This is a genomic window from Ornithinibacillus halotolerans (assembly GCF_014637405.1).
Taxonomy (GTDB): Bacteria; Bacillota; Bacilli; order Bacillales; family Amphibacillaceae; genus Ornithinibacillus; species Ornithinibacillus halotolerans.
The window spans coordinates 1-57,671 of the sequence record NZ_BMEY01000008.1; the positions used below are offsets into that span (position 1 = coordinate 1).

Sequence of the window (57,671 nt, forward strand, 5' to 3'; positions counted from 1 at the left end):
TTTTATCAGATGGTATCCTTTTTGTTTACTAGGAAGAGTTAGAATATTAAAAATAAACGTAGCACTTACCATTCGAAATGGAAGTGCTACGTTTTTAATTATTACTGGGGTTTTGTCCCAGCCTCTTAGTTTTGTCTATGCTTTAATATTCTTGTGTACCATAAGATTAAACATCTGCTAAAACCCCACCCCTCCAACCCGCATTCCACCGTTTGAGTCATAATAAAGTTTTGCTTCGGAACCCTTATTTTTATCCAATTTTGGATTAAAATCGGTCGTTTTCCGGGCCTTTTTCGGCTGTTTTTTCATGGTTTTTTCGCAGTTGGGATAAAGTTCTGCTAGAACAGAGGGAAGTAAATAAGAGAGAAAAGAGATAAAGAAATAAGATAAAAGTATTGGATGATTATTGATTTTTTATTGAATTGGTATTGAGTGAGATATTGGACAAACCCAGTAATATCAATGGGTTAGGAACATAACAGTATTGAAAAGATATTGAAAAAGACATGAAAAAACTCGGGCTCCCGATGAGGAAAACCCGAGATATTGTTGAGGTTTATATTAAAAAAGCAAATGTTTATTCTTACAGAATTGGTGGTAAAGTTAGCAAGAGTTTATTATGACAAGAAATTGTTTATTCGAGATCTACATAGTAGAAAGAAGAATTTTAGAAATAAGAAATAGATTTACTCCATAAATTACTTTCTTTAACCTATGCAATACTTCCACCATGCATCGAGAATATATAGAAATCTCCATGATCGGTTAATGTCCATCCATCGAAGTAGGAACTGGCATGAAATACGTCCAAAAAGATATTGTCAAATTGAATAATCAGAAGGGGACATTGCTCATATAGCCGAATATCTTCAACCTTTTTACCAACCAATAGTTCTTTAACCGATTTCCATTCACTTTGGTTAGATTGAATATCTGTTTCTCCTAACAATATTCCACCTGTATCCCGAATTCGCCAAGGACATTCAATGATGATTGCACCTTTTTCCAATTGAATAATGAAATGAACTTCTGAATCAATGGCGGTAACTTTTTGTCCAATCAGTTCCTTAAACGTGATATTACTTATTTTTGTATGCCAGAGCTTACGTGCATGAGCAACAATCATTTCATTGATTTTTCCTTCCGTATAGCCATTCTGATTATCTCCATACTGAAAATCATCAATGGCATCACTGATTTCCTGCCAGTTCATCTGTTCCTTGAATAATTCATGTTCGATTGTACAGTCATAAATTTCTTTTACTAGCAACATGGCATTTTCTACTGGTAATAACAATTGAGAATGAAGGTGTTTTACATGATATTCCACGCATTGTTCTTTCGAAGGTACTTCCCATTGAATACTTTTCATCGCATCGTCAAACATCTTTTCCATTTCAAATATATTTAATTTCTCATTCTTATCCATACTGGCTAATTTCTTAATTCCAAGTACATCCATATGCAAATTATGATGTGCCCACTCTACGTAATCGAAAGGCTTTACAGTTCCTATGTATCTTTTATAATATAATTCTAATAGTTCTATCGGAATCCCCTCTATCCCCGTATAATATGTTACAAATGCCTATTCTAAGACTTTAAGTTAATCGGATTTTTCGTTTTAAGCTCATAGCATAATTACTCATTTAAACTGATACCCATATTTTTTAAGTTGTCTTTCTAATTGCTCTCGCTTCACTTTCCCATTTTCTTGATATTCAGAAGGATAATGTTCAGTCATAAAAACAGGTGCATCAAAACTCAGCCAAATATTCCGATAGATATTATGTGCATCTTTTACAGTTAAAAATCCTCCATTTTCCAATTCAATATCGTCATCTACGGCAAATTGAAATCGACAACATACACATATTTCAAAAGAGCCGAACTCTAATTTTTCACAATTACCATATGCTGGTTCGTCCAGTCCTTTATAACCGCAAACGGGACAACTATATTTCATATTACAAGACCTCCTGCCTCACCATCAACATCAAAATATCCACTTACTTTTTATGAAATCATCTATATTAAATCCATAATTCTTTAGTAATTCTCTATCTAATTCGATCAGGAATAACTCTACTGCCTCAATTATCCTATCAAAAGTTAGTAACTCCTTAGATTCATACAACTGCCAAATTGAAAATATTGTCCAGTAGTTTTCCTCTATTTTATTAAACGCTAAAATAGGACCTTCTCTTTCATCGTGTTCAATGGTATAGTAATAAAAGTTCTCTTCCCGCCTCCAGTTCTTTAATGCTATTCCAAACTCAAGCAGGGCTAGTGAAGGTTCTAAGAAGAAACAATGATCATTCACAAATACTTCTAATCTACCTTGTATATCAACTAATAGCTTACCGCTTCTCTTTTTTATAAGTTTTGGCTCAATAAAGCTCTTTGTATCTAATTCAAATTGCAGCTTTAGCGTATTCAAAATATATACACCTCTCCAGTTAAATAAAAAGAATAATCAATCTTCCAGGTTAGTTAATTCATTTAAAAATGATTCGAAGTCTGGAGCTAATTCAGTAATTTCTTCTCCATCATGATCAATGAGGATAATGGGTGGATTTTCATCTGTATTTCTATAATCAAAAGCAATCCAAGTATGCCCGTCTCCTGAAATAAGAACAACTTTCTTCGGCAATCCCCACTCTTCAATTAAATATTCACTTTCCAGGATACTCTCTTCTCCGCCTATGCCTCTAATATAATCTATATTAATATGATCATCTGCCCATGATGTTGGGAAATTTGTTGGAAACGAATCATAGCTGATGTACCCACCATTCTGCTCTTTCAAAAGACTTATGTAACTTTCAGGTAATTTAACTTTTAATTCCTCTTCCGCCTTTTCCACCATCTCCGTAGTTATTGGCTTAAAACTATATTCCTCGTCCACTTGCCAGATATTCTTATTCATCAGGATTCCCTCTTTCTTTTTGGTTTTGGCTTTTTTCGTCTGTAAATAATCCCTTTAATAAGGAGACTCAAACCTTTCAACGAATAATCCAGATTGTAAAACAGCATCTATTGCTTTCATACATTCTCTATCCGCTCCAATGTACATATAATAATCGTACCCAAAATGAACAAAGAATTGCTTCTTATATCCTAATTTACACCAAATGGCATTCCTTAATGTCAATTTTGCTAATTCTCTAACTTCTTGAATATTCACAGCTTTTTCTATCCAAATCTTTGATAGGAACTCTTTATCATGTTGATTTCTAACCTCGTCAGACCATTGTTCTAAGGCAATCACATAAACCCTATCTAAGCCTATTTCATCCATAAATGAACTAATGGCGTTTATATAATTTTGCTCTGTTTTTAGATATTCCTCTATACTAACCTTTGTTCCTACATCCGAAAATTCAGTCCATTCTTCATGATTCAGATAATTGCCATCAACATCCCTATTTAAGGGATCATATTTTGTTACTCTCCATGAATACAATAATCAATCTCTCCTTCATACTGAATATTTCAAAGATTACTTAAAGCGTTGATCGATTTCTTCACGACAATATTCATCAATCCAATCAGCATACTTTTCATAAATAGGGCGTATCGTTTCCATATCACTTGCGATAACTTCACACCCTCTATCATCATAGATATAAAAAATAACATTTCTAGTTGCATTAATAAAAAATACATCTGGCTCGTACAAGTTATATGGATTATGTATTCTTGGTTTTGCTGGTGGGAAATCTTGGTTACAAATTGCTTTTATTAGAGTTGAATAACGAACATCTTGTTTGTGGCATTGTACTGAAAATTGGGATGTACACTTTTCCTCAAGCTCTTCTTCATCATCAAACATATAGGGTAGAGTTTCTTGTGTTAACCGCAAACGGACATCTTTACTTTTAATATAATGAAGATAGACCTTAAACTTCCTTCTACTTCTTTTTTTATAATTTCTATACCGATACATATTCGTTACCAAAAAGATTTGATCATCGGCTGAGAAAAGATCATTAAAAAGTGTAATGGCTTGATCATAGACTGCATTAAAATAATCAGGATTTAGCTCATCTGTCTTCTCCTTCAATTGATATAATCCTTTAGCTAATTCAAAATGAATACCTTTATTCCATTGAGAATAAAGACTTGGCTTTAGAATCAGTCCGGGGAATGTAGTTTTTATATATTCTTTTATTTCCATTCTTTATTGTCTCCGTTCTAGTATAATCTTAGCTCGATACGTATTTTAATCCTCTGGTTTTTCGTTCAAAACCCAATAAATTCGAGCTTCGAAATCCAATTGCAAAACGGGGCGTGGCAATTCGTCATGTACAAACACTAACTCTTTCCCCAACCCAAACGTAAAGTTCCCAATTATCGAAGTGTTGGTATCGGTCCAATCAGAATCCGTACAATACTCTCCTTCTATTAAATTACCGACTAAATGATAACTTCCAATATATAAACGTAATCCATTTTCCATTTCACCAAACTCAGATAAATGGCTTGGCTTAGAAGGATTAATTCCTAACGCAGTAAATACCTCTATTATGGATGGATCTATATACTTAACCGCCTCCATATAATTTTTACAGTACAAACACTTGCACAGTTCAATATCTTTTTCATAGAATTCTTTTGTTTTACCTACATCAACTTCTAATGACCAGTTCAACAGCCTGATTAGTTTCATTCTGTTCCCTCAACGCCATTTTGACTTTTTGCATAGAATCTCGCACTGGTAGATGGTATGAATTTTATATTGTAGTTTCCACCAATTTCCTGTTTCACTTTTTCTGTTAAAACGAGCCCGATTCGATTAAATTTATCTTCCAGTTGGGTCCCGTTAGGAAGCGATTTATCTAGTTCCCAATCAATCCATTCCCCATACCTTACTGCCCAAGATGACAATTCCTCTGCTAATTCATCTGAGATCGGAACGTCTTCTATATCGAGGTTACAACCGCACCTATTACACCAAATCGGATCTGCCCCAACATCTCCTTCTATTTTTAAATCATTTGTTTCTCTGCTATTACAACAACAGTTCATGGATGATGACCCCCATTTTTAATTAAAAGTTGGTACTTCCTTAATCGTCAACAAACGCCATTCTTGTAGCCGACCTAAAGTAAGTGCCCTTTTATACTTCAATAAGAAGTTAACTTCAAACTATAAAAACGTCTTGCCTTCAGATCACCTTCTAGTTCAAATACCCCAGCATCAATCAATTTCCTTATTCGATACTCAAGAAAAGAATCCCCTACGTATTGTTCCAAATGCCCCAGTACCTCACCAATTACTCTAGCTACACTTATAAATTCATTATGTTTACCAAACAGCCTTTTTGCCTTTTTTACAATGAAATCATCATAATAGTCTTCAGTGATACTTTGAATCCTTCCATTCCGCCATATTCTTAACGTTTCTTGACTTTCACCAAGAGAAAGCCATTCCCTTTCTATCTCCTCTCGATCATGGTCTGTAAATAATGTGAAAAACTGTCCAAAATCCTGTTCATAAATAATTTGTAACTTCTCGGGAGGTATTTCACCTGTATGAAGTATCGTGTATTTTACTTTTTTTACCTGAAGAAGCTCTTTATATGCTTCTGTCGTGTTAATCACCGTGATATCAATGTTCTTCTCCTTTAAAAGGTGTACAATATACCGCATCCCTGTTTGTTCATGAGCGTTATCGGAAACCCAAATGGTCACATGCTCGCCTTCAGGTATAAGTTTGATTTGATTCATTACCATTTCGAAATGTTCTCTGTAACCATTGTATTCAAAAAACTTATCGCTCATGGATTGTTCCATCCACTCATCTCTTGATTTTACGCCAATCTCTTCATTTAACCTCCAGACTGGGCCTATGGAAAATGTATCATTAAAAGAAATTATCCTTTCCTTTTTATCAAGACCCATCTCTTTTAAAGCAAATCGCAAACTACCCGAAGCTGATGCACTAGATAGAATATGTATCATCCTTTTTTACTCCTCTGTTGTATGACTTATTTCTAGAATCTTGCACTGGTAGTTTAAATCGTTTGTTTCACGGCTATTACAACAACAGTTCAAAGATATTGACCTCCTATTTAAATAAAAGTTGGCACTTCCTTAATCGTCAACAAATGCCCCTCTTGCAGCAATAGTTGCTTAGGATCAACAATCTCATGTAACAATATTTTTGATTTTTCTCGTACCTTCAGTTCAACTTTATTCGAATTTAATAAGTTAGCTATTTGCAGGTACAATCTTTATAAGGTTCAGTGTGATTACGAACAAATTGCAATAATGCTCGGAGCTCCCACTCTTTTTCAACACCGTTAAATATATCTAATTGAACAGGATAATCGAATCCCGGAATAACATCATCCGTCTTTGTTAAATCTAGTGTTCCAGTACCTAATCCCATTATCTGGTCTGATGCTAAATAATAGTAATATGTCATTTGATAACCTCATTTATGTTGATGGTTAAATGCACTGGTATATAACAAAATTGCTATCCCTACAGGGATTTCAACCAAATTCCAGTATTTCATCACTCTCTCTATTTAATATTAACCAGTAATACGGTATTGTCCATATGAAAGTTTCGGCTTCAAAATGTTTCTCCGCTACAACATATAGCGGTTGAACATCCTAGTACAATTAAATAATGAAAAATTGTTTCTCCACGTCTAATCTTCCGTAAAACCATCGACATCTACTATGTCCCAATCGAAATTTACCATTTCAACCGCCCTTCTCTCCCATGGGTTCACATTCCATTTTCTCTTATAAAATAATTACGAATGAAAACAGAATTGATGTTGGAGGGCCTTTTGATCCTAAAATGTGAGGAAAAACACTGGAAAGGATATGATTCTATACCGTGGGGAAATAAACTGAGAGAGAACTAGATACAGACTGAACGCTTACCGGACAAAGGATTGGAGGTATACATAATTGAAAAAAGCGACTGGATTTGGATTGAATTTTAATTGAAAAAGGGGATGAATTACGATTAGATCGCCGTTGATTTTGGCATAAAAAAAACCGAAGGCAAACATATTAGACTTTTTCTTCTCGACATTCACTAGATTATTTTTCTCAAGCCTCATGGTAATCGTATAAACAGTGCCCTCAACTACATCTGTGAAGCCAAGTTTTCGTAGCTGTTGTGTAATTTCATAGCCGTAAGTTTCGCCACGGCTTATGATTTCAAGTACACAACCTTCAAGCACTCCTTTCAGCATTTCCGTAATATTTTCCAAAAATCCACCCCCATTTGTTATTTTGTATTATTTTTATCAGCGTTCTGTATAACAGGAATTATGCGAGAATGGTATTTAGTTATACTAAGTACCAGTATATAGTAACACAGAATAGTTGTTTGTCAAGAAATGTTATTAAACCGCCAAGTTACTTTAAGTACATTCCTTTCACAATATCTAAGATTTCACTTTGATTTTACTCTATATATTAAATAGCCATAACTCGCTTTAGGTTATTTCCTCTTATTTCTTATCATTTTCTTCTTCTCTACTGTATATATCTGTTTCTTAGTTGGTATCTCCCCAAGTCCCCCTTAAACCCTTGCCTTCCTTGACTCACCCACATTCTTCTTCTTTCCAATCTGCTATTAAGTTCTTCCCCAAAACACCCGTTTTCACCCTCTTTTTTCAGTTCCGGTTTGTATCAAATATTCAGACAATGTTAAATAGATGGTATTGGTAATGGAGAGAAGAATTAGGAGAAAAGACGGAAAATGAAGCCATTTTGGGACGGTCTTACGGTTAGGAAACACACTGAATAGAGATTGGAAACCCTACGGATTTATGTGGTAAGGATAACAACTGAAATGTGATTGGATACCTACTGAATCCAGTAACGACAAGGGCTTGGTGCGACTTTTTAACTTTTCGGTTAAAAAGAAAAAGGGACGAAGTCCTACTGGACCTGCCCCGAATTGATATTGATTTTTAATTAAAAAAACCGATTGAATGACGATTGGTTACATAATAGACTGCCCGCTGGTCTTCCTGATTCCTTTGCCGTTTGGATACCAACTATAAAGCAGTAGGTACCGACTTTTTAGCATGGAAACCAACTGTTTGGCAGGGGGATACAATAGAAAAAAGAATTTAGAATAAAGAAGTCTAGTATAGTTCTCCCCGTTTTTTTCATTAGATGCCGTTCATTGAACAAGAAAATGAATGCTATAATTAAATCAAATTTCCCCACTATATAACAAATTCGAAACCGGTCGGTTTTTGGAATGGTACTTTATACTCCTTGAAGACTAATTTAAACTTAGAGGTATCGTTGGGTAATGCAGGCGATACAATGAAAGTAAAGGTTTCATGTCCCATAGTTCCTCCACCGCCTTCATTTCGACAATCATAATGAGTTTTTTCTCCTTCTATTGAGAGTTCAAAATGGGTATGTTCTCGCTGATGCCACTCAGATACGTCATCAGTGGAGTTGCTGTCGATATTTAAATGAACAACACTTGCATTTTCAAACTGTCGTATAAAAGTTACCGAGTAAAATGTATCATCTTTTTCAAATGACTTTAATATAGGTACATTTTTAAGAAATCCTTTTGGCTCTACAATTGGTTTATATATTTCTTCGTGTAGAAAATCTGAAAAGATGCTGTTGAGGAAATCCTCATAAAAGTTATATTTTTTTGACCAACTTGTAATAAGATGTTTAGTTGGAAAACCGGGATTATTATTCGAAAGATCCTTTCATTGCTTAATTAAATGACAGATTTGTTCATCTATTGATTCTATCTGTTCATCATAGTGATCTGTTGGTGGTTCAAATGCTACCCTTTTCATTTTCTCGCCTCCAAGATAAATAATTTAGTTTATTTTAATCCGGTAAAAGAGCTACTTGTTGAGAAGTCTGCTCTTACTACAATTCGTTCAATTCAATAACTTCCCCGTTATTCGCCTTTACTGCATATTGGCAATCTAACTTTCCACATAATACATAGTAACCTTGCTCAAAATCATATACATAATATGGTGTCAGCTCAATCAATTCTTTTATTTTTTCAAACGCTTCCTCTTTTGCAATCTTTATTTCTTCTACTTCTTTTAATTCCATATACGTTTCTAAAAACGGCTTATTATCCATGTAATTCAATACTTCATAAGTACCCGAGTCAATGAATAGCTTCATTTTCCTTTTGAATACACGCTCTTTCTGTTCCTTTTTCTTTAATGTTGCATGGATGTATCCCTTATCTCGATATAGCGACTTTAATGCCCATTTTCCTGAATCCTTCGTGTATACTTGACCTAAAAATTTTTGAATGGTACTGACACACTTTTTAATTTCTTCCTCTGTGATTGGCCGTAAATCTGGATGTGGTTCACACTGAAATGCCTGATCAGGTGTTACATTTTCAATGAGTGACAGTATTTTACCTTGGAAAGGTTTTTGAATAATATCATCCCACTCTATCACTTTGTCCATTTGCAAAGAAAACTTATCATCTACAAAGAATTCATAGGTTAAGGTAGAAGAACAATCATTTTTAATATAAATCTCCTCGATTGCAAATGCAGGAACGAGCTTTTTTTGTTCAATGACTGGAAACTCAACTAACTTCAATTGTTCCTTAGCTAACTCTTCTACTTGTTCAAGAGAAAGTAAATATTTTTCTTGTTTTACAAGTTCTTCAGAAGGAAACTGTCCATATACAGAAAATAAGGTGAGCCTCCCTTCTTTATCCAGTTTTAATTCAATATAACCTGATGGAGAAACTGCAACCCCATCTATACATTCCTTGAAATGAAGCTCCCTTTCTTTTTCCTTCCAGAACTCAAACTGCCTTCCATAAATCAGACCCGTTTCCCTTTCAATCCACTTGATGATTTCATCCCTGTTATTCAAATCAAACGTCATACCACCAACAGTCGAAATTCCCTCACTAAAAATCACATGTTTTGTCTTTTTTGAATGGATGTCTATCTCAATACATGCTGTTCCTTCTGGATTATAGGTTTCATCATCCCAATTTTTAATGTGATTTGGAAACCATTCCATGCTTAGTCTATAAACCGTATCTTTGAAAATTGTTGTATTACGATGAATGTCAAATGTATGTAAATAATATTTGTGTAAACAGTATTTTTCTCTTGTAATATCAATTAATTCTTCTATTCTCTTGTCCATCTCAATCACCCCATATTCTGGTAAGGTAAGTAATGTCCAACACTCGCCAATATTGTTACACCTCTTATGCTGGACTACATATTCTCTCAATATGCCCCGTTCTTTTGTCAAACCTATAGTGTTCTATTTACAGGAAGGCAATTTTAATCTAATAGATGTCATCCGGTTCATTATAATAATGAAATTCATCTTCTATCTTTCTATGACATTCGGTACAATACAGCCAATATCCAAATTCCCCTTCGACGGCATGTACGCCCTTATTACTTTGACATTTACAGAATTCGCTCTCTTTGCTCATATACGTTACCCCTTCTATTAGTTGTTTACCTGTTCCGACTAGCCGCAGCTTGCTTCAATGCCAATTGGATTTCTCTTTTAGCCTCTTGTTCGGCAGACTCTTCTCCAACATTAATCACAAAGTCTCCCATCATCATGTTGAAATGAGGCTCATGTTTAGAATTAATAAATATTTTTCTGAATACTTCAAAATGGATTGACTTTACAGTTGAATAAACGTTAGATACAATATCATAACCTCCCGCTGCTCTTCCCGCCTCCTTTGCATAGCAACATTCACCTTGGTCAACATAGCAATATTGGAATATTAGGATGCTATCAGCCAAATGATTTATACTAGGCTCCATACACCGGAAGTTGTTGTTAGTGAATGGTCAGTATCACTCATTGGGATTTCCAACATAATGGACAGAATGGCTTTGCCAATAGGTGATCACTGCGTTTTTCCCACTCATATGAACAATTGTTACATTTAGCAGTTACTTTCTCTTTACTTGAGATGTAATTAAATATAGTAATTTTATCATTTGATCTAACGTTTATTTTCTCTTGATATTTTTCTGCTCTAGTTTGATGTGTTTTATCGTTTTGTTTCACTACTTTCTTAGAAGTGGATTTAGATTTCTGACCCTTTCTAATTCCGGGTAATTTTCTTGATAATAACCTTTTTACAAACGGATTGTCGTGTAGATCCTGATTCAGACATTTTTCAAGGCAAGAATATGATTCTGAAACTTCAACTTCAAATCTTGTTTCTTTATCAATTAATTGCTGAATTTCATTTAACACAACAGATAATTGAACTAATTCCTTATCTCTAATTGTATAATCATTAATCCCATGCTTAAATTCAGCTAGTATTGAAATAAATGAGTTATCCTGTTCATTATCTATTAAGCTAGTAATTTTAAACCGTTCCGGTCTGAATGCAAACATACTGTAAAAGTCTTGTTCATAATATCCAATTCCAGACTGACAATTTCTTGTCGTCTCATTTTCAATATAATACTGTTTTTCATATTTTGTTTCTTCATTATTTATGTAACAATAATCTATCCTGAGAATATCAGGGTCTTTTCTAATGTAACTTCTGCTTATTCCATTATTTGATATGTAAATATTTATATGACAAGTATTCAATAAGTCATCATCCATGCTTAATCTCATTGTAAGATCTTTAATATTATCACCTAAAGTAAAAGGCTCGAATTGGCATGATGGAAATATCATTTTGTGTCTTTCACTTCTGTTTTGAACTTCCCGATCTATGATTTTATCAGTAATTTCTTGATAAGGCTCTTCTTTATTAACCTTAATTTCATATTTATTCTGAACCTTATCTATATGGTTTTGAAAAGTTCGATATAAATCTACATCACACTTCCTAGATTTTAAGTAATCTTGGAATTGCTCTTTATACAATTTATCATTATGAATTACACTGTAAATAAAGTTTTCTTTTGCCTTCTCACTGTATAGTTTCTGTTTCCTAAATTCCTTATTTATATCACTCTTAAAAGCATCTAAAGCACTACTAAATTCAAATCTAGCGACTACATAATCCCCATATAGTTTGTCTTTCTTTTCAATCATTGGTCTCATTTCGTCATAATCAGGTTTGTATTGTTTATACAGGTCATCAAGGTTTGAATTTACTTTTTTAAATTTTAACAGCGTATCCTTGTTCCATTGTTCTTTTCCATTCAACGAATATTCAATACCTTTAGGTGTAGGCATTGAATGTTCAAAATTAAATTTTGTAAACCCATAATTATAATAATCGTGAATGCCCTGAATATCCTCCATGATTAAATCCATATAATCATTAATTTCCTCTTCATTCATTTGTGTATTTGAAAAACGATATGGAAGGCTCTTTAGAAAGGAATTTAATTGATTAAAACCAAAAAATGAAGGCAATAACTTCCGAAAATACTCCTGCTCCTTATCTTCTAAGTTTTCCATATCTGCCTTATCTAAAATGATCATGTGAAAGTCTTGTAAAGAACAATTATTTTCTAGCATATATTTGAATATCTTACAGGATTTAAAATTCCCTTCGTAAAAAGAGGAACCTTTGGAAAAGAAATAACGTTCGTATTCATCATACGAAAGTCTATTCAAGGCAAATATTTCAGAATAATGTTGTTTGTACCTTCTTTGTATATCCTTCGATTGCCCAATATAAACAGGAACAACTCTATCATTAGTAAAATTATCTATATAAATCATGTATATACCAGACGTTTTGTATTTTGTTTGTGGTGTAACTTCTCTATGTGAGTTAGACTCTATTAATTGTTTTACTTGATATTTCAACTTGTTTATCACTCTTACGGCCTTGTCCATACAGCACCTCCAAGAATACAATCATAAACATGAAATGAAACACAACTTTTCTCTTTGGTAGTTTACTTGCGTTGTTGTTGTTTTTGTATTAAAGCAATCGCTCTTTCTCGACGTTCTTTAAATTTCATAGGTGGTTCGTTATCTTTTGTTAAACGTTCAATCGCTTCGTCTAAGATGCCGATTTCATTGTCGTAGTCTTTCAGTTTTCGATAGGCCATTGCATATGAGTTATATAACGCTGGAGCATCGTAGCCGTTATAACGGGCTTTATCGAATAGCTCAATTGCTTTTTCAATGTTTCCGTTCTTCCGCTCACTGTCCCCTTGTTCCCAATAAGAATGACCTTCATCAAAACCCTTTGACCAGTCGTGTAAGTTCCGTATATCTTTCAGTGGAACTCGATTATGTATCGGGTTAATTTCAATTTCCTCTGTTAGTTTTAAATCTATATCACCAAATTTATCTTTTAACAGCTTCAACACATCTATCAGATGGTACGTTGGTACGTTTCGTCCGATTCTTTCCAATGCTTTCTTTTGGTTCGATTCATAGTTCGTTACATAATCATCTCCAAGGTATACCCAAGCAGTAACGGATTTTGCAAATCTAGTTTTAAGAATTTTATTTCCGTTAGCTTCTAATAAGGCTTTGGTTTCACTGAGATACTTGTCCAAATTCCCACCATAGATTTCTTTGGTGTCATGCGTATTCCCGTATTCGATTACTACCCTCTTTAGATTGTCGTACTCCACGGTATCAAAAGCTCTAGGTTTTATTCCAAAGTAATGTTCTTCAATATCACTTGGATAAAGATAGGGAGCTTTTTCGAATTCCAACTTCGGTGTATTCGGGCTGCGATCATATCCATTCCCTCTTTTAGTCAACAGAGGAATGATTCGGTTAGTTAACTGATGGTTTGTTTCATTTAGGATTCGTGTCATTTCATCAGACTCTAGCTCTATTGCTTCATCTTCGGTTAATCCCTTTTTCACAAAACGTACATCCGTGTCATACATTTCACGGATTTTTTCCGCTTCATAGGCTCGCTCATGGTGCCTTTTATACCTGTCTCCACGCCCTTTTCCAATATAAAATATTTCACCCGTATCTTTAATGTACCAGTGATACACATAGAAATCCTTTGCGGTACTGTCAGTTGAAACACCCACAGGTGATGAAGATATAGATATGCCTAAATCAAAATCCTCATTGATACTTGGGCTTATCGGTTGAATCGGTTCCCGTCTTTTGTACTTTTCTTCGATCTGATTCTCTTTGTCTTGTCGTTTTGCTTTCTTTTTTCCAAAAAATAACCTACTAAACAATCCCATTAAAACACCCTCCCCCTTTTTAGGTTCATAGCTTCTACTTCCTATTCTATCAAAAAATAGAACCTTACTATAAATCCTATTTCATTTGCGAAACAGAACTAAATTGATATTGTAAATCCACTAGATACAAAGGAGCAGGAAAACAACGGGGAAAGGGACTGAACGATACCTGAACCCAATATTGGAAAGTGATTAAGGGATTATTGAACATATAAAATAGACTGAATCACTATTGGCTCCAGCCCGAATTTGTATTGATTTTTAGTTTTAAAAACGATTGGATGATGGGAAAAACATCCGAATACTTATTGATTCTCCCACTTCTTTTTCCCCCTAAAAACCAACAAAGTTCCATTGGATTAGAACAAGGTTACTTAAAGAAAGGGAAAGTAGAGGGTGACAGGAGACACCTATTTCACCAATAATTCATACAACATTAACACTCTTACGATTTCCATCCTAATGCAACATAATACACACTCTTTCCTCTTACCTCCCTATTCCACATTCCGGTTGAAATATTACAAAATCAACTGAATTTCTTTTCTCTACTATGTACAATTAAAAAATTAATCTCCTAAAACCCCACCCCTCCAACCCGCATTCCACCGTTTGAGTCATAATAAAGTTTTGCTACGAACCCCCCATTTTCACACTTTTTCGGTTCAAAAATGACCGTTTTTCGGGCCTTTTTCGGCTGGTTTTTCATGGTTTTTTCGGAGTTATAATAGAGTTTTGATAACAAAATAAAGAAAAATAATGGAGTAAAGATATGAAGAAAAAAGATAAAAATATTGGATAAATATTGATTTGTTATTGAATTAGTATTGAATCGGATATTGGACAAAGCCAGTAACATCAATGGTTTGGGAACATAACTGTATTGAAAAGATATTGAAAAAGGCGTGAAAAAACTCGGGCTCCTGATGAGGAAAACCCGAGAAATTATTGGACTTGTATTGAAAAAGCAAAGGTTTATTATTACAGAATTGGCGGTGAAGTTAGCAAGAGTTTATTATGGTTGCCAAGAGTTTATTCGAGATCTACATCTTGTTTATCAGTATTGCAACACATTCCACATGCATCGTATGCGGGAATAAGTCAACTGGTTGAACTTCTACCAACTCATATCCGAACGGCTCCAGTTCTTTTATATCCACTGCAAATGAATCTGGATTACAAGATACATAGACAACACGTTCTGGCTGAGCGCGACCAATTCTGCGCATTACTTTTCCACCAGCACCAGAACGAGGAGGATCTAATAATAACAGTTCAGGAATGCCAAAGCTTTCTAGTACTTCATCAATCCCACGTCTGGCATCTTTCGCTAGGAAATATGTGTTATCAATTCCATTATCCTTCGCATTTCGTTTTGCAGATTCAATAGACGTTTCCACAATCTCAATTCCCGCAAGCTTCCCTACACGGTTTGCAAATGGAAGAGAGAATGTACCAACACCACAGAACAAATCAATCATTTTTTCTGTTTCTTTAGGTTGAGCCATTTCCAGTGCTAGCTCTACTAATTTCTGCGCTTGTGTCGGATTAGTTTGGAAAAATGTATCAAACCAAATACGGTAACGATATCCTAGCATTTCATCATAAATAAAATCACGACCTGCTAGATTATACGTTTCTTCTGCTTGTGTACGGTCAGCCCAGTCGGTATTTTTAAACCACATTAAACTTTTTACTTGAGGGAAATTCTTAGTAATTCTTTCTTCTAAGTCTTTTGCTGCAGCTTCTAGTTCACCAGTTGGAGATTCGGTTGCAAATAATCCTAACATCACTTCTCCTGTAGCAAATGACTGACGTACCATCAAATGACGTAGTAAACCTTCATGTGAATCTTTATTGTATCCAGATAACTCATAATCCTTAGCCCAATCTGCTACTTCCATCGTTGCTTCTACCATTTCCTTACCAGCAATTAAGCATGTTTCTAGTGAAATGATTTTTCGGAAGTTTCCTAGTTCGTGTAATCCAAGGGAACCATCTGGAGCAAATGTAAACTCCATCTTATTTCGATAACGCCACGGATCTTCCATCCCAATGGTGTCATGAACAAGAGATGAGTCAAATCCTTGTTCTTCCAAGACTTTCTTCACATGATTCGTTTTTTGATTTAATTGTCCTGTATATTTCCAGTGTTGCCACACACAACCTCCACAACGGTCAAAATGTGGACATGGTGCCTCTACTCTTTCTGGGTGAGCTTCTACAATTTCCTCAGGCATTACTCTAGTTCGTTTACGCTCAGGTTGTCCTACTGTAACACGAACCTTTTCACCAGGTAGTGTTTGTGGAATAGTTAGCTTCAATTTGCGAGGATTGACCTCACCTATATCACGCCATACTACCGCACGCCCTGAACCTTTTTTATCTAAATCATTTATCTCCGTAATATATGTTTCACTTTGTGTTGTCGTCAAAGCAAATCCTCCTCTCAGGTACTACATATATATAGTCATGCTCTAGCATTCAATCTTAACATATCAAGCGATTTGCATACTAACCTATTATAGCGGAACTATGCTGAATTGAAAATGAACATTTATATAGGATGTTTACTAATAACTTTCTAATCTCAAGATATTTTTTCCATCTCCTCTTGACAACGAATAAAATATTGCTATTATGGTTATATACACAACTATATAACCGCAACACAATATAACTCCAATAAAAAAGACTGGTAGGTGAAATAAGTGAGTACACCTTTTGAAGAAGACAAACCAATATACATCCAAATTAGAGAGAAAATTGAAGATCAGATCATTAATAATCAACTAAACGAAGGCGATCAAGCACCATCAACTAACCAATTAGTTAATTTTTACAAAATCAACCATGTAACAGTTTCTAAAGGAGTAAATCAGTTAGTAGAGGAGGGAATTCTCTATAAGAAAAGAGGGATTGGAATGTTTGTAGCAGAAGGAGCAAGGGAAAAACTTGTTCAAAAACGAAAGGAATCATTCATCGAAGATTACTTAATTAAACTTGTTCAAGAAGCTGATAAACTTGGTATCACTGAAAATGAAATCATTTGTTACATTAAAAAATTGAGAGGAAGTGGAAAATAATGAATATATCTGTTGAACATATAAATCTTAATTATGGGAATTTCAATGCGCTACAAGATGTAACATTTGAAATTAACAGTCCTAAAATCTATGGATTATTAGGGAGAAATGGTGCGGGTAAGACTTCACTTTTGTCCATTCTCGCTTCCTATCGACAGCCCTCTTCTGGATCTATCACGATTAATGGAGAAAGCCCTTTTGAAAATGCTAAAGTGATGCAACAAGTAGCCTTTCTTTACAAGAAAGATTATAAAGAAGAAACAGATACAATTAAAGGAATGTTACAGGATGCCGAACGATATCGACCAAATTTCGATAAAGAGTATGCAGAATACCTTGTAAAAAAGTTTAAATTAGATACTAAAAAGCCTATTAAGAAATTTTCAACAGGGATGCAATCTGCACTTAATGTCGTTTTAGGACTTTCTATCCGCACGCCAATTACTATTTTTGATGAAGTATATTTGGGAATGGACGCTCCTTCTCGAGATATTTTCTATAAAGAATTACTAGCAGAACAAGAGCGTCATCCAAGAACAATTATTCTTTCTACCCACCTTGTATCTGAAATGGAGTATTTATTTGATGAAGTCATTATGTTAGACCAAGGAAAAGTTCTTCTACATGAAGACTATGATTCTCTAATAAATAAAGGTTTTAAAATAACAGGTAATAGTGAAATAGTAGATAACTTTGTTCAATCAAAAAAACAAATAAACATGGAACAGTTAGGTAGTACAAAAGCTGTAACTATTTACGAGAAACTGAATGAGAAGGACATACAAGCAGCAAGACAACTCGGCTTAGATATTGCACCATTAACATTACATGAACTATTTGTTCATTTAACAAAGGAGGAAGACTAGTGAAACAGAATGCCATCTATCCTAAAGTTGCGTTAGATATGTTTGTCGTTCAACTAACATGGGCACTCGGATTTTTAGGTGTCATGTTATTGGTTCATATCGGTAAAATAATTGCGTCTACATTTGGTGATTATGAAGTGGATAGTTATTTCAACGTTGTGTTTATCGCCGCAAATATTTTCATGTTTGTTGTTGGTATTCTTTGTGTTAACTTTCTGCCTCATTATGTAAGTAATGGAGTCACAAGAAAGGATTATTTCAAAGGGGCGTTAATAGGAGCACTTGGATTGTCTGTTGCACTTCCAGTAATTGCAAGCATTGGTTCCTTGTTAAGCAAAGTAATACTAAATCTATTCGAAAAAATAACGATTAAAGAAGCAGATATTAATTCTGTTATAACAGATATTGAGACAGATAGTAATATTATCGGAAACATTGTGGATAGTGTTGTTCAATCATTTATTGTTCCACCATATATTGATCCAACTAGTAACTTTGTATTAGCGATTGCCATTGTTAGTCTAAATATATTTATTTATTTTCTAGTAGGTTGGCTAATTGGGGTTGCATTTTATCGGTTAGGTACTTTAGGTGGTTTACTATTCATTGTTATTGGGTTAGCCTTAATTATCGTCAAAGATGCTTTGTTACGATTAATTTTAAATTTACCATTACCACCAAAATTAGCTTTTATTGAATCTCTATCAAACAGTATTGGTGGTATTATCATCGTTGCAATAATCCTTCTAGCTCTATTTGGTATACGGTCACTTTCAAAAAATATGACGGTAAAGCTTTAGTACTAAATATGGGGCTAGATGAACATTGAAGACCATTGTACAGCCCCTTCTTTTTGAATACCTTCTATTAAGGATAAAGGGGTTGTACTTATGAGGAATATTCGATTTTCTGAAAAACTACTACTTCTTGGATATTGTTTCATATTGCTATTTATGATTGTTCAAGACTGGGTACCTCTAGGAACACTCAATGATATAACTGCTATACAACAAGAGAAAACAAAGAGCGAATTAATCAATGTTACACTAATTGGTGTCATACAAATCACCCTATTAATCTCTATCATTCTATTGTTTATTGGTAAAAAATATCCGTTATTTATTAAGCTTTGGCTAATTATCCATCCTTCCTGTATTTTCATTGGAATATTGATGAGTTGGTATATTCCCTATCTAACTGGGATCGGTGCAGCTGAGAAAGTTGAGAGTTATACAGCCATGTTTGGAAATACCCATGCATTCTTACCGGTTATGAATGGGATTGTACCAAATACATTACATGTGTTATTTCACATTATTTTGTTATTGTGTATTATCATCGCTATTTATATAGCCATTACAACCCCAAACCGTGAAAATATTCAAAGAGGCTAGTCGGAACTAGCCTCTTCAGCTTTATCCCTATTTAATTTTTCTCTGACGTAGTAAAGTCATGACAATTGGGATACCTGTACCAACAATTAATAATGGTAAAAACCAAACTCCAAAACCATTATTCCACTCCATCGCTATAGATACCGATTCAAATGCAAGTAAAGAAAATAAAATTAAACTAATATTCTTCAATTGATTTAACAATTTCCTACTAAGCAAGTAAAATTGTTCTGCATTTGATTCATTTAATCTACTAGGATAGTTATGCATCTCTGGATACTTTTCAAAGACTTGCATCATAAGAAACAAAAATCCACCTACAATCGGCAGGATAAGAAGCTCGTATTTACTACCCCATCGATCTACCTCTCCAAGTGCATTATAATGGGCAGGGACTTCAGGTGGAAGTGAACTCCAAACAGAAATTAATAGAATGATGGAACCGATATAAAATATTAAGCCAATAATATCAAATAACCATTCACTCCTTGTTTTAGGAATGTTTAGCTTTGGTCTTTGAAATGAGTTTTTCACTACTAGTCATCCTTATGGGTATTTTTCTCTTTATACGAATAGTTGGTGCAAATAGTTTCACTTCTTTCTTCTACAAGATATAGTTTCATTATCTTTTCTAATCTTCATCTACATAATAATTTCTTTCTCCAAGCTGAATATCATTGACATTTCCATCGTGGATAAAGAAGAGAATATTCTCTACAGTTCCATCACTTCCAGTTAATTCGATTGTGTTATTTTCTATCGTATATGTTCCTACCTGTGTATCATCTGTAAATCCACCAGATGTATTGGTTCCACTTAATCCACCTACGCTTCCAATGCTGACACCATTTAATTCAAAGGTACCATCTGGATTTAATGTTAGAAACAAAGTCTTTGAACTTGCGCCACCAGTAATTCCAATTAATCCAGAATACGATATATATTTATATTGATTGTTAAATACAGTACCTTCTGGAACAGGTGTTACTCGAGTTAGTTGTACATCATTGATTCGCAACGTGTCACCAATAATCTCAATTGGAAAAGAATCACTACCAATAATCAGTTGTCCATTTTCTATCGTATAATCCTGACACGAATCAACGGTACAATCAATTTTCTCTGGTCCACCATTAGCTGGTACTCCAACTAATACTTTATTTCCTTGTAAGAATGTATAAATATCCCAGCAAATACCCCCACATTCATTCCCACCAAAGTCACTCCGAAATCCATAAAACATACCAGATAAATTATCTAAACTTAATTTTGCATTTATATCAAACTGTTCTCCATTACTATTTTCATTGTCATCCTTAGAACATGCAGTAATAATAAGTACACCGGCAATTAAAAACAAAAAGACAACCCATCGTTTCCCCATCATTTTCCTCCTATTATTTTCTACAGATGAATAAACACTGATGCCATTTTATGCAAGTTACAATTCTTTCATACTAATTAATGACATAATGCCCTGATAAATTTACAATATCTATGAAACTTTAATTTTCCGAAAGCGTATTAGGTAATAGCAACTATTTTAAATGAGAAAAGCAGGTGTATTATGCAATTAAGTAAAGATATTGAATCAGATCATGAAAACAAATCCACAAAGGCTTCATTATCCCCAATTGATTTAGGTGAACGGCTACATCATATTGATAGCTTACGAGGTTTTGCCATATTAGGGATATTATTAGTGAATATGCTTTCTTTTCAATATGGGAGTATAGGTATCGAAGGAATAAGGTCTGAACTATCAGGATTAGACGCGATGTTATATGACCTCATTGAATGGCTATTCCAAGGAAGTTTTTATCCAGTGTTCTCCATGCTATTTGGATTTGGTGCAGTTATTATGTGGGAACGTGCTGCTCAAAAGGGGCGTCCTTTTAAACGAGTGTTTCTGAGAAGAATGATTATCTTACTTGTTATGGGCTATACCCATTTACATTTCATCTGGGATGGTGATATTCTATTCACTTACGCAATGGCTGGATTAGTATTAACCTTCTTCATCAAAAGGAAGGCCATCACTGTACTAGTGTGGGCACTAGTTTTGGCATTCTTACTTAATGCACCTGGACTTATCCCTTCCACTGAAGAAGATGAGATCGATTTATCTACTTATAGTGAATTGGAAAGAACGATATTAAGTGAAGGAACTTATGCAGAGATAACTTCCCATCGATTAACAGCTAACCCTTTTGAAAAAATAGACTTAGGTTTTGAAATGGGATCAATGGAACATCAGTTATTTGCTGATTTTCTCAACTTCTTTAATACGTTAACCATTACAATGCAAGCCTTTATGTTATTTTTAATAGGTGCATTTATCGCGAAGAAAAAGTGGTTACATCGTTTATCTGAAAATCGTGGTCTTCTTGTAAAAGTTACGCTAATTTTTATCACAGTAGGATTAGCTTTAAAAGGAAGTATGATTCTGACAGATAATGTCATGTTGGATTACTTTGGCTATCTACTAGGTGGTCCGCTTGCTGCAATTGGATATATTACTGGATTATCGCTATTCTTTGCAAAATTCCATTCTTCTAATTTAGTACAAGGATTTAACTCACTTGGAAGAATGGCACTTACAAACTATTTAACACATTCAGTTATTATGACTACTATCTTTTACGGGTATGGTTTTGGTCTGTTAGGGGAGCTCGGAATCCTTATTGGATCCTTAATGGCTATAGCCTTAATTGTTCTTCAAATGTTCTTTAGTAAATGGTGGCTCAGTCGTTATCAATTCGGACCGATGGAATGGCTATGGCGTTCTGGTACTTATCTGAAAGTACAACCGTTTAGGAAGATAGAAAGAAATAAAAGCTAAAGAAGACAATAGAAATAGTGCCTAACACTAATGGGCACTATTTTTCTTCGGTTTATATTTATTTTATATGGAGTCATAATGTTTGCCCTTTTTTCTTAGCGTCAGCATCTAAGCCTGTTCCTATTGCTACACCCATTCCTATTCCAATTGGAATTCCAAGTGCAATATTATCAAAGATAGTTAACCCAAACACCACACCAATACTTACACCTAGTGACATATAAATTCCTAGATAATGCCCTTGTGGCAATAATTTATGTTGTTTCTGTAAGTGAGTACTAATACTTTTTAACTTTTGTTTGTAATTGTTAGTTTCTTTTAATGTCAGTTTCTTATTTCTTAACTGCAAAATATGCTCTTCTAATTCAGTGAAGCTCCTTTTACAAGTATCGCAATCTGTTGAAAAGGACGCTAATCGTTGGACAATTCGCTTACTCTTATCTATTTCAAGTTTTGTGTTCACTTGTTTATTATTGTCATTTTCAATTTCTTCAAGAATAGCAATAAGGTTACTGGTTCGTTTATTATCCATATTTCCTCCTCCTTTATTATGTTTATACGAGATTGAGAAGAAAAAGTTCTATTAGATTTCTTTTTCATTCTAATTACCTTTCACCTGAAAGAGCATGTAATAGGCTCTACCCACCTATCCTAATATTTCTATTCATTCTTTGCAATGTGCCTAGGATACTCATCGCCGCTAAGTAACTAGTCTTTGGGTTTTCCGGAAATGGGTTATTTGTTATCTTGATCGATGCTTCGCCAAAATCACCTGAAATATCCACTTGATGAATATTTTTTTCAATATGGGGATCAGCAACTAGCCGGACATTCGTCTTTTCCACTCCTAATCCTGCTAACGCTAGAACAATAGACACATTCATATTTTTCGGAAATTGCTTGATGGCATCTACTGCTTTTCCTGCAAATATTACCTTTTCATCTGTAATTATTTCCTCAATCAAAGAACTTGCTGGTTTCCGTGTAGTCAATGTGACATTAGTAACAGAACCTAGTGCATGTGCATTTTGTACAATATCTAAACCACCAATTGCACCTGATGGTAAATGAACAACATGGTTATATTCATCTACAAGACTACTTATTTCTGTTAGTAGTTCTGCATCTGCAAGTGCGCCGATACTAATTAACACGACGTCCTTTTTCTTCATCACAGCTGGCAACAATGTTTTCACGGCTTGTACATTTGCCGCTTCTACTACTATATCAATATCTGATTGGAGAAAATCATCAAGATTACTATATAACTTAACCCCAAAACTCGATTCTAACGTACGGTATTTCTCCACATCTCGTACCAAAATACTATTAATATGTAAATTTTTCATTTGCTTAGAATTGATTTCTTTTAATAAGAAATTAGCAATCGCACCAGCACCAATAATACCAATTTTCATTATGATCCTCCTGACATTTTAATAAAGGTATTTATTTTATGATTCTGAATTTTATTATAGAATAGAATGTATCGTTGAACAAATCTTGAAACTGGAGGGTACAAATGAGTATTTGTGTCTTATATGGTGGGAATCGGATTGATGGGAATACGGAGACAATAACAAAAAAGGTTATTCAAGAACTAAACGTAGAAGAAATATACTTAATAGACTACAGAATAGAACCAATAGTAGATAAGCGTCATGCACCAGAAGGTTTTCCTGAAGTACATGACGATTACAATGCAATTATTGAGCGTATTCTTCCTCATCAAGTTTTAATATTTTCAACCCCGATTTATTGGTATAGTATGACTAGTGTTATGAAGAGCTTTATTGATCGGTGGTCACAAACATCAAGAGATGCAAATTATCCCAATTTCAAAAAGATAATGGCTGAGAAGAAAGCTTACGTTATAGCTGTTGGAGGAGACAATCCGTATATAAAGGGGTTACCAATGATTCAGCAATTTCAACATATTTTTGATTTTATTGGGGCGGAATTTAGTGGATATATTATAGGAGAAGGAAACAAGCCAGGTGAGATTAATAATGATTTGAATGCACTCCATGCAGCGGAACAACTGCGGGAGAAACTTCGTAATTCTTAAAAAGGATAAGAAAGCAAAAAAGACGTAGATTAATAAAGTGAACCCTTTGTAAAGGACATTTATTAAATCCACGTCTTTTTTATTGAGAAAGTTAGTTATTAATAACATCTTCTATATTATTTTCAAATCGATTAAGCATTTCACGCACTTCATCTGTAGAGTCTGTACTCATTAAAGAATTTCTTAATTCACTAGCTCCTCGAAACCCTTTCACATAAATCTTAAAAAAGCGGCGAAGAGGACCAAATGGACGAGGTTCTAATTTGGAATATTTATCAAAAAGATCCAAATGAATTCTTAGAAGGTCCAATAATTCTTTACTATCATGTTCTTTCGGCTCTTTTTCAAACGCAAATGGATTTTTAAAAATGCCTCGTCCAATCATTACTCCGTCAACACCGTATTGTTCAACAAGTTTTAAACCAGTTTCACGGTCTGGTATATCTCCATTAATTGTTAATAGCGTATTGGGAGCTATCTCATCTCGAAGTTTTTTTATTTCCGGAATCAATTCCCAATGGGCATCAACATTACTCATTTCTTTTCGCGTACGTAGATGAATAGAAAGATTCGCAATATCTTGTTTCAACACATGAGTTAACCAGTCCCGCCATTCATCAACGTCAGTGTATCCAATTCTTGTTTTCACACTGACCGGGAGCCCACCTGCTTTTGCTGCTTGAATAATCTCTGCAGCAACTTCAGGATGATTAATTAGTCCTGCACCTTTTCCTTTAGCTGCTACATTTTGCACAGGGCACCCCATATTAATATCGATACCTTTAAATCCTTCTTCCGCCATTCCGATACTCATTTGGCGAAAGTATTCAGGTTTATTTCCCCAAATATGAGCTACAATTGGTTGTTCATCTTCCGTATAGGTTAAACGGCCTCGAACACTTTGTTTTCCTTCTGGATGGCAGTAGCTTTCTGTATTTGTAAATTCGGTAAAAAACACATCTGGTCTTGCTGCTTCACTGACAACGTGTCGGAAAACAACATCCGTAACATCTTCCATTGGTGCTAATATAAAAAACGGCCGAGGTAATTCCCGCCAAAAATTTTCACTCATGATATTATTCCAATCCTTTCATTCTGTTCGACAAAATTCGGGAGGTGTCAGACACCTGCTCGGAGGCACTTTCCTGTTGGTGTTGGTGCCTTTATGATATCTTTTGGTGTACCTTCGAAGATAATGGTCCCACCTTGTTTACCGCCTTCTGGGCCTAATTCAATTACCCAATCACTAGCAGCAATAAAGTCAAGATTATGCTCGATTATTATAACAGAATTCCCCCTGTTTACAAGACTTTGGAACAAATTTAATAGTTTCTCATTGTCTTTGACATGAAGTCCTAATGACGGCTCGTCCAGCAAGTATATTTGTCCTTCTTTATATAGATGGCTTGCCAGTTTTAAACGTTGAACCTCACCACCACTAAGTGAACTGGTCGTTTGGCCGAGTGTTAAATAATCTAATCCTACTTCCTTTAAGGTTTGTAGTCTCTTTATAATCTTCGGCAACTTAAAATAGCTAAGTGCTTCCATAATCGTTAATTCTAAAATTTCTATTATATTCTTATTTTCAAATGTATACTGAAGTGCTTCTTCTGAATATCTTGTGCCTTGACAGGCTTCACAAGTGATTGTAACAGGATCAGCGAAAGCTATTTCAGGTTTCATTTCACCTTTTCCTTTACAAACTGGACAAGCACCTAATGAATTAAAGCTGAATAATCCTGGTGGTTGACCTGAACTCTTTGAAAATAGGGTACGAATCTCATCCATGATCCCCATATACGTAGCTAGTGTGGAACGGCTAGAGATTCCAATTCTATCCGGTCCAACTTGAATTGTTTCCGGATATGCTTTTAGAAATTCTCCAAACATTAAAGAGCTTTTTCCTGAACCTGAAACACCACAGATGGATACTAATACATTTTTAGGAATCGAGACACTTATATTTTTCAAGTTATTATCTCTAGCTTTATTTATTCTAAAATAACTTTCAATGTTTCTAGGATTGTTATTTACTTTGAACTTGTGGTTTATAATTGTTGAACCTTTTCTAGTACTTAGTTCTTCCTGACTTCCTTGAAAAACAACCATTCCACCGCCTACACCTGCACTAGGACCCATCTCAATAATTTCATCTGCTGCTTTTATAAAAGCTAAATTATGTTCGATGACTATTACCGTATTATGTCGTTCTTTTATATGTTGCATCGTCTGAATCAGCATATCCACTTCTTCTGGATGAAGTCCTGCACTTGGTTCATCGAAAATATATGTAATATTATTTAAACTACTTCCTAAATGACGAGCTATTTTTACCCTTTGAGCCTCACCACTAGATAAAGTATTTGTTTTCCTTGATAAACTTAAATAACCTAATCCCATATCCACTAGTTGCTGTATGAGTGGGACTGTTTGTAATGCAATAGATTCTCCAACTGGATCGTTTATTTTCTTTATTTCTCCAACTAATTCGGTAAGTTCTAATTGCTCATATTGTGCGATATTATAGCCATTTATTTTACATGCTAATACTTTAGGATTTAATCCTGAACCAAGGCATGTTGGACAAAAAGACTGTGTCGTTACAGCTAGCACATCTTCTTGCGATACCTCTCTAAGTTTGGATATATCTCTATTAATATACAGTCTTGTAAATCTAGGCAGTAAACCATCCCATTCATGATCTTGTGGTCCATTTTTTGTGTGAAACGGTGCAAAGACTCTTTCCCCTTCCGGAGGACCTTCTATTAGTAGTTGACGCTGTTCTTCTGGAAAGTCTTTTATCGGTAAATCAGGATCGAATAATCCACCAGTTATCATCCATCTCCCTTGCCAACCTGAAGGGGATAATGGTTTAAATTGAACAGCGTAATCTTTGAGTGACTTGTCAAAATCAATTAATTTATGTACATCTGGTTTAATTACTTCTCCATACCCACCACATTCCGGACATTTACCAAAAGCGCTTTGGCTAGAAAAATCTGTTGCAGAACCAATTGAAGGCTCGCCAATTCTTGAAAATAACAGTCTAATTAATGGATCAATATCCATATAAGTACCAACAGTGGAACGTGAATTTCCTCCAATTGGTCTTTGCTCAACTACGACAACAGGACTTAAATTTTGCATCAAATCTGCTTTTGGCCGTTCATAACGTGGCATTTGATTTCTAACATAGAGAGGATAGTTCAATGTCATTTGTCTTCTACTTTCTGTTGCTAACGTATCAAACACAACAGAACTTTTACCAGAGCCAGATAGACCAGTAAACACAATTAGTTTTTCTTTTGGAATGTTCAAATCAATATTCTTTAAATTATTTTCTTTCAATCCTCTAAGAATAATCTCATCTTTTACTTCTGACATCGTACCATCCTTCCCATTTTCTCTACTTGAAATCACTGTAGATTAATTAAAAATTACTTATGGATAAAGTCTTGCATTCCATTCAGTCTTTTTCAACTTTTTTGTTCTATGAGAGGACGTGCAAAGTACATAAAAACAATATCCGAGAACAAACTAACGATTAAATGATAAAGGAGGAGTCGACTTGCAAAATCAACAAATGGGACAACAAAACCAACAACCGATCTTTCAGCAACCACCCCATGTTATTACAACAAAGGATTTTTCCTATATTAATGACATGCTTGCTTGGAATTTATTAGCGATGAAAAAAGCCCATCATGCAGCAGAGCATTGTCAGGACCAACAGATTAAAAACAAACTTGAAGCATGTGGGCAAATGCATCAGAGACATTATAGTAAGCTATTAGCACACTTGGAAGAAAAACAAGCAAATAATTCTATTACACAATAGGAAGGAGCTAAGTCGTGCAAAACCCTAATATGCAAAACCAAAATCAAAATAAAATCCAAAACCCTAGTACTCAAGTTCCAAAAACACCACAAATGAACGAACGGGACTTCGTAAATGACATTTTAGCAATGGAAAAATATATGACAAATTCCTATTCAACTGCCTTAAATGAAGCGAGCCATCAACATCTGTATGATGATTTATTAAGTATCTTTACAGAAACACAAAATATGCAGCATGAACTATATAATCTTATGTTTCAAAAAGGTTGGTACAAGCTTGAGGCTGAAAACACACAAAAGATCCAGCAATCTTACCAACAGCATCAAGGTTACATGAGTCAATTTCCATATCAGGGAACAATTCAATAAGCCCGCCATCGCAAAAAAATCCTACTTCACTAATAAAAGTAGGATTTTTTATAACTATTTAGTTTTCTTACGCTCCACTGCCACTAAACAAATTGACGTGTTCAATACTAGGAAGTTTACGTAGTACTGAGCTACTTAACCAATATACACTAAATAAAATTATCGAAATACTACAAATCATAACGGAGATATGTGGTGCAAAAGCCTCTCCGATGAAGCCACCAATGAGTGCTCCTACCGGCATACCAATAGATGCTGCACTAGTTAACAATGTAATGACTCTACCGATAAATTGAGTCTCTACTTGTTTTTGAATGGATGAGAAAACTAGAATATTCAGTACTCCAATGGAAACGGCACCTGCGCAATATAACATAATAGAAGGAATTAAAGGTAGTGTTGCTGTCCCCATCCACATCAGACCCGTTCCGAAAAATGTAACGATAATCAACTTTCCAAAATCAATATGTTTCAGTTTAGGCGTAACAAGTGCACCTATTAACATCCCTAGTGACATTGCCGCTAAGTAAAAACCATATGCTGCTTCTGTACCATTCCCTTTTGTTAATGCGAATGCCGGTAAATTAGTTGTCATAATAACCATAGCAATATTAATAAACACAATTGAAAAGATCATTTTCGGAACTAATGAATTTTTAATATAGTTAAATCCACCTTTGAGGTCGCTCACATATGCTATTGTTGCAGATTGAACAGATTTAAGATTTTCTCTTGAAATGTCTGGTTGTGGGAAATTAAAGAATGTATACAAGAGGCTTACTACTAATAGACAGACTGCAAAGATCGATATAGCTGGAATCGTACCAATAAATGTGACGATTATTCCGGCACCTGCAAGAAAAGCAATATTAAAACCTTCTCGTATAGTTTGTAGGTAGGAATTAGCTTCCACTATATTATCCTTTCCTACAATAATAGGAAGAACAGTGGACTCAATTGGATACGTATATTGTGTAAATAAAGCTACTATAAATAACAAACTAATTACATACCAAACATTTAATCCGATTGTGTAGTGTAACAGTGGTATTGAAAGCAAGATAAGTCCTTTAATAAGGTTGCTATATACTAAGCTATTTTTATACTTGGCATAGTTAGCTAGTGGTGCAATTAAGAAAGACATGGCACCCGCTGACGTTATTGCAAACACTGCTAAACCAGAAAAGAAGACACTGCCACTTAAATTTAACACAAGTAACATCCCTGCAATTAAGTAAAGCCCACTACCGATTTCATTAATAAAAACACCTGTCATTAGTAACAAAAAGTTCCTCTCGCGTACAAATGGCTTCATTTTCATTATTACTTTTCCTCCTCTTTCGATTCTTTAATGGAATAATCAATTTCATATGGTACCTGTTCTTCCTGATCCTTCTCTTTATACGATAAGTGACCATATTTAAAGAAAAGTTCTTGTAGTTCATTACGGAATTCTTCTAGAAGTTTCTTTGACATATAAATATTGGTCGTACCGCCATCAACATGTCCTGGTGGGGATACTTGCTCTGGATTCTTATAGACATTAGCTTTCGCTCGGTAATATTTCTCTACGATCCCTTTTTCCGTATCGACACGTTCAATTTCTAGAATATCGTGCTTGAAAAGTTGCTGAATATGATAATAAACCGTTCCAGGATTTTTCCCCACTAAATCTGCTACTTGTTTCGGTGTCATCGCTTGTTCATAGAGAAAAGCAACGATTCTTGCTCTAAGTGGGTTAGAAAGTACTTTTTGTTGTTCCCAATTAATTTCCATTACTTCTTGTTTCAATTCCTTATTTCTGTCCATATTTATCACCTTTCTTTAAATTAATTAGTTCTATTCCGTTGGAGCTAATAACAATCATTCGTTTCGGTTGTTTGATAAACGTTAATCCTCTTTGTTGAAGTTTCTTGTAAATATCGAATACTTCTTTCAAACCTTTTTCCATTCCTTTCGCCTCCATTAACATTAATTTTTATTTAAAAACTTCAGATGTTAGTCATAGATAGCGGTTTATGTTTATAACTCGATTTGGGAATACAAATCATTAATTTAAGTTTATTATACGATTTGGATTTCCAAATTGCAAGGGTGAATTTAAATATTTTTAGAAAATTTATTAATTACTGAATGTCTATTGATGCTAAGATGTAGGAATGAATGATTAAAAAGGAAAATTATGAAGATGGATTTACAAGTGCAGAGATTCCTTAACAGTAGATTTACATGTTAAAGTTGGAGAGTAAAAGGAGGAGAGTAAGGATGGAAATCACTTATACCTTCATGATTATCATCACTATTCTGGCATTAATCCTAACTATATTTTTTCGTAATCATAAAATAACCATAAAGGTAGGATTGTTAAGTTGGGTCTCTTTAAGTGTGTATTTCCACATCGAGTACATCGTCATTCAGGCAACGACATCTCCTTACAAATTTCTTAAACAACCAATGAGTGATTTAGGTGTAACAACTTGTGACTTCAACACACATCCACTTGCACCGTATGAAATCTGTTCCCCCTATCATTTATTAATGAATTGGACATTTACATTTACCGGTATCGTCATTATCGTTGGAGCAGTTGGATTACACCGATTTTGGCCAAGAAATAAAAAAACAATAATAGCTACGGGATTACTAGTAATCTACGGACTGAGCTATAACATTTCAGGCATTTTCCCTGCTGATATAAATTTTCTATTGCATACCCTAGGTTCACTACCAGGTATGATTGTTCAGATACCTGCACTGATACTAATTGGTATTTCTATTCACAAAACAATGCCTAAGCTAGCTTTTTGGACGTATGTTCCTACAATACTTACGACAAGTTCTCTAATACTTCTCTTTTTCCAACCGTTCATAATGTACCTTCCTGGTGGACTTCTTCAACGAATACTATACGGTTCTGTTTTTTTATGGATGACAATTACCGCAATTGTCCTTTGGAAAAAAACAGGCATAGTAATCTATGCTCATATTTATAGGAAAGGGATTAGCCCTCTCCTATAATTCGATCTACTCATACGAATAAAAATAGCCATAAATATGGGTTAGGTTATTAACAAAAATTAAATACCGCCTCTGATCCTATTCTTGTATTAATTACAAAGAGATTGTAAATGATAACCGATTACTTCTTTCACCTTTTCTGGTGTGTATACATCAGGCCGTAATAATGCATGAAATGACAGCCCTTCTACCAAAGCAGATAATCTGCTTTTTTCTAATTCTATATTAACTGAATCTGATAAAATCCCTTTTAACATTAGTATCTCAAGCATGGAAGTAGATAATTCATATGTCCCATTCGTTAATTCATCTTTCTTATCTTTTAAAACTTCACTTGTAAGTGAACGAAGTGCAAAAATCCACCATACGCTCGTTTCAATTTTTCTTTCTTCATCGATTGGGACAAGCTCAAGTAATACTTCCTCAACTGTTTTTAGTGGATATTTTGACCATTCTTTATGATTAGAGCGTTCTCTACCTGCATCAAAGAAGTAGTCCATAATAAAGAGCAGCATTTCGTCCTGAGTAGAAAAATAATGTCTTAAAGCACCAGAAGACATCCCCGCTTCTGTCGCAACTCTTCGTATAGAAGCTTTTTCAAACCCATCATTTTTAATTATTTTCCATGCAGCCTCAGCAATTAATTTACGTTTTTTCTCGTGATTAACTATTTTTGGCATCGAAAGTCACTTCCTTTATTTAACGCAGTGTGTTATTATGTTTTTAACACAATGTGTTATTTTAATCATATCATACCATGATATACCACATAATTCATTACTAATGACAGTTGGATTAATTGGAGCTATTTTTTCAATATCGGCATTAAATGTAATTTAAAATTATAAACGAGGTGGATAAACATGAAAGAAATTATTAGCGGGATTAGTTTATTATTCCTTATCCAAGGAGTAGGAGGTTTAATTAATCATTTAACTAATGGGAGTAAAAGTTGGTTCTTGGTGAATTATATAAACGCATTTCAAGGTTGGGAGATTGTTATTGATATTTTGATGATTGTTATTGGTGGTTTAATCGGTATATTATCCATGCGAGGAAAAAAACAGAGCGGGAGATAATGTTATCTCCACGCTCTTAATAGTTTAGATGATAATAGTTTAAGATAAACTGCCTTATTTTTTAAAGCTTAATTTACGATTTATAATAATCCTGGTATCTAACCATTTTTCTTAATGGAATAAACGACACCGTCACTTTCCCCTACGAAATGCAGGATATATTGACTGGACGTACCAACGGCGTTACTATCGTAAAATCCGCAAATATGTAGGGGATTAAACTCCAAACAAAAAGGTATCACTTTTTTATAGATGTGACACCTTTTTCCTTTTTCAATTAACCTGTCCGGTTTGCACAATAAGCCTTTGTAATATTTATTTGGGTTAAGAGATATTTATTTTAGTTATACATAGTAGAAAAAGAGTTTTAGCGATAAGAAATTTTTATCGTTTATTAATTAACTACAACAGTGTATTCCTCATGTTCATGTAGACCCTCATCATTTTCCACATGAATTGTCATTGTGTATTCCGTTGCCTCATCAAATGAAAATGAAGCAGAGTATTCACCTGGACTTGATTCTTCTGTTTCAACCCAATGATGCTTCTCAGAATTAGCACTAACAATCTCATAGCGTACTCTTGCATCACGTAGAGGTTCATTATCAAGTTGTAAATGCACAGCAAGTTCAACTTCTTCATCTACTTTCACATCTTCTGGTTCAATAAAATGCATTCCAAATACATCTGCTTGTTCACCATGACCGTGCTCGTGACTTTCCGCTTCTTGCTCGTTATTTACACCTTCACCAACCGTAATTGTCTTTTTCGGCATCGTGTGTAAGTCTCTTGCAGTCGTGTGAGCATATATCTCATAAACAGCATCTGTACCAAAAGAAACTTCAGCAGTATAAGTTCCATCACCGTTATTACTCGCTTCAATCGTAGTACTTTTTTCTTGGTTCCCTTGTTCCCAATATTCAAATTCAACTTCATCCGCATCAGTTACCTTTTCATCGCCATATGTAACGATAGCTTTTAGTTCAACTGTTTCATCAACATCTGCTTTCTCTGGAAGTTCGAATTCTACTTTAAGTGTTTTAAGCTCTTGTTCCGATGACTGATTCGAATTATTGTCTCCACTATTACCACATGCGGATAAATTTACTATTATGATAAACAACAATAAAACACTTATTATTTTTTTCATATGATTTCCTCCACTTTTCTGATATAGATTTTTTCAATACTATTTTTAAAGCATTAATAATTTCATCTATTAGCTGCGACAACACCGTTTAACTTTTAATGACTATTCCTTCAGCGTTTACTAAATCAAACCTTGGCCATGCATTACCTGATCTACATCCATTCTATTATTAATGGTTTTTACAACACTGATTGTGTTCATTCATCTTTTGAAAAATGGTTTCCATTGCTTCACTAAAACTGTAAACACTACCTCCAAATCCCTTAACGAATTTATCCGCGTGTTCCTTCCATTCAAACGCTAAAACTTGCGGATGACAACACCCCATATGAACAGATGTATCCATAACATACCAAGCTAACGAGGCACTTAACGTTGTCTGTCTAAGAAAATCTGGACAAATTGCCTGAATTACTTGATCACCTAATTGGCGTGTACGTAGAAGTCCACAATGACCACAACATGCTACTTCAATTTCGTTATTGGCTAAAAATAAACGATATGCCAACCGATCATTTACTTCGCGGTTACAAAATACACAAGCATCTAAAGTAGAGTTTTTACTAATTTTCTTGTTTGCTATCGTAACACCACCAAACGTCTTCAATACAAAACCTTCATCAATTAATGGCTTTAAATCCCTATAAATAGTCATTTCAGACACACCTAATTCTCTACTCAGTTCGGAGATTTTCAAGCTGTGTCTTTCTATGATTAATTCTTTAATGCGATTTTGTCGTTCAAGTGGTAACATCGTTTTCAGAACCCCTCTTCTTGATTAACTTTAACAAAAAGTAACAATACCCAACATCAATGTATCAGTGCGAGGATAGAATTTCAATTGATTCCTTGTGAAAGTTATGTGAAACTAACGTTTTACAGATAAATGTTCATTAAATATTCAAATGTTTTGTGTAATCTAACACCATTGTGAAATGTTAATAAATAACAAATTCAAACATATATTGTACTGTCAGATACATTATTGAACTAAGGTAGAAAGTAAACGGTAATTCACTAGTGCCACTAAAACTATTCATAAACTTCATTTAATCTAAATAACATTAATTAGAGACATGGATCATTTATAAAAGGTGGTGATATCAAAATGAATGAAACGTTATACATAGAGGTCAAAGGGATGCATTGTCCTGATTGTCCTGCAAAAGTAGAAAGAACGCTTACTAAACTAGATGGGGTATCACAGGTGAAAATCGACTTTGAAAATGAAAATGGATATGTAATATTTAAAACAGGGCTAACGAGTACTTCTGACATCATTAATAGAATCAATAAGATGGGGTTTGAGGCAAAAAAAGTAAAAAGCCAATCCGAAGAGAATGTTAATTTATAGTCTTGTCTTTGAATAAATTAATTTTATTACTGAGAAAACTTTATCTAAGAATATTTTATATTTAACTCATAGTTGTGCGGAAGCCAATTATTTAATCATTAAATGAAGATAAAAAAAGTCAATTACTTGTCTAGCAAGGAATTGACTTTTAAGTTTTCTGACTTCTTCGTCCCTCCTTTGTATTGTTCTCCCAAAAAGTCCTTCTGAATAGAAAGAATAAAAAAGACCCGGAAATCGGTTAAGCTTATTAAACCGAAAATCCGGATCTATATAGGAGCTGTTTTTTATTCGGCGATTTATGTTCCGACTGGGCTTTATTCATTCTTTCTTAATATTAGAAATGACTCAAGCAATTATTTACAGATCATCAAATCCGTTTAAGTCACTCACCTTCGTATAAGAACGAGATTTTTGTTCAAAGAAATCTGTTTTTGTATCATCGAAATTATCTGCGTAAGCACGGATCCACTTCATAGGATTTTCGACATCCTTTGGATAACGTTCACTTAAACCGATCATCCTTAGCATTTTATTTGCTCGATAACGTATATAACCTGCCATTTCATCTAAATCAATACCTTCAACATCATGTAATACATATCTTGACCATTCAATTTCATTATCAACGGATTTCTCAAACTGAAGATAAATCCAATTAGTAAGGTCCAATGTATTATACTCTGGGTTTTCAGCCAAAGTAGCTCGAATAAGTTCAGAGATAAAGCGTCCATGTTCCAATTCATCACGATTAATATAGCTGATCATTGTTGATGTACCAACCATTTTATTTTGTCTAGCCAAGTTATAAAAGAATGCAAATCCAGAGTAGAAAAATAACCCTTCTAATAATGTTGAATAGATTAATGTTTTTAGGATATTTTCAATAGATGGCTTCTCTACAAATTGATTATATACTTCCATAATCTCTTGATTCCGTTTCAGTAATAATTCATCTGTTCTTCCAATTTCGAAGGCTTGATTTTGCTCATCCAATGATACAACAGATGACAGTATATAAGAATAACTCTCATTGTGTACTGCTTCTTGTTGTGCAATTACTGCTAGTATCGATTGAACAGAAGGATCTGTTGCATATAGAGATGTTAAAAGAATTGCCCGTGTTTGGGAGGAATCAAGTGTTGCCAAAAGACTAATAATCTTCAGGTAGCTCTCCCGTTCCTTTTCCGATAAAAGGTGAAACTGTTTGACATCACTTGACATATTCACTTCATCTGATTGCCAATAGTTCGCTAGCAATCGTTTATATGTCTTATACCAATGTGGATATTCTATATCATTCCAATTCAATATTCCGCTTGATTTTCCACCAAATACGGCAGTCGCTCGATTTGGATTCAATGGCTCTAATATCTTCACCTTATCCAATAAGATATTTTTCACTTTCTAGCACCCCTTCTATCCATCTTTCCACTTTTATTTCCTGACTCCCTCTTGGAGATTGTTCTATCTTTAGTACTTCCCATCTACTTTCATAAAAACGTGCCAATTTAACTGCTGCTTTACAAAATAATTCATCTCCACCAAATTGAGTTTCACCTGTACCAAACACAGCAATATTCGCTGGCTTGTACCCAATTTCCAAAACAAAGTCTTTCACTTCATCAGGAGTTGCACCTTGTGCCCAAGTGAAAGTCCCTAAAAATATGATGTCATATTTTTCTGGATAAATCGGTGGGTCAATTCCAATTCGATGAACCTCTACGATACAATCCATTTCCTTTAGTTTTTCTTCCATTAGCTCAGCAACTTCTAATGTATTTCCGCTATAAGATAAATATGCTATAAGTGTCCTCAACTCTGACACCACTCACATTCTTCTACATCATTGGATGTGGAACGGATATAGTAGGTTGTTTTTAGTCCCTCTTTCCATGCTTGAAGATGAAGATCGAGTAATATGGACGCTTTAATGTTATTCGGTACATAAATATTAAAGGAAATACTTTGATCAATATGTCTTTGTCTTGCCGCATTTTGTTTTACAGACCAACGCTGATCAACAATATAGGCAGAACGACGGTAAATATGATAGGTTTCATGATTCAAATCAGGAGCTGTATTCGGAATGCGATAGTCTTTTTTCTCTTCAATATAATAAGGTTTAAAGATTGGATCAATACTAGCTGTTGAACCTGCAATAATAGATGTTGTGGCATTCGGTGCTACAGCCATTAAATAAGCATTGCGGATTCCGTGATTCGCTATATCCTCCCTTAAATTCATCCATTTTTCGGTTGTGTAACCTTTATCGGAAAAATAAGTACCATCACTCCACTTACTACCTTTAAAAAGTGGATAATGCCCCTTCTCCTTACTTAATTCCATACTACTTTTTATCGTTAAAAAGGCGACTTTTTCATACAATTCATCCGCAAATTTAACGGCTTCCTCGGATTCCCATTCTATATTTTTCAAGGCTAATAGATGATGCCAGCCAAATGTCCCTAATCCAATAGCTCGGTACTTTCTATTCGTAATTTCAGCCTGTTTAATAGGTAATGAATTTATATCAATTACATTATCTAGCATTCGAACTTGAATGGAAATAAGGCGTTCCAGTACTTCATCTATTACAGCTCTTCCTAGATTAATTGAACTTAGATTACAAACGACAAAGTCTCCAGATTTAAATTTTTTCACAACCGTATTCTCGTTCTCGATAAATTGTTCAATTAACTCTGTTGGAGATTGGTTTTGCGTAATTTCTGTACATAAGTTTGAACAATAAATCATTCCCATATGAGTATTTGAATTTTGACGATTTACTTCATCTCGGTAAAACATAAACGGTGCCCCTGTTTCAAGTTGGGACCTCATGATTCTTTTCATTATCTCGATTGCTGCAACTTTCTTTGTCGACTTTAAATTAGCTTGGATACAAGCTTCATATTTTTCACGCCATTCCCCATCGCCTTTTCTTTCATCATAAAATTCCTCTAATGAGAATCCCATTACTTGTCTAATTTCATGGGGATCAAATAAATACCAATCTCCTCTTTTTTCTACTTGTTCCATAAATAAGTCAGGGATACAAATTCCCGTATACACATCGTGAGCACGCAATCTATCGTCCCCATTATTTAGCTTCAAATCAAGAAATTCTTCAATGTCCCGATGCCAAATATCTAAGTAAACAGTAATAGCACCTTTTCTAGTACCTAATTGATCCACACTGACAGCCGTATTATTTAACTGTTTTATCCAAGGAACTACCCCACTAGACATACCTTTGAATCCTTTTATTGAACTACCTCTTGCACGGACTTTCCCCATATAAACACCGATTCCACCGCCGTTTTTTGATAATCCAGCAATGTCAGTATTACTATCATAAATCCCTTGTAAACTATCGCCCACAGTATCAATAAAACAACTCGACAATTGCCCGTGATTTTTCCCTGCATTGGCAAGTGTCGGTGTAGCAACAGTCATATATAAATTGCTTAATGCCCAATAAGCCTCTTGAACAAGTTCCGTCCGCTTCGAAAGGTCTTCTTCTTGCATCAGGTACATAGCGATTACCATCCATCTCTCCTGTGGTAGTTCGTATACATTTTTGTTATGATCAACAGCTAAATACCGAGTGGCTAACGTATATATTCCTGGATATGTAAATAATAAATCTCGTTTTTGATCTAGAAGTTGACCAAAATACTCTATTTCCTCTTTTGTATATCTAGTAATTAGTTTACTAGAATAGATACCCTTTTTTGTTAAATCTGCTATTAGATGATAGAAAGAACCATAGCAAAGCGATTCATCATAATTCCGATTCTCTGCTGCTTTTTGATAGAGGGATTGTAAATATATTCTTGCTGCAAAATATGTCCAGTCCGTACTAGCTTCATCTATATTCTCAAGAGCATGTTTAATTAAAATATCATTGTAATCTTCCTGAACTTGAGTCGAATCTAACATCCTTTCAATCTTTTCTTTATACCTTTCTGTCTGGATATTTAGTTCATTTGCCCATTCGTTAATAGATTCAAAAACATGAAGACCTTTCAATTGAGTAGTAGTTGCCAATTTGTTTCCTCCTTATAATAGAATACAAAAAAAACCGTTCACTCTCGGGATGAACGGTAGGCTAAAAACGACAGAAAGAGTCCATAGGAAACATTAGCACTCTATCGTTTTACCTTTCTCACACCCCGAAGAAATAAAACTGATAGTTATGGCAGGTCTCCTGGCTTGTGTTTCTACCTACTATAGCCCTTCCCATATCGTTACCCAAAAGTATACGATACAGTGGATTGCTAGTTCGTCCACACGTACAGTTGCGGGGGCAGCTCCAGATTTCAACTGGATTCCCTTTTAAACAGATATTCTGTCACCATAACTAAAATACTAGATATTGTATGTGTTTTTTTCAAAAAACACTATATCTTGCATACTATCATATCAAGTTTTAGATTTCAATATAAAAAGTAACAGGAGCCAAAGTATTATCCTTTGAAATGAAAGTTACTCTTGAATCTAGTACATTAATTCTATGATACTAATCTCTCTTCTACAGTAGTTAGAAACTACTAAAAATAAAAACTATAAAACTTTTACAACAGTTTAATCTTGGCATTATAGAAAAAGTATATTAAATTGATGATAGACAATTAAAAGTTGTTTTATTTACATATAGGTTTATACCAGTAAAAATGGTGTCTATCAAAGACATAATAGGGAATCTGGTGAAATACCAGAACTGTACCCGCAACTGTAAGTGCTGACGAAATAGGGAAACCACTGTCTGAGGATGGGAAGGCTTAAAGTAGAATGAAGCACAAGTCAGGAAACCTGCCATTTTTACTCCGTATAATCTTCTTCGGGATTTGGGAAGGTTGGATAGGAAGGTATATTATTAGATTGGATAGGCAATGCCTTATTCATTTATTTGTGTTTATAGTACCTCTACCTGTACATCCATCCTCTTAAAAGAGTGGTGGATTTTTTACTTGCCCAAGAACCTTTTTTAAAGAAACCTGATAATCAGATAAGAGAGTGGGAGAGTTATGGAAAAATTATCAACGAATGTTTCTCGTACAATTCAAACAAAACTGGTGTTACCACCAGACACGAATCATTTGGATACGATCTTTGGTGGAAAAGTATTGTCGTATATTGATGAAATAGCCGCTATAGCTGCAATGAAACACAGTAAAGAAGTGGTGGTTACTGCATCCATTGATTCAGTAAATTTTTTATCTTCTGCGAAAGTTGGAGATATACTTACTTTGGAAGGAGTTGTAATCTATACTGGTAAAACCTCAATGGAGGTGTATGTGAAAGTAGAATGTGAAAACTTAGAAAAAGGGGTTAAAAATCTCACCACTACATCTTTTTTAACTATGGTAGCTATTGATAGCCAGGGCAAGCCGGTATCAGTCCCAGGAGTAATTCCTGAAACGACGAAGGAACAAGAACTATTTCAACAAGCGAAAGAGAGAAGGAAACGTAGAATACAGTATACTAAATCTAAAAAGGAAGACAATATAATACAAGAATAGTTGCTTATAATTTCTGTATATATCATGATAAGACTTATAGATTTAAAAGTATAGATTTTCCAGGAATATGGATACATATGATTTCATGTAGAATCTGGTGCGTGGAAAAGCAATCTCCCAACCGTACATTGGAAAAGAAGAAAATATTGATTTAATTGAACTTTAATAGTGATTCTCTTTTTAAAATAGATCCGATAAAAAATAAACGACATTCGTCTTTATTTCACTACCTTCAAAATAGCATCTATAAATCTATTATCTGCTTTATATTTGGCTTTGTTCGGCTGCCCTTCAGCTCTAGTTATTTCTTCTATCATGGAATATAGCCATAAGACTCCCATTTACCTCAAGATTAAAAGCATACACTTGATCATATAAGTTTTTCACAAGCATATCGATAAATTTAATTTTAATTTTACTACTGATCGTATAAATCAATGTCTCCTCCTGCTCTTCAAGAAAACATTCAGAGATAATCGGACCCTGAATGGTTGGAACACCGGCATTATTCTTTGATTTCAATTGTTTTATTTCTTCTATCTCTCTAGTAATTTGTTCTTTTTGTTTTTCTAGTTAAGAAATTTTTTCATCCAAAATGCTATTCCACTTTATCTGTTCCGCACTCGCAATAATATTTTTAATTTCTGCCAATGGGATATTCAAACCTTTAAAGAGCATTATTATTTTTACTGATTCTATTTTGTCATAATCATAGTAGCGATAATTTGTTTCATCATCTATGTATGAGGGTTTTAGTAAGTCAATGTCATCATAGTATCGTAGCGTCTTTACAGGTACATTACATATTTTTGAAAAAATTCCTATTGTATACATGATTAATCCTTTCTATTTCTCCAAGTGTTGGTTCGGATCAAACATATAGAAAAGAAAGGGAGAAGAAATCTATGAAACATAAAGTCGAAACACTTCCAAACTACCGTATTGCTTATATGCGAAGAGTAGGTCCATATGGTCCCGACAATTTCGAAGTAATGGAGAGGTTAAAAAGATGGGCAAAGGAAAAAGATCTCCTTGAATCGGCAATTTTGTTTGCCATTCCGCAAGATAATCCTGAAACAACACTTCCTGAAAACTGTCGTTTTGATGCTTCTATTGTAATTTCAGAGAATTTTCAAGTAGATGATGCAATCTTGGAAGGTGAGATCACTGGTGGGGAATACCTTATCTTCGATGTTAAACATACAGCAGAGGATATTCGACAAGCATATTCTAATATTGTTCCATTCATCAAAACAATGGATTCGAAATGGATAATAAACCAATTATGGAAAAATACATTGGCGATATGAATAGTAAGCCTTATTGTGAAATATGTATACCTGTAAAATTATAAAAGTTTAATTGAATTTTTTTTAATGTTCAATAGAAGAACAAGAATTAACCTTACCAATTATTTCTTATTCTTCTTTTATAAACATTAAATATTTATTCATGAGAAAATACTTAATTCAAAAACCAGCTTTTCAGCCAATTTAGAACCAATAGAAGGGACATTCTGAAAATCCGCTAATCCTTTTAAAATTTTTGCTCTTTCAATTGAAACGCCTAACAACTCTGTTATATTTTCTTCCTCAAAAGTATGTATTTCACTAATTTTATCTTTAGCTTTTCTTAGTTTCGCTCTTTCCCCGTCTGTTAGAGGCAACTTAGTAGTGGATCCCAAAATAATCCCCCTCTCTTAAAACTCATATTAAAATGTTCTCTTAACACTTGCCCGTTAATAAGAACACAATTTTCGCAATCACCAGCATTTATTATAACTCACAAGAATTATTTCGAATGACCATTAGAAAGATTAACTTATAATTTTATGGAACCAAAAGGAATGAACATGAAAAAGACCCGAAAATCGGAAATGTTTATTTTCACGAAACCGGATCTGAATCGGTAATGTTTATTTTGGTTGAGAGATGTTTATTTTAGTAGACATTCTTGTACCATCAAAATAAACTCCTGCTAAATCTTCCCCCTCAAACCCGTATTTCACCGTTGTCGTTAAACAATGTTTTGCTACGGAACCCCCATTTTGAAGGTTTTTGAATCAAAAACGGGCGTTTTACGGGGCTTTTTCCACCTGTTTTTTTCACCCTTTTTTCGAAGTTAGAATAAAGTTTTGCTAAAAATATCAGAAGAAAGATAGTAGAGAATAGAGACAATAGACAACGTTGGATCATATTGAACAAAAGTAGGTTTATTATTGAGTTGAAAAATGAATAGAATATTGGACAAACCCAGTACTGACAATGGATTAGGCCATAATAAACTTATGAAAAAACTATAGAAAAGATATTGATTTGTATTGGTAAAGACACAAAAAATCCCGGATTCTTATTGGAAAAAACCCGAGAAATTATTGGAATTGATATTGAAAAAGCAAAAGATTATTTTAACGAAATTGGGATTGGATTAGCAAATGTTTATTTTCACTAGCAATTGAATTTTTTAGTTACACATTCTTTTGTACAACCAAAATAAACTCCTGCTAAATCACCCCCCTCAAACCCGCATTCCACCGTCCGAGTTAAAATAAAGTTTTGCTACGGAACCCCCATTTCGAAGGATTTTCGGTTCGAAATTGGCTGTTTTTCGGGCCATTTTCGGCTGTTTTTTCACCTTTTTTTTGGAGTTGGAATAAAGTTTTGCTAAAAACAATTGGAAGGGAAATTGAAGGAAAACTAAACTGACAAGGGTTTGGACATGAAAAGACCCCGAAATCGCAAATGTATTTTTTAACGAAGTCAGGGTCGGACTAGCAAATGTTTATTTTTACTAGCAAGAGTATTTTTTAGTTAGACAATTCTTTGTACAACCATAATAAACCTCCCCCAAAACACCCACCTCCAGCCCGCATTCCACCGTTGGAGTTAAAATAAAGTTTACCGACAGAACCCCCATTTTTCCACTTTTTCGGTTCAAAAATGCACGTTTTTCCACCTCTTTTCCGCCTGTTTTTTCACCTTTTTTCTGTTTTAAAATAAAGTTCTCCGAGAATGTTGCGTGAGGGAAAGAAGAGATAATCGAGTAATGACAAGGGATAGGCATGAAAAGGACCCGGAATTCGGAAATGTTTATTTTCACGAAAACCGGATCTGAATCGGTAATGTTTATTTTGGTTGAGAGATGTTTAAATTAGTTACACATTCTTTTGTACCATAAGAATAATCATTTGCTAAAACCCCACCCCTCCAACCCGCATTCCACCGTTTGAGTTATAATAAAGTTTTGCTACTGAACCCCTATTTTCACACTTTCTCGGTTCAAAAATGACCGTTTTTCGGGCCTTTTTCGGCTGTTTTTTCATGGTTTTTTCGGAGTTATAATAGAGTTTTGCTAACAAAACAAAGATAATGGAGATAAGAGGTCTAGAATAAAGAGAATAATATTGGATGAGTATTGAATTGTTATTGAAATTATATTGAATGAGATATTGAAGAAACCCAGTAATATCAATGGTTTAGGTACATAACCGTATTGAAAAGATATTGAAAAAGATATGAAAAAACTCGGGATCCTGATTAGGAAAGCCCGAGAATTTATTGGATTATTTCTGAAAAAGCAATTGTTTATTATGACAGAATTGGTGGTGAAGTTAGCAAGGGTTTATTTTGACAGTCAAGTGTTTATTATTGATCTACATAGTAGAAAAAGAGTTTCAGATATAAGAAAATAGATTTTCTACTTAAATTACTTTCTTAACCTTTTGGTACAAAACCCACCAAGTAAGTCATCATCCACACTACTTTTCGAGAGTGAAGTATTTTAGAATAAAGATCAGAAGAACCTATTAAGCATCCAGTCCGATCTTAATTTAATTGTTCTTTTTCAATTTATCTATATGTCCACCTATTATGAACTCGAGATTATCACTAATTTTCTTAGAATCCCAATCCCACCACTTTATGGTTAGCCATTCCTCTATTACTTTATCTGAATAACGTTTTTTTATAATTTTTGCAGGATTTCCTCCAACAACCGTATAAGGGGCTACATTTTTTGTAACAACAGATTGTGCAGCAATAATTGCTCCATCTCCAATTTTGACTCCAGGCATAATTGTTACATCTCTTCCTATCCATACATCATTTCCGACTTCAGTATCTCCTTTAATCGGCAGGTCGTCTAGGGAAGGTACATGCATTTTCCACCCACTGCCAAACAAATGGAAAGGATACGTTGAGCCATCCATTTGATGGTTCGCTCCATTCATAATAAATGTTGATCCTGGACCTATCGAACAAAACTTTCCTATAATCAGTTCATCACCTATTACTTCATAGTGATATAGAACTTGTTCTTCAAATGACTCTCCATGTTTACTATCGTAGTACGAATAGTCACCAACGGAAACATTTTTTCTTGTTATAGTTGGCTTAATAAATTGAACATTTTTATTTCCTTCTAATGGAAATGGCGTTTGTGGATTTGGTCCAGGAAAATTTTTAGCAGACATAAACTCACTCCTTTATTTCATTGTTTAAAGATGACTTACTAATTTAATCACAACGCATTATTTTACACGGGCCGAGGCAGCGGTCATTTTTCCATTTCCCCTACTAACTGATTAAAGTCTATTTTTTTATAGTCAAAAAATGCTTAATAATGTTACTCGAAGTATGAATCAATTAAGAAATGGATTCAACTACCATGAAAGATATACTTTTAATAGAGGGGCTCTAAAAACGGAACAGCTATATCATCTCCAATTCTAGAACTTCTTCAGAAAAAACAATATTGAACACCAATAAAAAAGATATAATTAATGGTCATATTCTTAATTTCAATTTACATTTTATTCAAAAAACACACGAGGATATTCAACAACTCCTGAAACTTTATCAAGGGTATTTTCACCTAACTCCACTGCCATAAATGCCTCGTCTGGTACTTCAAAAGGTGTTTTTATTCCCCAAGTGGATGCTTTTTTGAACCCGAACTTCGGATAATATTCAGGATGCCCCAAAACAACAACCGAATTAAACCTAAGCTCTTTTGCCTTTTGCAATGCTTTACTAATCAATAATTTACCTACGCCTTGATTTTGATATTCTGGTAGGACAGATACAGGTGCAAGAGCCAGTGACTCTACAACTTGATCTTCATTTTTAATTTTTATCTTGGATAATATAATATGTCCCACTTGTTTGTTATCATCATTATCCATCGCCACTAAAGATAATTCTGGTATAAATACGTTTGAATTTCTAATACGAGACACCAAATGATGTTCATTTTTATCACTGTGCTCCGCATTAGCGAATGCATTCTTTACCACTTCTTCAGTTATTTTATAGTCTTTCACCTGTTCTTGTTTAATTACTATGTTCATTTCTTTATAGCTCCTGTTCAAGTACATATTTTTACTTTACTCTTTCCCTAGAAATGTTGTAATAACTCGGGTAAACTCTTCCGGTCTCTCTTTCTGTGGCCAATGTTTACACCCTTCCATTACATACAGCTCGGAATCCTTCATAGCCTCATGTGCTTCAAACGCATGTTTAATAGGAACCGAGGTATCTTTTGACCCATGAACGATTAATGTCCGTTTTTTAATTTCAGATAGATTTTCTGCCAACTTAGTTCTAAGTCCTGTGCGTGTAATCTCACTTCTCTGGAATGACATAAATGCTTTACCAGCATGTGGTGCTTGTAAAAATCCATAAATTTCATCTACAAGTTCTTCTGATACATTATTAGGATTTCCAAATAAACTATTTAGCAGCGTCCACTTCACAAATCTTCTGCTTTTACTTGACCATTTATACGAAAGTTCATTGAGGAATGATTGTGTATACCAATAAGTGAGAAGATGATAAGGAAGTTTACTAAATAGCCCCCACGCACCTACTAATACTAGCTTTTCTACTCGAGCTGGATATTCGAGCGTATACCCAAGAGAGATTCCTCCACCTAAAGATAGTCCAACCAAGTTAGCCTTCTCAAGGTGAAGACGATCCATTATTTGATTCAATATATCAATGTAAAAGGAAAGTGAATATTCCACATTAGGTTTATCACTTTCTCCATACCCAGGAAGGTCAGGAGCAAATACACGGTGTTTTTTTGATAAAGGACCTAATACCTCACTCCAAGATATATTTGCTGAATCAACTCCTGCACCATGCAAAAGAATCACAGGAGAACCAGATTCTCCAGCTGTATAGCAATTGACATTTACATCATTTAATTTTAGTTTTATCGTTTTAATTTCTGGAAAGTTTTCTATCATAATATTAATCCTCATTCCCCTTATAATTATGAATTAATTTAACTCTTTTATTTCATAATATACAAAATTTGTTGTTTTTGCAACAACTTATGAACTATTTTTATTGTTTTATTACATAATTTTTATTAAACTAACTATGAGGTGAAGAATATGGATGGGTTTGAAAAACGTAGGGAACAAAAGAAAAGAGACATATTAAATGCCGCATTAGCCCTATTCATGAAGTATGGATTACAAAAGGTATCTATTACAGAAATAGCTAAAAAGGCCAATGTATCGCAAGTCACCATATATAATTACTTTGAAAGCAAAGATAATCTTGTTCGTTTAGTTTTTAAGTTTTATGTTGATCAGATATGGGATGAACAAAAACATTTATTAGTTAATGACCTCCCATTTAATGAGAAGATTAAAAAGATTATATTTGAAAAAGGTATTGCCGCTAATCAAATAAGTGAACGATTTTTTCAAGACTTTATGAAAGATTATGCTAGTGGGCAGAGTTATGTTGAAGAAATATATCAAAAGGAAGCCCTTCCACTCTTCATTAAACTTTTTAATGAAGGTAGAGAACAAGGATATATTGACTCTGAGATATCTAATGAAGCAATTTTATTCTATTTAAAGATGTTTCAAGAATATTTGCAACGGGAAGATGTTGCCACTATGACACTTCCAATAGCAGAGGATCTTACCAAGCTATTCTTTTATGGCATAGCAGGTAAGAAAGAAGTATAAAAACCAGTTCAACATGAAGAGGCATAATGAAGAAATTGTAAAACGATAATCCAAGCAATCTCTTTAAGAAATATAATAGTGAAAAGGGGGTTGAATCTTATTTTAGATTCAACCCTTCATTTTAGTTTTTCAACATTAATTTTTGGTCTTCGATAACATAAACAGAATCAGCCACTGACTCAACGAAAGTCCGATCATGTGATACGAGAAGAACCGTACCTTCATATCCATTCAAAAATCGTTCCAATGCCTCGATACAAAAAACATCCAAAAAGTTTGTCGGTTCATCTAAAACTAATACATTATACCTTCCTAGAAATAGCTGACACAATACTAAACGAGTTGCCTCTCCACCACTTAAATTCTGGACATTCTTTTTTATATCATTACCAGTAAAATTCATGGCGTGAAGTACAGCTCTGATTTTGCTTTCATTGTAATCACTTCGATTTTTGATAAAATCCAATACCGTTTCTTCTTTTGAAAATCGATAGTCCATTTGTTGATACGTACCTATAACAGCTTTTGGCGAGATTGTTACCCCTTCTCCATGTTTTAAAATATGATGAAGCAACGTTGTCTTACCCGAGCCATTTTTTCCTGTTATAGCAATCGTTTTTCCTAAAGGAAATTGAAATTTCGCATCTCGGAGAAGTGTTTTATCCCCTGCTTTTAGCGTGATGCTTTCTCCCATGATCGGGAACTTATTGTGTAACTCTAGAGCTTTTGATTGATGAAAATGAATGGTTTGATCCTCTTGAGGAGCTTCTACTGCTTCCAGTTGCTCCACTCTCTGCTCGATCGCTTTTGCTGCACGTTGCATCGATTTTTGACTCGTTCCTTTTGATTTCGTTTCAAACGTTCGATTTCCTTTTACTTTTGTTACTCTCTTATCTCCTTGTGTTACTTTTTCTGCCTTCTTCATTTTTTCTTCAGCAGCTTTCATGAGACGTGTTTTTTCTTTTACATATTTTTCATGCTGTTCTAGTAGTTGTTTCTTTTCTAGCTCTTTTTGACGAACATATTCCGTGTAATTCCCTGTATATTCTGTTACAGTTCCTTCATCCACTTCCCATATTTTTGTCACCAGTTGATCTAACACATACCGGTCATGACTTACAAGTACAAGTGCTCCATAATAGTACATCAATTCTTCGATAAAAAACTGCGTACCATCTGAATCAAGATGCGTGGTTGGTTCGTCAATCAATCGAGCTTCATGATAGCTGGAGAAAATTTGTGCCAGTTTGAGCCTAGTTTGTTCGCCACCACTAAAGTTTTCAAGTTCTGTTTCTGGAATTGCCAGTTTCCCTTTTAACTCGTAATCTATCTCTGATTTTTCCGGTGTTGATAGTTGATCAAAATAAGCAAAATTCACATGACTTTTCACGATTCCGCTTGACGGCTCAATTAGCCCTGCAAGTAACTTTAATAATGTACTCTTTCCTGCACCATTTTTCCCAACAATTCCGATACGATCAAACTGATGTACCGCTAATCGCTCTATCTCTAATACTGTTTTATCTAAATAATTCAACTCTATATTTTCTAGTTCAAAGCATACTTTTTCCATGTTTGCTACCTCCCGAAAATGATTCATTTCGTACCGATAGCTAGGACCGATACGAGCTTTTTGCTTTTATTTCAAGTTCAAGCTCGTATCAAAAAAATAATAAAAACTGCATGAATATCTCCTCCTATTTTGCTTTCCTTGTTATAACTGCATTTATGACAATCAAAATACCTATGATAGAAAATAATGAGGCAACACTTGTTAGTTCAATCAAAACTCCAGCTACCGCATAACCAATCGGTGTCGCCAATAACGAAAGACTTGTCACAAAGCTAAAAACTCTTCCCAAGAGATGAGGTTGTATTTCTGTTTGAATAAGGGCATAAAATGGTGCTGAAAACAATGGCCCAGATAAACCAACCAAACCAGCCATCACAATAAATGCAATGAACAATGACGGCGGTACTATACCAGAAATAAATAATGCAACCCCCATCAACAACATTCCTGCAGCCATTGTTTGTATTTTATCGAAACGATCACCTAGTACACCTAATAGTGACCCCCCAACAATTAATCCAATAGCAAAAATAACCTCCACAATACCAGCTTCTACAACACCTCTTTCGAAATGATTTCGTGTCATAAGTGGAAAGTAAGTACCTAGTGGAATATAAAGCATAGCGACGATGGTCATTGTAATAGTTAGCTTCAAAACAACAGGATGCTTCACTATCGCATAATACCCTTCTTTCATTTCAGTAATAATACCGCTAGAAACCTCTCCTTCTTTTCTCGGTACTCTTGGAATGTGAATGAACAATAAAATACTACTTGCAATCACAGCACCAAAAACATCTAACATCAATACCCATTCAAGAGAGCTAACTGCAAGCAAAGACATCCCAACTGCAGGCCCTGCAATATTTGAAATAGAACTTATCGTCTGTCCCCAACCTGCTACCTTTGTAAGATGCTCTTCAGGTGCAAGTAAAGGTATGGATGCTTGCATTGCCGGCATATGAAATGCGGTTGCAAGAGAGCGAATCACTAAAACAAATAACACCAATAAAATACTTGGTTCATAAAAGTACATCGTAATAAATAAGGTTAAACTCCCAAGTGCAACAGTCATGTCTGCTATAATCATCATCAATTTACGTGAGTAGCGATCCGTAATCGTTCCTGCAAACGGACCAACTAATGCTTGTGGTAAAAACCCAGCAAGACCTGCTAGTGTCAATACGAGCGGCGAACCATCCGTTGTATCCGTTAACCACCAAATAATACTAAATTGAACAGCAGCACTACTCAGTAACGAAAAGAACTGCCCAGTAAAAATCGCAATAAATTTTCTTTTCCAATTTTTATTTTCCATAATGTTCCCTCCAAAATAAAAAAATCACAAGCATCTGCCTGTGATTGAAGTAAAGGGAAAAAGCCCTATCCATATTTTATAAGGAAGCCATGAATAGCCGTCCACAAATAAACCTACCTTTAGTATAACAAAGGTAAAGAAAATTTGTACAAAAAATAAAGAAAGGCAGAACCATCCGCCTTTCTAAACATTCCATATCATTATCCTGAATAGAGATTGTTGTTAATACCTATCGTTAAATAGGTTAAAAATACCCCAAATCGAGATAATAGATATCTTTTTAAATATGAAATGAAAGATTATTAAAAAAGGACAGACTAATCCCATTACTCTGCAAACACAAAACAGAGCCTTTGAACATATTCAATTACTGGTTCAAAGCCTAAGAAACGTAGTCTCATCGAATGTGTCATTTTTTAATAATCCTCCTACCGTTTATAAATACAGTGATTAGTATAGATAATCTTTTGTCAAAAGTCAAAGGGAAATAATGCCTATACAATCTGAGAAAGTTATTTAGCCTTAGCTTAATAACATTTCTGTTTCAGAAATAAGTTGCTGTAACATTTCTATTCCTTCTCTTGTCCTGTCAGGATCGGAAGAAATCAATGTAACGATCTGATCGATGCTATGTTTGTAACTTTTCGGTTTTATACTGAAGTTATCAATCATCCGGACTGCTTTCTTCTCATTGATACAGTATTCTTCATTTAAAGCAAATAATACTTGATTTAAACATGAAATAGTTCGGAAGCTGTGTCCCATAACATACGATACATCATCCTTATCCACATTGTCCTTCGCAAACATCAAAGAAAAAGATGCTTCAAACATGAAATAGCCAATTAAGGCATCCTTTAAGGCTTTCGGATAAGGCTTTGTTTTTGCTTTTAAATTTGAAATTTGATTGGTACGCTCAAACAATATTTTGCAAATGGAGATTTCCCCCATATACATAACATTTAGATAGGCATGTGGATGTCCTGTATGATAATGAGTAGAAACCTTGCCCTCTAAACAATCATCAATTACTTGAGATACCCTTTTTATATCCCGAAAAATCAAATCTACATGGTATCCTTGAACGACAATCCACCCACCACCATTTATCCAGTCACCCCATTCTCCTAATGATGTAATTATATTTTCTCGATGATCATCATCCAACTTTGTTGCTTTTTTACCAACCTCTACAACATCAAACCCTGCCGATGTATCATAATATATTCCAATATCAATATCAGAAGTTTCGTGATTCGTCCCTCTTGCTCTTGAGCCTCCTAGGACTACACCAACAATGCCAGGCACATCTTTTAACTCTTTACTTATTTCATTCATAATGTTTTGCACGATCATAAACTTTCTGCTCCTTAAATATTGTCAAGTTTCTCATTTGCAACTTTCGGCTAATCATTCAAAAAATACGCTAGGATATTCTACAACTCCTGAAACCTTATCAAGAACATTTGCATGTAATTCAATTGCCATGAATGCTTCATCTGGGACTTCGAAAGGTGCCTTTATCCCCCAAGTAGATGCTTTTTTGAACCCGAACTTCGGATAATATTCTGTATGCCCCAAGACGAAAACCGAATCATATTCAAGCTCTTTTGCTTTTTTTAATACTTCACTAATTAAAAACTTCCCTACACCTTTATTTTGATAATTTGGTAAGACAGATACAGGTGCAAGTGCGAGCGACTCTACAACTTGATCGTCATTCTTAATTTTTATCTTGGATAAAAGAATATGTCCCACTACTCGATTATTCTCATTATCCATCGCCACTAAAGATAATTCTGGAATAAATACATTTGAGTTCCTAATTCGAGACACCAAATTATGTTCATTGCTATCACTGTGTTCTGCATTAGCAAATGTACACTTTACCACTTCTTCAGTTACTTTATAGTCCTCGACCTGTTCTTGCTTAATTTTTATGTTCATCTTTTCATAGCTCCTGTTCTCAATTTAAGTCATAGTATCGAGATTAATCTAAAATACACTAAAAGGTATTAGGCAACTATAGATGGAGATAGTTTCATACCTTCTCGGCCAGATCTAGTTTCAATCCTTCATTAAAAAGGCAGTAACTATTTTTATATTTGGAGTAACAAATTGCTCATTTTTCAATAGTTTAAACATTGTCATTCCTTGTATGGAGGCAAAATAGAACAATGCCAACTCTGAAGGACTCCCTTCTCTAAATTGACCTAATTTTTGACCCTTTTCAATTAATCGAGTCGTTTGCTGTATCAATTCTTCACTTATCTTGTTAAGGTTTTGTAATTGTAGTGATTGGTTCTCCATTGTCAAAGATTGGTTCATCAGCATATGAAACTGAGCATATTCATCATCTTTATCAAGATCATTTAATATTTCTAGTGTAAACTGTTGAATTAACTCAACTGGAGATTCCTCACTTTGAAATCTTTCCACTAGCCTCTCCAATCCTTTAGTAGCATAAGTAACCAATTCATAAAATAAATCTTCTTTCTTTTTATAATGCCGATACATTAGTCCAATGCTGATCCCTGCACCTTCCGCAATATCCTTCACACTTGTAGCAGCAAACCCCTTCTTTGCAAATAGCTTGATAGCAGACGAATGGATTTTGTCTCTTGTCGCTATTCTCATCGCCTCAAATTGTTCTTCTGTTCTAGGCAATTTTTCTCTCTCCTTATCGCCTTTTCCTGAATCTATCAATATGGCCCTTAATTTTTTACATACTTCAAAGATAAAAAATTATTGATTCCAATCTTCTTGGCTCTCTTTTCTGGGATCGGCTTTTTTCTGTATTCTTCAAAGCCTAACTTTGTATATAGATTCATTGCCGGCATATTCGTATCTGCAACCTCTTCAATGACGTAATCATCATACGGTGTATTTTCAATGATATGTTGGATAATCTGTGTTGCGACACCTTGTCCTCTAAATTCAGGAGCCGTTCCAACAAACTCAATCGACCCAGTCTTAGGAGGGAAATTTTCATAAGGAGCTTCAAACTCTTTCTTTAAAAAGATCCCTGCAATGCTTCCTTTATAGTAACCTAAATGCTTTCTCAATTCCTTTTTATTTAATTTTACCGATTTTTTTATTCCATCTGTACATGCTGTAACTCCAGCAACTTCCCCATTTGCAATCGCCACATAAAATTGATCTAACACAAACATATGAGCAAAAGCCTTTGCGATAATCTTTTTATCTTTTGAAAAATAGCCTAGCCATTGTGTAAAACCTTCCGCAAAAATCTCAGACATCTGCTTCCTTACGTCTAAATCTGTTTTATCCGCTTGGACTATTGTAAATATTTTATTCTCTGACTTCATATATGAATCTCCTTTGATCAGTTTTAATTAATGAACATTTATTCATTATAAAACCGGAATACTATATTGTAAAGTTACAGAATTAAACGTTGCATCAGCATTCAGCATAGATTTCACTTTGCAATTTTAGGCAGAACGCTATTCGCTACATTGAGTTCGTTGGCATTCCTCCAAATTTTCATTAAATCCATCCAACCAAGGCTCTAATATTACAACCGTCAAGTTCTAATGATGAGCGAGTGTTGCAACGACTTGTCCTTTAATGTATTACCGTGATTCTTTGCTTCGTAAATGAATGATACCTACTCTTTGTATCCCCATATTACCCCTGCAAATTATCAAGATTCATCAATATGTAATTGATTTATTCACAAGAATATCATAAAATGACTTACGGGTCATTTTTGACTTTAAAGTCATTTCGAGGTGGTTTAATGAGTAAAAAACAAGAAAAATTTCAAAAGAGACATTCTCTGATATTGAATACTGCAGAACAGATTATTAAGGATAAAGGATATTATGCTTTTAAAATGAGTGATGTGTCTGATTATCTAGATATCGCAAAAGGAACTTTATATAATCATTTTCTATCAAAAGAAGAATTAGTTTTTAACCTTATTTATCCGAAGATGTCACAATCTACAACAACTTTGAAAATAATTGCAAATAAACAGACTGATGCTATTACAAAAATTAAAGAGCTAATTAGAGCAACTTTAGAAAGTTCATACTTTCAATTTGTATTACTTAGCTTTCCTGACATGGCAGCTTTATTCCAAGAAAAAAATAGTTCTGAATTAGAAAAGGTTCAAAATGAAATGATTAAATGCTTTAAAAAAGTAATTGATCAAGGAAAAAGGGAGCAAGTGTTTCATGATGAAATCTCTAATGAATACACCGCACACCAATTATTAATTATTTCGGATCCGCTTATTTATAGCCTTCTCGTTCAAAACAAAAAAATGACACACGAAGACTTCATTACCCATACTACTCGAAACTTTTTATTTGGAATTGCTCAGAATCAATCCCAATAAAGGAGATAAAGGATTATGAAAATGCAAGAGTTATATAAAATTGCCAAAGAAACCTTGAATCCAAGGAAAATATCAAGAAATGGTGAAGCCGGTCATGTTGCTTCAGCTTTATTAACCGAATCTGGTAATGTATATACCGGAGTAGCTATTACCGTTCCATGTTCGATAGGTTTTTGTGCTGAACATTCAGCGATTGCGGCTATGGTTACGGCTGGTGAAAGCAAAATCGTTAAAATTGTTGCTGTATACGAGGATGGAAGTATTTTACCACCTTGTGGCAGGTGTAGAGAATTTATAAGTCAAATTAATGATGATAATGATAATTGTGGAATTCTGTTGCCAGATCATGTGATTAGAACATTAGGTGAACTTTTGCCAGATAGGTGGGATTACAAATGGAATTAAAAATATTAAATGATCGAATGTTTTATTATCCACATCAACCTGAAACAGATCGGCCTATGTTAGCTTATTTGAAAGGTGAAAAAATTGCACTAGCTATAGATGCAGGTAATTCGGCTGCCCATGTTGACGAATTTTACACAGCGTTAGAAACTAAGGGACTAAAAAAACCCGATTTTACCGTAATTACTCATTGGCATTGGGACCATACATTCGGAATGCACCATATTCATGGTCTATCCATTGCACATTGTAAAACGAATGTGATGTTAGAAAATGAAAGGAACAAATTACGAGATAATTCATATATAAAGATTTTGAAAGAGGAAAATGAATTTATCACTAGAGAATATTCGGTTAATCAAAAAATCGTTGTTGTTTTATCAGATATTCAAGGATGAAATTGTTTTGAATCTCGGTGGAATGACAGCAGAAATCTTTCATACTGAGTCACTTCACTCGGAAGATACTGTAGTTATCTACATACCAGAGGAAAAATTACTATTTTTAGGAGATGCGACAAGTGAGGATTTCTTCAATGATGGATATATGGATATAGAAAAATTGAAGACATTGGTTAATCATATAGAAAATATTGATTGTGAATATTGTATTTTAGGACACACAGAACCACTTAAAAAACAAGATCTATTGGATTATCTGTATACTCTTTATTAAACATAGGGAAATACCCTTCTCTAACTTTAATCATTCAAATTAAATAATAGGACATTTCATATTTTATATTACTAATATGAATGTCCCTTTCCTTTTCATTAATTGCACCCCTTCGTGGAAGAGGAAGTTCCATCTTTTGAACAGAAAATATTTCTCACTCTGACTTCCCTTTTTTAGGTATGAAATTCCGAACAAACCTATTTTTTTTTGGTCATGCCGAGCATATAGATAGCCAAGCACACTGAAGACAATAGCACCAATCAAGTTGACAAATAAGTCCTTCATTGTATCAATAATTCCAATATCAAGATATCCGTGATCTATAACGGTTTCAATAATATCTCCTGAAGGGTCCTTACTTTCAATAACTGTACGTTGAATATCCTCAATCCGATAAACTGCATTGCTTTCTACATCAATACTTACACTGCTAATTTCCTGAACAATTCTGTCTTTCTGCATATCGAGATTCCCCCATCGGTCTGCGGAGTATTCAAAAAACTCCCACATTACGCCAACGGTCATAGAAAAAAAGAAGGTTACTATCGCTAGAAATATTGGGCTCAAATTCATCCCCTCTGCATTCCTATTTAACAGATAGACAAGGGAAAAACCGATACCTGCCGCTAGAAATCCATTTAGCGTATGAAGTGCCGTATCCCACATTTTAAAGTAACCGTAAAAATCACTCAGTTCTCCCAGAATAGTCGAACTAAAAATAAAGACTATTATAATTAGCTCCAATAAGTTAGGTATTTCAATTTTAAACACTCGTTCCACAAGTTGCGGGATAGCAAATAAAACGAGCGTAAGAATAAGAAGAAGAGCATCCCCCCATCTTTGCATAGGAATCTGATTGATAAGCATAAAAACAGCAATTACACGAAATATAACATACACGACAACAATCTTCTTGTTGGCTGTTGTCGTGCTACTAGTAAAGAATCTTTTTATGATATTCATGAATAACATCCTCCAATTAATTAGGATATTCAATTCTTGTTATTATAAACGTTAGTTACCCCATGTATTCCCGTTTCTACAATTCCCCCACTCAACTAAAAAAAATTTTTTAGAAATCATATGCTTAGGAACATAACAGTATTGAAAATATATTGAAAAAGGAATGAAAAAACTCGGGCTCCTGATGAGGAAAACCCGAGAATTTATTGAATCTTTATTGAAAAAAGCAAATGTTTATTCTTACAGATATGGTGGTGAAGTTCGCAAGAGTTTATTATGACTGTCAGGTGTTTATTCGAGATCTACATAGTAGAAAGAAGAATTGTAGAGATAAGAATTCAAATACCATTTCACCGCTCATAATATGTCATTCTTTCCCTCATAGTAAATGTTGTTAATTAAAATTACTTCTTCCTTCAATAATGATTTAACTTCTCTTTTCTAATCCTCGGCCATCTAAATTTTGGCACATGCTTTACCATCGTTTCATATAGGATTCCCCATTGTTCTTCTGTTAGTTCTGCAACTGGTATCTCATTTTTTAACCGAAGATTTCTTTTCAAACGCTTAATTTGTGGTACTGTGAATGCACCCCTTAGTCCATAATCGAGCGATAATTGAGGATTTTTCAATACATAATCAACCAATCCCCAAAATACCAA

General features: G+C 34.3%; 63 protein-coding genes, 2 pseudogenes and 2 riboswitches (1 of these 67 running past the window's edge). Of the genes and pseudogenes, 18 read left to right on the forward strand and 47 right to left on the reverse strand.

The genetic code is table 11. The features are described from left to right. Positions 1–712 precede the first annotated feature (712 nt). The 18 genes and pseudogenes from IEV35_RS09110 to rlmD all read right to left on the reverse strand — a co-directional run bounded on the left by IEV35_RS09110 (position 713) and on the right by rlmD (position 16,571). Positions 713–1,462 carry a hypothetical protein gene (locus IEV35_RS09110; protein ID WP_229740696.1) on the reverse strand — a complete coding sequence of 250 codons (750 nt, stop codon included), beginning with the start codon at positions 1,460–1,462 and terminating at the stop codon, positions 713–715. Positions 1,463–1,645: 183 nt separating this feature from the next. Beyond that, positions 1,646–1,966 (reverse strand): hypothetical protein, encoded by a 321-nt coding sequence (locus IEV35_RS09115; protein ID WP_047184049.1) that lies wholly within the window; start codon positions 1,964–1,966, stop codon positions 1,646–1,648. Between the two features lie 30 nt (positions 1,967–1,996). Next, complete coding sequence (locus IEV35_RS09120) at positions 1,997–2,440, reverse strand: DUF7878 domain-containing protein (RefSeq protein ID WP_047184050.1); 444 nt, start codon at positions 2,438–2,440, stop codon at positions 1,997–1,999. A 36-nt stretch (positions 2,441–2,476) separates the two neighbouring features. After that, positions 2,477–2,929 (reverse strand): SMI1/KNR4 family protein, encoded by a 453-nt coding sequence (locus IEV35_RS09125; protein WP_047184051.1) that lies wholly within the window; start codon positions 2,927–2,929, stop codon positions 2,477–2,479. 54 nt (positions 2,930–2,983) lie between these two features. Beyond that, the gene (locus IEV35_RS09130) at positions 2,984–3,466 is read right to left on the reverse strand and encodes a hypothetical protein (RefSeq protein WP_047184052.1); all 483 of its coding nucleotides are present in this window, start codon (positions 3,464–3,466) and stop codon (positions 2,984–2,986) included. Positions 3,467–3,502: 36 nt separating this feature from the next. Beyond that, a complete protein-coding gene (locus tag IEV35_RS09135; protein ID WP_188384369.1) occupies positions 3,503–4,180 on the reverse strand; it encodes a DUF3885 domain-containing protein in 678 nt (225 codons plus the stop codon). A gap of 45 nt (positions 4,181–4,225) precedes the next feature. Further along, entirely contained in the window at positions 4,226–4,672 is a 447-nt protein-coding gene (locus IEV35_RS09140; protein WP_188384370.1) for a hypothetical protein, read from the reverse strand. Continuing rightward, complete coding sequence (locus IEV35_RS09145) at positions 4,669–5,031, reverse strand: immunity protein CdiI family protein (RefSeq protein WP_188384371.1); 363 nt, start codon at positions 5,029–5,031, stop codon at positions 4,669–4,671. Before IEV35_RS09145 ends, IEV35_RS09140 begins: the two co-directional genes overlap by 4 nt. A 98-nt stretch (positions 5,032–5,129) precedes the next feature. Beyond that, complete coding sequence (locus IEV35_RS09150) at positions 5,130–5,966, reverse strand: DUF1835 domain-containing protein (RefSeq protein WP_188384372.1); 837 nt, start codon at positions 5,964–5,966, stop codon at positions 5,130–5,132. Positions 5,967–6,219: 253 nt separating this feature from the next. Further along, positions 6,220–6,432, reverse strand: a complete 213-nt coding sequence (locus tag IEV35_RS09155; RefSeq protein WP_188384373.1) for a hypothetical protein — start codon at positions 6,430–6,432, stop codon at positions 6,220–6,222. A 468-nt stretch (positions 6,433–6,900) separates the two neighbouring features. Then, positions 6,901–7,239 carry a PadR family transcriptional regulator gene (locus IEV35_RS20385; protein ID WP_308419778.1) on the reverse strand — a complete coding sequence of 113 codons (339 nt, stop codon included), beginning with the start codon at positions 7,237–7,239 and terminating at the stop codon, positions 6,901–6,903. 969 nt (positions 7,240–8,208) lie between these two features. Beyond that, a pseudogene (locus IEV35_RS09165) lies at positions 8,209–8,811 on the reverse strand (hypothetical protein). Positions 8,812–8,887: 76 nt separating this feature from the next. Beyond that, positions 8,888–10,156, reverse strand: a complete 1,269-nt coding sequence (locus IEV35_RS09170) for a hypothetical protein (protein ID WP_188384374.1) — start codon at positions 10,154–10,156, stop codon at positions 8,888–8,890. Positions 10,157–10,304: 148 nt separating this feature from the next. Continuing rightward, the gene (locus IEV35_RS09175; protein ID WP_188384375.1) at positions 10,305–10,457 is read right to left on the reverse strand and encodes a hypothetical protein; all 153 of its coding nucleotides are present in this window, start codon (positions 10,455–10,457) and stop codon (positions 10,305–10,307) included. Between the two features lie 25 nt (positions 10,458–10,482). Further along, positions 10,483–10,782: a hypothetical protein gene (locus IEV35_RS09180; protein WP_229740697.1), complete on the reverse strand. Its 300-nt coding sequence runs from the start codon at positions 10,780–10,782 to the stop codon at positions 10,483–10,485. Positions 10,783–10,840: 58 nt separating this feature from the next. Next, positions 10,841–12,805: a GIY-YIG nuclease family protein gene (locus tag IEV35_RS09185; protein WP_188384377.1), complete on the reverse strand. Its 1,965-nt coding sequence runs from the start codon at positions 12,803–12,805 to the stop codon at positions 10,841–10,843. Positions 12,806–12,867: 62 nt separating this feature from the next. Continuing rightward, positions 12,868–14,136 (reverse strand): GIY-YIG nuclease family protein, encoded by a 1,269-nt coding sequence (locus IEV35_RS09190; RefSeq protein ID WP_188384378.1) that lies wholly within the window; start codon positions 14,134–14,136, stop codon positions 12,868–12,870. 1,043 nt (positions 14,137–15,179) lie between these two features. Further along, positions 15,180–16,571: a 23S rRNA (uracil(1939)-C(5))-methyltransferase RlmD gene (gene rlmD, locus IEV35_RS09195; RefSeq protein WP_188384379.1), complete on the reverse strand. Its 1,392-nt coding sequence runs from the start codon at positions 16,569–16,571 to the stop codon at positions 15,180–15,182. A gap of 276 nt (positions 16,572–16,847) precedes the next feature. On the opposite strand from rlmD, the gene IEV35_RS09200 reads away from it, so the two are divergent. The 4 genes from IEV35_RS09200 to IEV35_RS09215 all read left to right on the forward strand — a co-directional run bounded on the left by IEV35_RS09200 (position 16,848) and on the right by IEV35_RS09215 (position 19,482). Further along, on the forward strand, positions 16,848–17,222 hold the full coding sequence (locus IEV35_RS09200) for a GntR family transcriptional regulator (RefSeq protein WP_188384380.1): 375 nt from the start codon (positions 16,848–16,850) through the stop codon (positions 17,220–17,222). Then, the gene (locus tag IEV35_RS09205) at positions 17,222–18,088 is read left to right on the forward strand and encodes an ATP-binding cassette domain-containing protein (RefSeq protein ID WP_188384381.1); all 867 of its coding nucleotides are present in this window, start codon (positions 17,222–17,224) and stop codon (positions 18,086–18,088) included. The genes IEV35_RS09200 and IEV35_RS09205 overlap by 1 nt, the downstream gene beginning before the upstream one ends. Continuing rightward, the gene (locus IEV35_RS09210) at positions 18,088–18,888 is read left to right on the forward strand and encodes a hypothetical protein (RefSeq protein ID WP_188384382.1); all 801 of its coding nucleotides are present in this window, start codon (positions 18,088–18,090) and stop codon (positions 18,886–18,888) included. The genes IEV35_RS09205 and IEV35_RS09210 overlap by 1 nt, the downstream gene beginning before the upstream one ends. 90 nt (positions 18,889–18,978) lie before the next feature. Then, on the forward strand, positions 18,979–19,482 hold the full coding sequence (locus IEV35_RS09215) for a hypothetical protein (RefSeq protein WP_188384383.1): 504 nt from the start codon (positions 18,979–18,981) through the stop codon (positions 19,480–19,482). A 27-nt stretch (positions 19,483–19,509) separates the two neighbouring features. Here the strand turns inward: IEV35_RS09215 and IEV35_RS09220 are convergent, their stop codons facing one another. Beyond that, positions 19,510–20,016, reverse strand: a complete 507-nt coding sequence (locus IEV35_RS09220; protein WP_188384384.1) for a DUF1648 domain-containing protein — start codon at positions 20,014–20,016, stop codon at positions 19,510–19,512. Positions 20,017–20,113: 97 nt separating this feature from the next. Continuing rightward, the gene (locus IEV35_RS09225) at positions 20,114–20,866 is read right to left on the reverse strand and encodes a hypothetical protein (RefSeq protein WP_188384385.1); all 753 of its coding nucleotides are present in this window, start codon (positions 20,864–20,866) and stop codon (positions 20,114–20,116) included. 183 nt (positions 20,867–21,049) lie between these two features. Between IEV35_RS09225 and IEV35_RS09230 the strand changes: the two genes are divergently transcribed. Next, positions 21,050–22,324 (forward strand): DUF418 domain-containing protein, encoded by a 1,275-nt coding sequence (locus tag IEV35_RS09230; RefSeq protein ID WP_188384386.1) that lies wholly within the window; start codon positions 21,050–21,052, stop codon positions 22,322–22,324. 73 nt (positions 22,325–22,397) lie between these two features. Here IEV35_RS09230 and IEV35_RS20120 read toward each other — a convergent pair whose 3' ends face one another. After that, entirely contained in the window at positions 22,398–22,856 is a 459-nt protein-coding gene (locus IEV35_RS20120) for a glycine zipper domain-containing protein (RefSeq protein ID WP_229740698.1), read from the reverse strand. 106 nt (positions 22,857–22,962) lie between these two features. Further along, positions 22,963–23,742 (reverse strand): aspartate dehydrogenase, encoded by a 780-nt coding sequence (nadX, locus tag IEV35_RS09240; protein WP_188384387.1) that lies wholly within the window; start codon positions 23,740–23,742, stop codon positions 22,963–22,965. A gap of 104 nt (positions 23,743–23,846) precedes the next feature. Between nadX and IEV35_RS09245 the strand changes: the two genes are divergently transcribed. Next, positions 23,847–24,392 carry a flavodoxin family protein gene (locus IEV35_RS09245; protein WP_188384388.1) on the forward strand — a complete coding sequence of 182 codons (546 nt, stop codon included), beginning with the start codon at positions 23,847–23,849 and terminating at the stop codon, positions 24,390–24,392. Between the two features lie 91 nt (positions 24,393–24,483). On the opposite strand, the gene IEV35_RS09250 is transcribed toward IEV35_RS09245, so the two are convergent. Together IEV35_RS09250 and IEV35_RS09255 are read right to left on the reverse strand one after the other, a co-directional pair. After that, positions 24,484–25,464: a tRNA dihydrouridine synthase gene (locus IEV35_RS09250; protein ID WP_188384389.1), complete on the reverse strand. Its 981-nt coding sequence runs from the start codon at positions 25,462–25,464 to the stop codon at positions 24,484–24,486. A 47-nt stretch (positions 25,465–25,511) separates the two neighbouring features. Continuing rightward, the gene (locus IEV35_RS09255; RefSeq protein ID WP_188384390.1) at positions 25,512–27,776 is read right to left on the reverse strand and encodes an ATP-binding cassette domain-containing protein; all 2,265 of its coding nucleotides are present in this window, start codon (positions 27,774–27,776) and stop codon (positions 25,512–25,514) included. Positions 27,777–27,960: 184 nt separating this feature from the next. On the opposite strand from IEV35_RS09255, the gene IEV35_RS09260 reads away from it, so the two are divergent. Continuing rightward, on the forward strand, positions 27,961–28,230 hold the full coding sequence (locus IEV35_RS09260; protein ID WP_373284722.1) for a hypothetical protein: 270 nt from the start codon (positions 27,961–27,963) through the stop codon (positions 28,228–28,230). A 29-nt stretch (positions 28,231–28,259) separates the two neighbouring features. Continuing rightward, complete coding sequence (locus IEV35_RS09265) at positions 28,260–28,601, forward strand: spore coat protein (RefSeq protein WP_188384514.1); 342 nt, start codon at positions 28,260–28,262, stop codon at positions 28,599–28,601. Between the two features lie 67 nt (positions 28,602–28,668). On the opposite strand, the gene IEV35_RS09270 is transcribed toward IEV35_RS09265, so the two are convergent. Genes IEV35_RS09270 through IEV35_RS09280 form a run of 3 tightly spaced genes read right to left on the reverse strand, consistent with a single transcriptional unit; the run spans position 28,669 to position 30,552 of the window. Then, positions 28,669–29,922 carry an MFS transporter gene (locus tag IEV35_RS09270; protein WP_229740699.1) on the reverse strand — a complete coding sequence of 418 codons (1,254 nt, stop codon included), beginning with the start codon at positions 29,920–29,922 and terminating at the stop codon, positions 28,669–28,671. A gap of 2 nt (positions 29,923–29,924) precedes the next feature. Next, positions 29,925–30,410 carry an ArsR/SmtB family transcription factor gene (locus tag IEV35_RS09275; protein ID WP_188384391.1) on the reverse strand — a complete coding sequence of 162 codons (486 nt, stop codon included), beginning with the start codon at positions 30,408–30,410 and terminating at the stop codon, positions 29,925–29,927. Further along, a complete protein-coding gene (locus IEV35_RS09280; protein ID WP_188384392.1) occupies positions 30,397–30,552 on the reverse strand; it encodes a hypothetical protein in 156 nt (51 codons plus the stop codon). Before IEV35_RS09280 ends, IEV35_RS09275 begins: the two co-directional genes overlap by 14 nt. Positions 30,553–30,866: 314 nt before the next feature. Between IEV35_RS09280 and IEV35_RS09285 the strand changes: the two genes are divergently transcribed. After that, entirely contained in the window at positions 30,867–31,619 is a 753-nt protein-coding gene (locus IEV35_RS09285) for a DUF998 domain-containing protein (protein ID WP_188384393.1), read from the forward strand. Between the two features lie 89 nt (positions 31,620–31,708). On the opposite strand, the gene IEV35_RS09290 is transcribed toward IEV35_RS09285, so the two are convergent. Beyond that, on the reverse strand, positions 31,709–32,299 hold the full coding sequence (locus IEV35_RS09290) for a TetR/AcrR family transcriptional regulator (protein ID WP_188384394.1): 591 nt from the start codon (positions 32,297–32,299) through the stop codon (positions 31,709–31,711). Between the two features lie 183 nt (positions 32,300–32,482). Here IEV35_RS09290 and IEV35_RS09295 point away from each other — a divergent pair, with 183 nt between their 5' ends. Continuing rightward, the gene (locus tag IEV35_RS09295) at positions 32,483–32,698 is read left to right on the forward strand and encodes a hypothetical protein (protein ID WP_188384395.1); all 216 of its coding nucleotides are present in this window, start codon (positions 32,483–32,485) and stop codon (positions 32,696–32,698) included. Positions 32,699–33,092: 394 nt separating this feature from the next. Here IEV35_RS09295 and IEV35_RS09300 read toward each other — a convergent pair whose 3' ends face one another. Then, positions 33,093–33,848: a FixH family protein gene (locus tag IEV35_RS09300; protein WP_188384396.1), complete on the reverse strand. Its 756-nt coding sequence runs from the start codon at positions 33,846–33,848 to the stop codon at positions 33,093–33,095. A 169-nt stretch (positions 33,849–34,017) separates the two neighbouring features. After that, positions 34,018–34,602: a DeoR family transcriptional regulator gene (locus IEV35_RS09305; protein ID WP_188384397.1), complete on the reverse strand. Its 585-nt coding sequence runs from the start codon at positions 34,600–34,602 to the stop codon at positions 34,018–34,020. 354 nt (positions 34,603–34,956) lie between these two features. On the opposite strand from IEV35_RS09305, the gene IEV35_RS09310 reads away from it, so the two are divergent. Next, on the forward strand, positions 34,957–35,202 hold the full coding sequence (locus tag IEV35_RS09310) for a heavy-metal-associated domain-containing protein (RefSeq protein WP_188384398.1): 246 nt from the start codon (positions 34,957–34,959) through the stop codon (positions 35,200–35,202). 357 nt (positions 35,203–35,559) lie between these two features. Here IEV35_RS09310 and IEV35_RS09315 read toward each other — a convergent pair whose 3' ends face one another. Genes IEV35_RS09315 through IEV35_RS09325 form a run of 3 tightly spaced genes read right to left on the reverse strand, consistent with a single transcriptional unit; the run spans position 35,560 to position 39,231 of the window. Then, the gene (locus tag IEV35_RS09315) at positions 35,560–36,603 is read right to left on the reverse strand and encodes a ribonucleotide-diphosphate reductase subunit beta (protein WP_188384399.1); all 1,044 of its coding nucleotides are present in this window, start codon (positions 36,601–36,603) and stop codon (positions 35,560–35,562) included. Beyond that, positions 36,581–37,030, reverse strand: coding sequence for a flavodoxin (locus IEV35_RS09320; protein ID WP_188384400.1), 450 nt, complete (start codon positions 37,028–37,030; stop codon positions 36,581–36,583). Before IEV35_RS09320 ends, IEV35_RS09315 begins: the two co-directional genes overlap by 23 nt. Next, on the reverse strand, positions 37,015–39,231 hold the full coding sequence (locus tag IEV35_RS09325; protein ID WP_373284729.1) for a ribonucleoside-diphosphate reductase subunit alpha: 2,217 nt from the start codon (positions 39,229–39,231) through the stop codon (positions 37,015–37,017). Before IEV35_RS09325 ends, IEV35_RS09320 begins: the two co-directional genes overlap by 16 nt. 151 nt (positions 39,232–39,382) lie before the next feature. Next, a riboswitch (cobalamin riboswitch) is annotated at positions 39,383–39,576 on the reverse strand. A gap of 283 nt (positions 39,577–39,859) precedes the next feature. Beyond that, positions 39,860–40,036: riboswitch (cobalamin riboswitch) on the forward strand. Positions 40,037–40,229: 193 nt separating this feature from the next. Between IEV35_RS09325 and IEV35_RS09330 the strand changes: the two genes are divergently transcribed. Next, positions 40,230–40,724, forward strand: coding sequence for an acyl-CoA thioesterase (locus IEV35_RS09330; RefSeq protein ID WP_188384402.1), 495 nt, complete (start codon positions 40,230–40,232; stop codon positions 40,722–40,724). Between the two features lie 297 nt (positions 40,725–41,021). Here the strand turns inward: IEV35_RS09330 and IEV35_RS20125 are convergent, their stop codons facing one another. Next, entirely contained in the window at positions 41,022–41,246 is a 225-nt protein-coding gene (locus IEV35_RS20125; RefSeq protein WP_229740700.1) for a hypothetical protein, read from the reverse strand. A 51-nt stretch (positions 41,247–41,297) separates the two neighbouring features. Beyond that, positions 41,298–41,558 carry a MerR family transcriptional regulator gene (locus IEV35_RS20130; protein WP_229740701.1) on the reverse strand — a complete coding sequence of 87 codons (261 nt, stop codon included), beginning with the start codon at positions 41,556–41,558 and terminating at the stop codon, positions 41,298–41,300. 71 nt (positions 41,559–41,629) lie between these two features. Here IEV35_RS20130 and IEV35_RS09340 point away from each other — a divergent pair. Continuing rightward, positions 41,630–42,078, forward strand: a pseudogene (locus IEV35_RS09340) (AraC family transcriptional regulator). 96 nt (positions 42,079–42,174) lie between these two features. Here the strand turns inward: IEV35_RS09340 and IEV35_RS09345 are convergent. From IEV35_RS09345 to IEV35_RS09360, 4 genes are all read right to left on the reverse strand, one after another. Further along, positions 42,175–42,390 (reverse strand): hypothetical protein, encoded by a 216-nt coding sequence (locus tag IEV35_RS09345; RefSeq protein WP_188384403.1) that lies wholly within the window; start codon positions 42,388–42,390, stop codon positions 42,175–42,177. Positions 42,391–44,553: 2,163 nt separating this feature from the next. Next, complete coding sequence (locus IEV35_RS09350) at positions 44,554–45,195, reverse strand: Vat family streptogramin A O-acetyltransferase (protein WP_188384404.1); 642 nt, start codon at positions 45,193–45,195, stop codon at positions 44,554–44,556. A gap of 339 nt (positions 45,196–45,534) precedes the next feature. Next, positions 45,535–46,071, reverse strand: coding sequence for a GNAT family N-acetyltransferase (locus IEV35_RS09355; RefSeq protein WP_188384405.1), 537 nt, complete (start codon positions 46,069–46,071; stop codon positions 45,535–45,537). Positions 46,072–46,107: 36 nt separating this feature from the next. Further along, positions 46,108–46,971 (reverse strand): alpha/beta fold hydrolase, encoded by an 864-nt coding sequence (locus tag IEV35_RS09360; RefSeq protein ID WP_188384406.1) that lies wholly within the window; start codon positions 46,969–46,971, stop codon positions 46,108–46,110. A 150-nt stretch (positions 46,972–47,121) separates the two neighbouring features. Between IEV35_RS09360 and IEV35_RS09365 the strand changes: the two genes are divergently transcribed. After that, the gene (locus IEV35_RS09365; protein WP_102415779.1) at positions 47,122–47,709 is read left to right on the forward strand and encodes a TetR/AcrR family transcriptional regulator; all 588 of its coding nucleotides are present in this window, start codon (positions 47,122–47,124) and stop codon (positions 47,707–47,709) included. Positions 47,710–47,830: 121 nt separating this feature from the next. On the opposite strand, the gene IEV35_RS09370 is transcribed toward IEV35_RS09365, so the two are convergent. From IEV35_RS09370 to IEV35_RS09395, 6 genes are all read right to left on the reverse strand, one after another. Next, positions 47,831–49,282 carry an Msr family ABC-F type ribosomal protection protein gene (locus tag IEV35_RS09370; RefSeq protein WP_188384407.1) on the reverse strand — a complete coding sequence of 484 codons (1,452 nt, stop codon included), beginning with the start codon at positions 49,280–49,282 and terminating at the stop codon, positions 47,831–47,833. 124 nt (positions 49,283–49,406) lie between these two features. Beyond that, complete coding sequence (locus IEV35_RS09375) at positions 49,407–50,600, reverse strand: MFS transporter (RefSeq protein ID WP_188384408.1); 1,194 nt, start codon at positions 50,598–50,600, stop codon at positions 49,407–49,409. 522 nt (positions 50,601–51,122) lie between these two features. After that, positions 51,123–51,956, reverse strand: coding sequence for a nucleotidyltransferase domain-containing protein (locus IEV35_RS09380; protein WP_188384409.1), 834 nt, complete (start codon positions 51,954–51,956; stop codon positions 51,123–51,125). Between the two features lie 54 nt (positions 51,957–52,010). Then, the gene (locus IEV35_RS09385) at positions 52,011–52,547 is read right to left on the reverse strand and encodes a GNAT family N-acetyltransferase (RefSeq protein WP_077318137.1); all 537 of its coding nucleotides are present in this window, start codon (positions 52,545–52,547) and stop codon (positions 52,011–52,013) included. Positions 52,548–52,667: 120 nt separating this feature from the next. Then, positions 52,668–53,267, reverse strand: a complete 600-nt coding sequence (locus IEV35_RS09390) for a TetR/AcrR family transcriptional regulator (RefSeq protein ID WP_077318138.1) — start codon at positions 53,265–53,267, stop codon at positions 52,668–52,670. A 47-nt stretch (positions 53,268–53,314) separates the two neighbouring features. Next, the gene (locus IEV35_RS09395; protein WP_253288878.1) at positions 53,315–53,929 is read right to left on the reverse strand and encodes a GNAT family N-acetyltransferase; all 615 of its coding nucleotides are present in this window, start codon (positions 53,927–53,929) and stop codon (positions 53,315–53,317) included. Positions 53,930–54,363: 434 nt separating this feature from the next. Here IEV35_RS09395 and IEV35_RS09400 point away from each other — a divergent pair, with 434 nt between their 5' ends. The 4 genes from IEV35_RS09400 to IEV35_RS20140 are packed head-to-tail and all read left to right on the forward strand — an operon-like array spanning position 54,364 to position 56,046. Then, a complete protein-coding gene (locus IEV35_RS09400; protein ID WP_179104278.1) occupies positions 54,364–54,966 on the forward strand; it encodes a TetR/AcrR family transcriptional regulator in 603 nt (200 codons plus the stop codon). Positions 54,967–54,981: 15 nt separating this feature from the next. Next, positions 54,982–55,371 carry a cytidine deaminase family protein gene (locus tag IEV35_RS09405; RefSeq protein ID WP_077318140.1) on the forward strand — a complete coding sequence of 130 codons (390 nt, stop codon included), beginning with the start codon at positions 54,982–54,984 and terminating at the stop codon, positions 55,369–55,371. Beyond that, entirely contained in the window at positions 55,362–55,769 is a 408-nt protein-coding gene (locus tag IEV35_RS20135) for an MBL fold metallo-hydrolase (RefSeq protein WP_229740702.1), read from the forward strand. The genes IEV35_RS09405 and IEV35_RS20135 overlap by 10 nt, the downstream gene beginning before the upstream one ends. Before the next feature lie 7 nt (positions 55,770–55,776). Next, a complete protein-coding gene (locus tag IEV35_RS20140; RefSeq protein WP_229740703.1) occupies positions 55,777–56,046 on the forward strand; it encodes an MBL fold metallo-hydrolase in 270 nt (89 codons plus the stop codon). 63 nt (positions 56,047–56,109) lie between these two features. Here IEV35_RS20140 and IEV35_RS09415 read toward each other — a convergent pair whose 3' ends face one another. Beyond that, positions 56,110–57,009: a DUF2238 domain-containing protein gene (locus tag IEV35_RS09415; protein ID WP_229740704.1), complete on the reverse strand. Its 900-nt coding sequence runs from the start codon at positions 57,007–57,009 to the stop codon at positions 56,110–56,112. 416 nt (positions 57,010–57,425) lie between these two features. Then, positions 57,426–57,671, reverse strand: partial view of a 23S ribosomal RNA methyltransferase Erm gene (erm, locus tag IEV35_RS09420; protein WP_077318121.1) — the 3' end only. It continues 612 nt past the right edge of the window; only the last 246 of its 858 coding nucleotides appear in the window; its start codon lies off the right edge, out of view; it ends in the stop codon at positions 57,426–57,428.

Coding starts and splice junctions, on each gene's coding strand:
- IEV35_RS09110 (WP_229740696.1), bottom strand. CDS start 1,462: ATGGATGTACTTGGAATTAAGAAATTAGCCAGTATGGATAAGAATGAG.
- IEV35_RS09115 (WP_047184049.1), bottom strand. CDS start 1,966: ATGAAATATAGTTGTCCCGTTTGCGGTTATAAAGGACTGGACGAACCA.
- IEV35_RS09125 (WP_047184051.1), bottom strand. CDS start 2,929: ATGAATAAGAATATCTGGCAAGTGGACGAGGAATATAGTTTTAAGCCA.
- IEV35_RS09135 (WP_188384369.1), bottom strand. CDS start 4,180: ATGGAAATAAAAGAATATATAAAAACTACATTCCCCGGACTGATTCTA.
- IEV35_RS09140 (WP_188384370.1), bottom strand. CDS start 4,672: ATGAAACTAATCAGGCTGTTGAACTGGTCATTAGAAGTTGATGTAGGT.
- IEV35_RS09145 (WP_188384371.1), bottom strand. CDS start 5,031: ATGAACTGTTGTTGTAATAGCAGAGAAACAAATGATTTAAAAATAGAA.
- IEV35_RS09150 (WP_188384372.1), bottom strand. CDS start 5,966: ATGATACATATTCTATCTAGTGCATCAGCTTCGGGTAGTTTGCGATTT.
- IEV35_RS09155 (WP_188384373.1), bottom strand. CDS start 6,432: ATGACATATTACTATTATTTAGCATCAGACCAGATAATGGGATTAGGT.
- IEV35_RS09170 (WP_188384374.1), bottom strand. CDS start 10,156: ATGGACAAGAGAATAGAAGAATTAATTGATATTACAAGAGAAAAATAC.
- IEV35_RS09175 (WP_188384375.1), bottom strand. CDS start 10,457: ATGAGCAAAGAGAGCGAATTCTGTAAATGTCAAAGTAATAAGGGCGTA.
- IEV35_RS09185 (WP_188384377.1), bottom strand. CDS start 12,805: ATGGACAAGGCCGTAAGAGTGATAAACAAGTTGAAATATCAAGTAAAA.
- IEV35_RS09190 (WP_188384378.1), bottom strand. CDS start 14,136: ATGGGATTGTTTAGTAGGTTATTTTTTGGAAAAAAGAAAGCAAAACGA.
- IEV35_RS09205 (WP_188384381.1), top strand. CDS start 17,222: ATGAATATATCTGTTGAACATATAAATCTTAATTATGGGAATTTCAAT.
- IEV35_RS09215 (WP_188384383.1), top strand. CDS start 18,979: ATGAGGAATATTCGATTTTCTGAAAAACTACTACTTCTTGGATATTGT.
- IEV35_RS09225 (WP_188384385.1), bottom strand. CDS start 20,866: ATGGGGAAACGATGGGTTGTCTTTTTGTTTTTAATTGCCGGTGTACTT.
- IEV35_RS09230 (WP_188384386.1), top strand. CDS start 21,050: ATGCAATTAAGTAAAGATATTGAATCAGATCATGAAAACAAATCCACA.
- IEV35_RS20120 (WP_229740698.1), bottom strand. CDS start 22,856: ATGGATAATAAACGAACCAGTAACCTTATTGCTATTCTTGAAGAAATT.
- nadX (WP_188384387.1), bottom strand. CDS start 23,742: ATGAAAATTGGTATTATTGGTGCTGGTGCGATTGCTAATTTCTTATTA.
- IEV35_RS09245 (WP_188384388.1), top strand. CDS start 23,847: ATGAGTATTTGTGTCTTATATGGTGGGAATCGGATTGATGGGAATACG.
- IEV35_RS09250 (WP_188384389.1), bottom strand. CDS start 25,464: ATGAGTGAAAATTTTTGGCGGGAATTACCTCGGCCGTTTTTTATATTA.
- IEV35_RS09255 (WP_188384390.1), bottom strand. CDS start 27,776: ATGTCAGAAGTAAAAGATGAGATTATTCTTAGAGGATTGAAAGAAAAT.
- IEV35_RS09265 (WP_188384514.1), top strand. CDS start 28,260: ATGCAAAACCAAAATCAAAATAAAATCCAAAACCCTAGTACTCAAGTT.
- IEV35_RS09270 (WP_229740699.1), bottom strand. CDS start 29,922: ATGAAAATGAAGCCATTTGTACGCGAGAGGAACTTTTTGTTACTAATG.
- IEV35_RS09275 (WP_188384391.1), bottom strand. CDS start 30,410: ATGGACAGAAATAAGGAATTGAAACAAGAAGTAATGGAAATTAATTGG.
- IEV35_RS09280 (WP_188384392.1), bottom strand. CDS start 30,552: ATGGAAAAAGGTTTGAAAGAAGTATTCGATATTTACAAGAAACTTCAA.
- IEV35_RS09285 (WP_188384393.1), top strand. CDS start 30,867: ATGGAAATCACTTATACCTTCATGATTATCATCACTATTCTGGCATTA.
- IEV35_RS09290 (WP_188384394.1), bottom strand. CDS start 32,299: ATGCCAAAAATAGTTAATCACGAGAAAAAACGTAAATTAATTGCTGAG.
- IEV35_RS09295 (WP_188384395.1), top strand. CDS start 32,483: ATGAAAGAAATTATTAGCGGGATTAGTTTATTATTCCTTATCCAAGGA.
- IEV35_RS09300 (WP_188384396.1), bottom strand. CDS start 33,848: ATGAAAAAAATAATAAGTGTTTTATTGTTGTTTATCATAATAGTAAAT.
- IEV35_RS09305 (WP_188384397.1), bottom strand. CDS start 34,602: ATGTTACCACTTGAACGACAAAATCGCATTAAAGAATTAATCATAGAA.
- IEV35_RS09310 (WP_188384398.1), top strand. CDS start 34,957: ATGAATGAAACGTTATACATAGAGGTCAAAGGGATGCATTGTCCTGAT.
- IEV35_RS09330 (WP_188384402.1), top strand. CDS start 40,230: ATGGAAAAATTATCAACGAATGTTTCTCGTACAATTCAAACAAAACTG.
- IEV35_RS20130 (WP_229740701.1), bottom strand. CDS start 41,558: ATGTATACAATAGGAATTTTTTCAAAAATATGTAATGTACCTGTAAAG.
- IEV35_RS09350 (WP_188384404.1), bottom strand. CDS start 45,195: ATGTCTGCTAAAAATTTTCCTGGACCAAATCCACAAACGCCATTTCCA.
- IEV35_RS09355 (WP_188384405.1), bottom strand. CDS start 46,071: ATGAACATAGTAATTAAACAAGAACAGGTGAAAGACTATAAAATAACT.
- IEV35_RS09360 (WP_188384406.1), bottom strand. CDS start 46,971: ATGATAGAAAACTTTCCAGAAATTAAAACGATAAAACTAAAATTAAAT.
- IEV35_RS09365 (WP_102415779.1), top strand. CDS start 47,122: ATGGATGGGTTTGAAAAACGTAGGGAACAAAAGAAAAGAGACATATTA.
- IEV35_RS09370 (WP_188384407.1), bottom strand. CDS start 49,282: ATGGAAAAAGTATGCTTTGAACTAGAAAATATAGAGTTGAATTATTTA.
- IEV35_RS09375 (WP_188384408.1), bottom strand. CDS start 50,600: ATGGAAAATAAAAATTGGAAAAGAAAATTTATTGCGATTTTTACTGGG.
- IEV35_RS09380 (WP_188384409.1), bottom strand. CDS start 51,956: ATGATCGTGCAAAACATTATGAATGAAATAAGTAAAGAGTTAAAAGAT.
- IEV35_RS09385 (WP_077318137.1), bottom strand. CDS start 52,547: ATGAACATAAAAATTAAGCAAGAACAGGTCGAGGACTATAAAGTAACT.
- IEV35_RS09395 (WP_253288878.1), bottom strand. CDS start 53,929: ATGAAGTCAGAGAATAAAATATTTACAATAGTCCAAGCGGATAAAACA.
- IEV35_RS09400 (WP_179104278.1), top strand. CDS start 54,364: ATGAGTAAAAAACAAGAAAAATTTCAAAAGAGACATTCTCTGATATTG.
- IEV35_RS09405 (WP_077318140.1), top strand. CDS start 54,982: ATGAAAATGCAAGAGTTATATAAAATTGCCAAAGAAACCTTGAATCCA.
- IEV35_RS20135 (WP_229740702.1), top strand. CDS start 55,362: ATGGAATTAAAAATATTAAATGATCGAATGTTTTATTATCCACATCAA.
- IEV35_RS09415 (WP_229740704.1), bottom strand. CDS start 57,009: ATGAATATCATAAAAAGATTCTTTACTAGTAGCACGACAACAGCCAAC.